The organism is Variovorax brevis, from assembly GCF_030317105.1.
GTDB lineage: Bacteria > Pseudomonadota > Gammaproteobacteria > Burkholderiales > Burkholderiaceae_C > Variovorax > Variovorax brevis.
Map to the genome: position 1 here is coordinate 1 of NZ_JASZYG010000003.1, position 57,671 is coordinate 57,671.

The window sequence follows — 57,671 nt, forward strand, 5'->3', positions numbered from 1 at the left end:
GGGCGCCAGCCGCGCCGCCGTCGACGCAGGCTACGCCCCCAACGACTGGCAAGTGGGCCAGACCGGCAAGATCGTCGCACCGCAGCTCTACATCGCCGCCGGCATCTCGGGCGCAATCCAGCACTTGGCCGGCATGAAGGACTCCAGGGTGATCGTTGCGATCAACAAGGACCCCGAAGCGCCCATCTTCAGCGTCGCCGACTACGGCCTTGAAGCTGATCTGTTCGTTGCCGTGCCGGAGCTGGCAGGCGCCGTCTGAACATCCGGGGGGATCAACCATGGCGCTGCTTCGACAATGTCTCCAGCAAGTCCGCATCAAGCGCAACGAGTGGACGGCTTGCGACAATCTGTGGACCGATTCGAACGAGGAGTTCCATGAGCACCAAGCAGACCGATGCAAAACCCCTCTTGAAGTACCCCTTCAAGGCGCCGCCCCCGCGCGGTGGCCTGCTCGAAGTGGCGCCGGGCGTGCACTGGATCCGGATGCCGCTTCCCTTCAAGCTGGACCACATCAACCTCTGGGCACTCGATGACGGTGACGACTGGGCGCTGGTCGACACGGGCATCCGGGACGAAGAGACCGCCAGCGTCTGGCGCGAGTTGCTCGCCAGCCATCCGAAGCGCGCGGCGCTGAAGAGGATCTTCGTCACGCACCTGCATCCGGACCATGTCGGCATGGCCGGCTGGCTCACGCGCAAGCTGGGTGCGCGCCTGTGGATGACGCGCCTGGAATACCTCACCTGCCGTGTGATGGCATCGGACAGCGGACGCGAGGCACCGCCCGAGGCCATTGGCTTCTATCGCGAAGCGGGCTGGAGCGACAACGCGATCGAGTCCTATCGCGCACGTTTTGGCCGGTTCGGCCATCAGATCCACGCGCTGCCCGACGCTTTCGAACGCCTGGGTGATGGCATGGAAGTGCAAATCAACGGCAATGCGTGGCGCATCGTCACGGGCAATGGCCACTCGCCCGAGCACGCCTGCCTGTATTGCCCGGCGCTGAAAGTGTTCATCTCGGGCGACCAGGTGCTGCCGCGCATCTCGTCCAACGTGTCCGTGATCCCGACAGAGCCCAACGCCAATCCCATGGCCGACTGGCTTGCGTCACTCGCGAAGATCCGGCGCGAAGTGCCGGACGACGTGCTGGTGCTGCCGGCACACAACGACTGCTTCTACGGGCTGCACGCGCGACTCGACTACCTGGTGTCTTCGCAACACCGTGCACTCGACAAGCTCGAGGCCACGCTCGAGTCGCCCCAGCGCGTCGTGGATGTGTTTGCTGCCCTGTTCGGCCGACCGATCGACGAATCGCAGATGGCCTTGTTCGGCATGGCGACGGGCGAGGCCATCGCTTGTCTCAACTACCTGGTTCATGCCGGGCGCGCCGTCAAGTCCATCGACACCGACGGGACGGCCTGGTACCGCAGACCCGCCTGACAGCCGGGCGCCGGGCGGCGGCGCCCGATGACCGGCCGTCACACGGCTTGCACACCCTTCATCGACGCCATGTCGATCACGAAGCGGTACTTCACGTCATTGGCCTGCACGCGCGTGTAGGCCTCGTTGATGCTGCGGACGTCGATCAAGTCGCACAGCGGCAGCACCTGATGTTCCGCGCAGAAGTCGAGCAGGTCCTGCGTCGCGGGCAAGCCGCCGATGAGCGAACCCGTCAGCCGGCGGTTGTTGCGGATCAGCAGGGCGCCGTGCACCGGCTCCAGCAGGTCGATCGCGCCGACCACGGTCAGCACACCGTTGCGGCCCAGCAGCATCAGGTAGGGATTGACGTCGTGGCGCTTCGGGATCGTGTCCAGGATGAAATCGAAGGCGTTGAGCGAGGCCATCATGGCCTTCTGGTCGGTGGACTGCAGCACCTTGTGCGCGCCCAGCGCGAGCGCATCATCGGCCTTGGAGGGTGAGGTCGTGATGACCGTGACCTGCGCGCCCAGTGCAACGGCAAGCTTCACGCCCATGTGGCCGAGCCCGCCCAGGCCCACGACCGCGACCTTCGTCCCCTTGCCGACGCCATGCTCGCGCATCGGCGTCCACACGGTGATGCCGGCGCACAGCAAAGGCGAGGCGTATTTGAAGTCCAGCGCATCGGGCACGCGCAGCACGAACTTCTCGCGCACCACGATCTTGTCGGCGTAGCCACCCAGCGTGTTCTCGCCGGTCACGCGGTCCTTGCCGTTGTAGGTGGCGGTCACGCCGCCGGTGCAGTGCTGCTCTTGCCCCAGTTGGCAGGGTTCGCACTGCCCGCAACTGTCGACGAAGCAGCCGACCGCGACGCGATCGCCGACTTTGTGGCGCGTGACTTCCGGTCCCACCGCGGTGACGTGGCCGACGATCTCATGCCCCGGCACGCAGGGGTAGACGGTGTTCTTCCAGTCGTTGTGCACCTGGTGCACATCGGAGTGGCAGACGCCGCAGTAGGCGATCTCGATGGCAACGTCGTCGGCGCGAAGGGCTCGGCGCTCGAAGAGCTTGGGCATCAACTGGCCGTGGGCCTCGCAGGCGCAAAAGGCGGTGAAGGTGGTCATTTCAAAAGGTCCTTGCAGAAAACAGAAAAGCCCCGGACCGGCCGGGGCGTCAAAGAAAAAATCAAGCGGGAATCGACGGTCTCAACCAGAGCGCCGGCGTGGTCTCTGGCGATGCAATCTGGTTGGAGATCCACTTGCCCATGCGGCGCATCGGCTCGATGGCGTCTTGCGGCGCGGCCATCTTCATCGCGCCCGCATAGCCGAGCGAGACGATGCGCTGCGCACCGTGCAGCGGCAGCAGGTCCTTCAGTTCGTTCTTGAGCGATTCGGGATAGATGCCGACCGTCTGCGTGTAGGCATCGACCGCATCCATCACTTCGTCGAGCGAATCGACCGGCACGAGGTTGGCGGTGCGGTCGTCGAGCAGGGTCGAGAAAGACACGGCCTCGGGGATCTTCGACACGATGACGGCGCCCTCGCCTTGCTCGCCGCCGATCACCTCGTACCACTCGTCGTCGAGGCGCAGCGCGTCGACTTCGGCCTTGAGGCCCGGGTCGTAGCGCTTGGCCGCAGTGCTCACGCTGTTGGGCAGCTTCGTCAGCGCCTCATGCACCATGCGGCCGAAGTCGCTGAGCTTCTGCACGCCGTCTTCATCCGTGCCGCTCTGCGCGTAGACCACGCGGGCGCAGACGCAGCCCTTCTGGTTCAGCACGCCGATGTCGGTGGCCAGGCGCACCGCAGCCTCGCGCATCGCGTCTTCGCTTTGGAAGGTGTCGCTGCCGATGATGCTGGCGCTGCGCTTGGGGTCCAGCGAGATGAGTTCCAGCCCGGGCTGCACGTAGCGCGTCACATGCTTGAGCGACGCAAAGCCGCCCCACGCGACGATCTTCTCGATGTTCTGCGGCTGGTACAGGCGCTCCTCGAAAGCAGTGTCGCCACCCTTCCAGTAGGCCACGCTCACATGCTTCGTCAGCGGATGGTCCGGCGCCATCTCGATCATGGTGCGGGCGATCGCCAGCGCGGTGAACGGATCGTTGGACGGTGCCTTGATGATCGCGTCGCTGCGCAGCACCATGTTGCGCAGGATGGTCCACAGCGACAGCGCCGGCGCATTGCCGGCCACGATGTGCAGCGCGCGCGAACCGAAGCAGCGCACTTCCAGCTTCGTGCCGTCGATGAGCTTGCGCGGCACCCAGCCTTCGAGGTACTCGATGCCGACACTCGCCTCGACCGCTTCGATGATGCTCTCGCGCTCGAGGATGCGGTTCAGGCCCATGTAGCTCGTCTTCACGAGCGAGGGCGTCGTCGGCGCGGTGAGGTACGAGAGCTCGCAGGCTTCCTGCAAGTGGCGGTTGTCCGCGAGGTTGAGCCGTTGGCCCAGTTCGACGGCGTAGTCGAGGATGTCGTCGAAGCTGAGCCTGTACAGGTCGGCCAGTTTGGTCGGGTTGCCCAGCGGCAGCTTGTCGATGTAGCGGTTCCAGTCCGGCGTGAGGAAGGCGAGATCGCCGCCCCGGCCGCCCACCTCGACGAGGTGGTCCGTGATGACTTGCCCGCGAATGATCATCGGGGCGACGGGCTTGTTGTTGGTGCTCATGCTCATGGGTATCAAACTTCGAGGGTGGTGAGGAAGTCCATCGCTTCGCGATGCGAGTCTTCGGTGGCGGCGCAGGTGATCTTGTCGTCGCCGCCGTTCTTGTCGCTGTAGCGCTGGATCGGGGCCGCCACGTAGGCGCTGTGACGGCCGCATGCGCAGGGCTTGTCCCACTCGACGGTGATTTCGTCGCCCGTGATGAAGCCGCCCCAGCGCGTATCCGCGCCCAGGTCCAGGAAACCGGCGCGGCCCGTCTGCCGGCCGGTGCGCGGCAGCGGCTTGCTGGTCTCCGGATCGAGCAGGAAGGGGATGACGGTGTGCGCGAAGTGGTAGTGGCCGTGTTCGCAGCGGGCATGCGAGCCACTGGGCGTTTCGGACATCGCATAGGTCTCGTTGAGCACCTTCGCGCCGGTGAAGCGCAGCACGTCCTCGCGCCAGCCTTGCGGCTGCACCACTCCCTTGGCGCCGCCCGTGGTGGTGATGTAGGAGTCGGGCGCAAACACGCCTTCGAGACCGCGCTCCAGCCCGGCCCTGGCCATGTTGTGCAGCAGGTTCCAGGTCGCGCCGATGTACACGCGCTTGCCGCGAAGCTCATGCGTCGCGCGCTCGAAGAAGGCGGCCAGGTGCTGCGGCATCTCGGCCTGCAGCTTGTCGAAGGCCACCTTCTTGGCCTTCATCGTCGGCGCGATCTCGAGGCGGTCCAGCGTGCCCTTGGCCTGCGCCGCGCGGATCTTCGCGCCCAGGTGCAGCACATCGCTGGAGAGCGTCGACGGATAGGCCGCATGGAAGTTGGCCTCGCTGGGCAGCAGCGCCTCGATGAGGAAGTCGTTCGCGCGCACGTGGCTCAGGTAGCCGGCGCGGTAGTAGGGATAGACCGTGTGCAGATCGGGGTCCGGCGTGTCCGGGCCGCCCATGCCCCAGATATACATCTTGCGCACCTGGCAAGCCTTGCGCCATTCGTTCACGCTCTGCGGCAGGAAGGAGACGGTGCCGGAAGTGCCGGAGGTGTGACTCATCCGCAGTTCGGGCACGGCTTGGTCCATGCGCTCGAACCAGTCGTCCAGGCCCTCGCAGCCGCTCACATCGGCTGCTGCGAGCTTGTCGGCGATCTCGGGCGTCACCAGCTTGCCAAGCCACTTGTTGATCTGCGCAAAGTTGCGCTTCTCGAGCAGCGAAGGCGGATAGGACTTGTAGACCGTGTGTTCGAACAGCAGCGGCACGACGTCATCGACCTGCTCGACGCGATCGATGCCTTGCGCATCGGCGAGCTTCTTCAGCATCGGGATGCGGTCGCGCAGTTCGGCGAAGCGCTGCTTCAGGGCCGCGAGCTGCAGCGCATCGATCCCGACGCGCGGCATGTGCGCCCAGGCATCGAGCGACCAGTTCACCAAGGCCGCAGGCTGGTTGAGCAGCGCGCAGGTTTTTTCTTCAAGGGAGGCTTGCGGAAGTGACATCGTTGTCTCGGTGGTTCTGCGTTGGGACCGGGTCAGTTTAGGAATCGGGACGTCGTTTCCCAATCCGGATTCCGGCGCCTTCCACGCTTGCGCAAGCTGTTGTCACACAAAGGAAATCCGTTCGCGGCGTGAGGGGCGAAATCCCTTCACTCCGCCTTCGGACGCGAGCATCTCGGGAACTACCCGTAGCTCGATCGGGTCCGCGATCGGTCATGGCGGCCTTGAGCGCCACCCCTCATTTAGGGGTGGGGTCAGCACGGGAGCTTCTGTGGTCTCCTAGTGGCCATCTGAAGCCGCGACTGCGCGTCGCCTCCTCCGTCCGCATGAACCCAGAACTCATCCTCTCCCGCACCGACCTCGACTTCCTGCTCTTCGACTGGCTCCAGGTCGATGCCCTCGCCGACCGCCCCCGCTTTGCCGGGCAGGACCGCTTCGATTACGCGTCGGTGCTGGACACCTACGCGCGCATCGCCAGCGAACTCTTCGCCACGCACAACAAGAAGAACGACAGCAATGAGCCTTCCTTCGATGGCGAAGCGGTCACCGTCATCCCCGAAGTGGGTGTCGCACTGCGCGCCTTCTCCGAGGCCGGGCTCATGTCCGCGGCCTTTCCCGAGGAATGGGGCGGCATGGGCTTGCCCACGGTGGTGGAGCGGGCCGGCATGGCCTGGCTCATGGGCGCAAATGTTGCGACCGCGGGCTATGCCTACCTCACGATCGGCAATGCCAACCTGCTGATGGCGCATGGCAAGCCCGAGCAGGTTCGCAAGTACGTTCCTGCGATGGCGCAAGGACGCTTTTTCGGCACCATGTGCCTGTCGGAACCCCAGGCCGGCTCCAGCCTGGCGGACGTGCGCACGAAGGCCGTGCCTCAGTCCGACGGCCGCTATCGCATCTTCGGCAACAAGATGTGGATCTCCGGCGGCGACCATGAGGTGTCGGAGAACATCGTGCACCTCGTGCTGGCCAAGATCCCCGATGCGAGAGGACAGCTTCCGCCTGGCGTGCAGGGCATCTCGCTCTTCACCGTGCCTCGGCGACTCGTGAACGGGGACGGCACCTTGGGCGAGCGCAATGACGTGGTGCCGGCTGGCGTCAACCACAAGATGGGCCAGCGCGGGCTGGTCAACTGCCTCCTCAACTTCGGCGAGGGAAAGTTCAAGCCCGAAGGCGAGGCCGGGGCGATCGGCGAGATCGTCGGCGAACCCGGCAAGGGCCTCGCCTACATGTTCCACATGATGAACGAGGCGCGCATCGGCGTGGGCCTCACCGCCGCTGCCCTCGCCTGCACAGGCTACCTGCATGCGCTGGATTATGCAAAGACACGTACCCAGGGCCGCACGCGCAGCCAGCGCGATCCGGCGTCGCCGCCGGTGCCCATCATCGAGCACGCCGATGTACGGCGCATGCTGCTCGCGCAAAAGGCCTATGCCTCCGGCGCGCTGGCGTTGTGCCTGTATTCGGCGCGCCTCAACGACGACGTGCATTCGCTGGAAGACCAGGCGGCGCGCGACGACGCCCACCTGCTGCTCGAACTGCTGACGCCCATCGCCAAGAGCTGGACCGCGCAATGGGGCCTCGCCGCCAACGAACTGGCCATCCAGGTGCACGGTGGCTACGGCTACACCCGTGAATACAACGTCGAGCAGTTCTACCGCGACAACCGCCTCAATCCGATCCACGAAGGCACCCACGGCATCCAGGCGATGGACCTGCTGGGCCGCAAGACGCGGGTCATGCAGGGCCGTGCGATGCAACTTCTCTCGGCCCGCATCGCGCCGACCGTCAACGCCGCGGTGCGCGTGGCAACGCTTCAGGAACACGGCGAAGCGCTTGAAGCGGCGTGGGTGAAGCTGTGGCAAATCACCCGGCAGCTCCACGCGCTGGAGGATGCGGAACTTCAACTTGCCAATGCCGGCCCGTATCTTGAAGCTTTCGGCCATGTCGTCGTCGGCTGGCTGTGGTTGGACCAGGCCATCGTTGCGACGCGGTTGCTCAACGGCCCCGGAGGCAGCGACTTCCATCGCGGCAAGCTCGCCGCCTGCGACTACTTCTTCCGCTGGGAGATGCCCAGGGTTGAGGCGTGGCTCGCGGTGCTCGACCCCGTTGAACGCACGCCGCTGGACACGCCCGCCCACTGGTTGTGAGACGCGTGATGGTTTGAACCTTCGCGACAGGCATCGCGAGCCTGTGACGAAACCCACGCCTCACCCAAGCGCGGCTTCGTCACTGGACGCTTGCAGGTCGTAGGCCGAATTGGGTATAGGCAAAGACCCGCCACGTCCTTACCGTTCATCGTCCGACTCGAGCAGTGCACAACCGTTCCGGTTCAAGCGATGACCGACCTGCAGATCCGCATCTTCGCCCGGCGGCCCGATGCCGCACCGGGGGATCCATACGTCGTCGAAGCACAGCTCGACGCTGCCGCGAGGTTCCAGGGCGAAGCGAGCTTTGACACGTCAGCCCTGATCGAGAAGGCAAATGATCCAGTGGCCTACGGCCGCCTGCTGCGCGACGCCCTGCTGGCATCGCCGGCCTTGCAGCGCGCCTATCTGAAGTCCGCTGCCAGCACGCCGGTACACCTGCGCCTGGTGGTCGACCCTCCCGACATCGCGGTGCTTCGCTGGGAACGGCTGATGCTCGACACGGACGAGGACGACCGGCCTGCGGCGACATCGCCCTATACGCCGTTCTCGCGCTACGTCGAGCTCGAGGAGTTGCCATCGGCTGCAACCGATGTACCCACCCTGCTGCTCGCGATCGCCAACCCGGGCGATCTGCGGGGGCTGCCCGCCATCGACGTCGAGGGTGAAATCGACCTCCTGCTCGACACTTGGGGGGCGCTGCTCAGCGATGGCAACATGCGTCTCGTCGTGCTGTCAGGGCAAACGCCGCTGAGTGCCGCGACGATGGAACGCCTGCAAGCCATCAAGGACTGCTGCCGTCTGGTCGAAGGCCCGACCACGCTCGACACGCTTTCACGGGAGCTCCAGGCCGTGAACGCCCTGCACCTGATCGCGCACGGCAACCTGAGTGAGGGAAAGGCCGTGCTCTGGCTCGAGAAGCCGGACGGCACGGTTGCGTTGGTTGAGGGACAGGAGCTCAAGGTCAAGTTCCAGCTGCCACGGCTGCGCCTTGCCTTCCTGCACTCCTGCAAGGGTTCCGCCGGAACCGCAGGGCTCGGCCCGCTGCTCGTCAGCTGGGGCGTGCCCGCCGTCGTCGCCATGCAGGACTTTGTGCCAATGGCCGACGCCCGGCGTTTTGCCAGCGCCTTCTATGCATCGCTGATGCAGGAGGGTGCGGTGGACATTGCCGTCAATGCGGGCCGTCAGTCCATCTTCCGCAGCCGCAGCGCGAACTGGTCGATCCCCGTGCTGTTTTGTCGACTGAAAGATGGACGGGTCTGGAAGGCCGATCCGGTCAGGGCAGCGGCCCAGAAGCTTGCCAAGCAGCGGCAGAACAGCCCGGGGGTGAGGGAGCCCTTTCCGCTGGACGCCCGGCTCGTGCGCGGCGGGCTCTCCAGCGTGAAGCAAAGCGTCGAGGAGTTGGCCGGTGGCCCGAAGCTGGACCTGATGGTCGCTTCGCGCAAGGCGCTTGAACCGCTGCCAGATGCCGAGCCTCCCTATGTGGTTCTGCTCGGGTCGCGCGGCCGGGCGAAGTCCAGCCACCTGCACCGCTTGTTCTGCGTCGCTGCGCTCGGCGACGCGGACGCGCCCCCCCTGCCCATGCCGTTGCCGCTCACGCTCGGCGACTGTTCACCCGAACTGGCGACTCCCGCCGCCACGATTGCCTGGGCCGTGGCCGCGGCATTTCGCCGCGAAGGCATTGCCGTCGACGGCCTGGACGCGAAGCAGATCGAGCAGGCCATGAACCACCGGGAGTTCCTGCTCCTGGTGGATGGCGACGACGACATCGGCGGCCCCGCACGAACCGATGCGATTGGCGTGCTCGCCCGATTTCAGCGGGAATCGGCCCAGAAGCACCGCGTGCTGCTCACGGCGGACAGCCTGACCTTTGACCCGGGAGCGCCTCACCCGGCGGGAGCGGTCGCGCTGATCCTCCAGGTGATGACGCCCGAGCGGGTGAGCCCCTACCTGAAGAAGCACTGCCCGCAACTCGAAATCGATCTGCAGTCCACGCGCCTGTTCGATCTTGCGGGGGTTCCCTGGCTGCTCGGACGGCTGATGGACAGCGCGCGGCAGAACACGAAGATCAAGTCGCGCGCCGATATTCTCGGCCGCTTCGTGCGCGAGGCGCTGGCGCGTCTCGAAGGCGCGGGCGGCGCGCGCAACCGTGCCGAGCAAGGCCTCAGCCGGATGGCCTGGCGCATGCAGGCCACCCGCCAGGTCAGCCTGTCCGATGCCGAGGTCTACAAGATCCTGGCCGAGGTGCGCGGCAACCGCGACTTTCAACTGCAACAGTTCCTCGAGGGCATCCTGAAAGAAAGCGGCTTGCTCGTCTGGAGCGGCACGGAAGGCGTGTCCTTCGCGTACCGTGGCCTGCAGTGGCACTACTGCGCCAAGTACCTGGACGCGCTGCCGCCGGCGGAGCACGACCGGCACCTCGAAGACATCACCGCCACGCTCGGCCGCCTCAGCCGCGCCTACTGGTGGGATGTCACGCTGGTGGTCCTCGCCGGGCTGACCGACAACCCTGACCTGCTGGTCCGGCAGATCCTGGCCGGCAGCGCCCTGACAGAGGGCGAGCAAGTGTTCATCGCCGCGCGCTGCGTACACGAGGCCCGTGGCGCGCAACGGTTTCGCACGCCGGTCAAGGACGACGTCGTGGACCAGATTGTCGATACCCTGGTCTGGCGCTCTCGCCACGAGAACGCACGCTCGACTGCGACGCGCCTGAAGGCCATCAGGACACTCGGACTGCTGGCCGACGTGCGTGTGATCCCCTACCTGGTGTCGTTGGCCACGCAGAAGGTCCGCTGGAACTGGGAGCGCCAGCGCGCCTACGACTATTCAGGGGTCCGCCTGGCCGCCGCGCAGGCGTTGTTCGGAATGCAGGAGGCCACGCTGGCGCACGTCGCACAAGACCCGGTCCTGCAGCGCAACCAGCAAATGCAGCAGTTGCTGGGCGCCTGGCTGCGGCTTGATATCCAGGCCATCTGCGCGTTGCTCGACGCACGCGATGCCGGCACGGCGGCGGTCGCGGCCTTCGCGCTGGGAACGTTCTCCGACGACGCGGGCAGCGCGCATCTGCTGAGCGCATTTCGGGCCAACCCCCCTGAGTCGGGCGACGCCGACGTCACGTGGGCCATCACCGACGCCATTGCCATGCTCGACCCGGTGCGGGTCACAAAGGAAGTCGTCGAGCCGTTGCTGCCGCAGGCGCCATGGTCCACTTACCTCGCCTACCTCATCGGTCGCCTGGGCGTTGCGACACCTGACACCGTCGAGTTTGAATTCCTGCGCCGCAGCGTCGAATCAGACAACAAGGTGCTGGCCGGTCGCGCGCTGCGCTCCTACGCGACATTGCTCGGTCTGCAGGGTGCGTCCGCTCCGCAGGCTGAACTCGATACGTTGCGCCAGCGCTGCCATCAACTGGTCGAGCAGGAGTTCGAAATGGCGAGCGACCACGGACGGGCGCGCGCTTCTGCCCAGCGCGAGCAGCGCCACCGGCAACGCCTGCGCTACCAGGCCTTCGAGGCGCTTCGATCGATCGGCAACGAGGAATCCATTGCAGTCCTGCGCAAGGTGCGCCAGCGTGAATGGGGCGCCTCGATTGGCGACGTCGCCGATGTGGACCAGGCGAACGGTGGCGCCGCACTGTCCCGCCTGGACAGCCTCAACTTCGAGATTTCAGAAGTGATTTACTGGCGCTTGAGCGGTGGACTCGGTACCGAGTCCGGCGCCCCGCTGGGCTCGGCAGAAAGCGCAAATTGAAGGAGACACCATGCCAAACAGGACCATCCCGGGCACCAGCATTCGCTATGCGCTGATTGCCTTCGACAGCGACGGCAACGAACGCACCGACGACGCGGAAGGCGTTGGCGGCAAGATGAGCGCGCGCATCCTGCAAGACGCGACCGCATCCCCGCCGAGCCACGTCTTCTTCTTCAGCCACGGCTGGAAAGGCGACGTGCCCGCCGCGATCGATCAATACAACCGCTGGATCAAGGCGATGACCGATCTGACGGCAGACGCCGACGCGATGGGAGCCGGCTTCAAGCCGCTGTGGATTGGCCTGCATTGGCCGAGCCTGCCGTGGGGCGACGATGAGCTTGGCGGCAATTCGTTCTCACCAACCGCGCCGCAAACGAGCGAACTGATGGAGCGCTACGTCGAGCGGCTTGGCGGCGATGCCGATGCGGTGCGCGCGCAGTTGCAGATCATCCTGGCCGAAAACGAGACGAATGCCGGGGCGATGACACTGCCACCTCCGGTCGCCGAGGCGTACCGCAAGCTGGCTGAGGAGATCGGCCGCAAGGCTGGGCGGCCCGGCGGCCCGCCGGATGCGGAGGAAGTGGCGTTCGATGCGGGGCAGGCGTTCGAAGCCGGCAACGAAGGCGGTGCGGCATTCGGCGGCTTCGACTTCGGGGGACTGCTCGGGCCGTTGCGGCAGCTGTCGTTCTGGAAGATGAAGAAACGCGCACGCAAGGTCGGCGAAGTCGGCATGCATGGTTTCATCGCCAGCCTCCAGCAGGCGCTGCCGCAAGCGCGGTTCCACCTGATGGGCCACAGCTTCGGCTGCATCGTGGTGTCGTCGATCCTGGGCGGTCCGGACGGTGCGGCTGCACTGCCGCGCGCAGTCGATTCGCTGGTGCTGGTCCAGGGCGCCCTCTCCCTGTGGGGCTATGCCGATCACATTCCCAACCACGAAGGCAGCGGCTATTTCAACGCGATGATCAAGCGCGGCGCGGTGCGCGGCCCGATCGTCGTCACCACGTCGGAACACGACAGCGCCGTGGGAACCTTTTATCCGCTCGCCGCACGCCTGTCCGGCAATGTGGACTTCGCGCCCCTGCCGGAGTACGGCGCCGTCGGAGCCTTTGGCATCCAGGGCATGGACGGGGTCGTTTCGGCGAAGTTGCTTGTGCAAACGGGCGAATACGACTTCAAGCCAGGCACGATCCACAACCTGGAAGGAAGCCAGTTCATCGCGAAGATGAGCGGCGCGTCCGGAGCACACTCGGACATTGATGGCCCCCAGGTCGCGCATGCCATCTGGCAAGCTGCGCGTGCGTAGCGCGGGAGATGGCGATGAGTGACGATCAGGTGGTCCCGCTCGGTGCGGACGACATGCCACTGCCGATGGGTGTGCAGGCGAGCACGGGGCAACTGCTGCCCGGACTCACGGATGAGGATCTGAAGCACATCGACGACAGCGCGGACGCTGTCCAGGCGCGCGGGTCGAGCGACAACGTCGACTTCCTTGCGGTATCCGACGTCGATCCGAACAAGCTCGACGAAGCGGGTTGGGGCGTCATCTTTGCGCAGGACGCCGACCCCGCCATCCGGCAGGCGCTGGAACCGCTGATCGAGCATCGTCGCAAGCAGGTCAACGACACGCGCCTGTTCAAGCTGTACGAGGGCGCTGCGGGTTATCGGCCGAACGACACCGTCGCGGGTTGGCTGGCCCGGTCCAGCGTGGGCCTCGCGATTGTCGATCCGCTGGGCGGGGTGCCGCTGTATCTGCTGCTCGTTGGTTCGCCGGCAGCCATTCCGTTCGAATTCCAGTACCTGCTCGATACCTACTGGAGTGTCGGCCGACTCGACTTCGATACCGCCGCCGAGTACCGTGCCTACGCCGAGGGGGTGGTCGCCTATGAAACCGCCGCGACGGTCCCGCATCGCAAGCGGATGGCGATCTTCAGCACACGCAATCCAGGCGACCGGGCGACCGCACTGCTGATGGACCAGGTGGCAACGCCATTGGTTGCGGGCACGACCACGATGAAGCCTGTTGGCGAACGCCAGGGTTTCCAGATCCAGTCGTTGCTTGGCGATGCGGCGACGAAAGAAAACCTGCAGGACTTGCTGCGCGAACAGGGGGACGTTGGGCCACCTGCCCTGCTCTTCACCGGATCCCACGGCGTGAGCTTCGCGCTCGACGACATGGGCCAGCGCGAGCGGCAAGGGGCCATCCTGTGCGGCGACTGGCCAGGCGGGCCCGTCAAGCCGGAACATTGTTTCGCCGCCGCCGACGTCCCGGCGGACGCGAAGGTCAGTGGCCTGATTCACTTCTTCTTTGCCTGCTACGGTGGTGGATGCCCCCAGTTCGATACCTACTCGCGCCTGCCCGACGGCAAGCCGAAGCAGATTGCCGCGGCACCGATGGTCGCGCGCCTTCCGCAAAAGGTGCTGGCGAGCGGAGCGCTCGCCGTCATCGCGCACATCGACCGTGCCTGGTCCTACTCGTTCCAGGTGGGCAGGGGCGCACCCCAGGTGCAGGAGTTTCGCGATGTGCTGGTCAGGGCGATGAAAGGCGAGCGCATCGGCGCGTGCACCGACCAATTCAACTTGCGCTGGGCCGTACTGTCCGCGGAACTCTCTGACCAGCAGCGCCAGCAAGAAGCCCTTCCGGGGCAGGTGAGCCAGGCCGCGCTTGCCAATCGATGGGTCGCGCGCGATGACGCGCGCAACTATCTGACGCTTGGGGATCCGGCGGTACGCCTGCGGGTGGAGGATATGCGCGCTTAGCCAGCGGTGAAGCGGCTCGTTCACGGGCAGGCGCCGTGGGGACTGCGGCGAGCCAGCGCTGCAGGGTGGGTGCGGCTGTTCGGGTTTTCGAGCTGAATGTTGGAAGTGGCTGAGAGCTGACTATGACACCCGTTGATGGTGTTCGTGCAGTTGCACCTCGGAACTTGACGTTCGATAGCGGGTCGCATGCAGCGGCCTCGAAAATTGCGTTGAACGGCGGTGTGGCATGTGGCGAACTGGCGTTCGGGGCCCGTTGCTGAAATCCGGCTTGTTGGCCCGCACTTCGGCACAGCAGCGGATCCGGTCGGTCGACGTCGACCTTTGTACTCACGTTATCGGCCACATACCGGTCATCGCGGCGCACGGGCGCGCTGGTGGCCTTCGCAATTTCGAGAGCGTTAAAGGAGTCGCGAAGTGATCAACCCTTCTGGCACTTCGCCAGGAACCACTTCAGATCTACCAAGCCGTTTGGGGATGAGTAAGACGGCGCCAACCTTGTGCGTTTGCTTCCATGTTGGCCTTTCTTCTTCGCTGAGGTGTGGCGCAGACGGGAGCAGCATCGACGGCTCGCCGACGACGCCGCTCAACCACCAACCACCGAGATCTGCTAACGTTCAACTCGGACTTCGGCTGAATGGCTGGCAAGTCCGAAGGGGGCAGGTCAATAGCAACCGCAACGTGCAAGGCAAATTCATACATATTGATGATGCTAGGCTGGTGCGGTCAGTCAAACTCTCGTAAGTGATCGCAATTTGCCTAAGTAGCACAGTGGATCAACAATGCAAACAGAAGGGCTCGAAAATCTTGGAGAGCTCACGAGGAACGCCAATGCAGCGAGAACACCTGCCCGAGGAACAGCTGATTCTCGCCGACGCTGAGCCGGGGCAACCCGACGCGCTGGCGCTCTTGCTGAGCGCCCGCCCCGTCGTGCTGAGGCAGCATTCGCTGCCCGAGGTCGTGATCGGCGAACTGATCGCCATCACTGACGACGGCTGCACACCGTTAGTCCTATACGCCGGCCAACCCGGAAGAGTTGCGGTGCGAGCCCGCACCGTGCTCAATCTGCACGCCGCGCACATCGGCCGCCAAGTCGTGCTGTCGTTCGACAACGGCGATGCCGCGCTACCGATCGTGATGGGCGTGCTGCAGCCCGCGGTCGAACGGCTCGTCGACGCATCCGGCAAAATCGAGGTCGAGACCGACGGCGACCGCGTTGTCGTCAGCGCACGCAAGGAGCTCGTGCTGCGCTGCGGCAAGGCCAGCATCAAGCTCACCAGTGCGGGCAAGGTGTTGATCGATGGCGGCTACGTCCAGAGCCGATCGACCGGCGCCAACCGGATCAAGGGCGGCTCGGTCCAGATCAACTGACAATCACCATGCGCGTCCCCATGCCGCGCTCTCGGGTGGTCTGGGCCGAACGGACCAATCCGTACGACGAACTTGCCTATCGCTGCCTGCCGATCGAATGGACCGCGCCCGAGCGGCTGGCGCTCGCATCGGCGCTGCATGGCGGCCCGCGTCTCGACACCGACGCCTGCCGGGTGCTGGAACTGGGCTGCGGCGACGGCGCCAACCTGCTGCCGATGGCGCACCACCGCAACCGCGCCAGCTTCGTCGGCATCGACGGGGCGGCCAGCCAGATTGCCCTCGCGAACGAGCGGTGCGTCCTGCTGAAGCTGAAGAACGCGCGCTTCATCCACGCCGACTTCCGCCAGTCCGAACACCTGCTCGACGGCGAGTTCGACGTCATCATCGGCCACGGCATCTTCTCGTGGGTCCCCGACGACGCACGCGACGCGCTGCTGTCGCTGTGCCGCAAGGCCTTGCGGCCTGGCGGCCTGCTCTACCTCAACTACAACACCTACCCCGGCTGGTCGATGCGCGGGATGGTGCGTGAGTTCCTGCTGGCGCAAACCGCCCACGGTGGAGATCTGCACGAACGTGCGCTGCAGGCGCAGCGGGTCGCCAAGCAGATTGCCAGCTCGTTCGAGTCCGCAGGCCAGGCCGAGGCCTCGCCCTATTCGCGCCTGCTGGCCAACGAGTTCCTCTTCGTCGGCGAACACGATCCCTCGTACGTGGCGCATGAATTCCTCAGCGAGATCAACCGGGCGTACTGGCGCAGCGACTTCCTCGCGCTGCTGCGCTCGCACGGTTTCGAGTTCGTCGCCGACGCCGATTTCAACTACGCATCTGGCCGCGTGCCGGTCCACTTCGCGCCGCAGCTGAAAAACTTCAACTGGGTCGGCCGTGCGGTCGAAGACACCGCCGATCTGCTGTGCAACCGCCAGCTCCACTCGCCCATCCTGACGCGCGGCCCGCATACGGCCCGCCCGCTGAACACCTGCGAATTCGCCGAATTCAGCCTCGCGTCGTGCCTGGTGCCATCGCCCGTCCGGGACGATGGCGCCCTTTGGTTCCAACACCCACCCACCGGCTACGAGGTCGAAACGCGCGACACTGCAATGGCCGCGGCGCTGTCGCGCCTGCACCCGCGCTGGCCCCGCGGCCTGCGCGTCGCCGATCTGTTCGACGACGTGGCCGCCGTGATGGAAGACCTGCTGCTGCTCCACCGCAATGGCCTGCTCGAACTGCGGCTGTCCGAGCCCACCGATCCGGTTGCCGATTCGCGGCCACTCGCCCGACTGGAAGCCCAACTCGGCGGCTACGCGACGACGCGCTACCACACGCGCATCGCCGCTGGCTAGGACCAACACCATGTGGGCCATCAACAACCGCACCGCCTACCAGGCCGGCAACTCCTGGACACGCGACAAGGACGGCGTGCATGTGTGGCTTGTCGCAGTCAAGGCCAGCTTCGACATCCTTTCCGATGGCCGCGTGCAGTTGGCCGATGAACAGCTCCCGGCGCTGCTGGCGCCCGAGTACCACGGTGAGCCCGGCGCCTCCAGCCTGCGCTACGACGCCGACCTGGTGGCACCCAAACCGACCACCGACATCCTCGTCAACGGCAGCGCACACGCGCCAGGCGGACGGCCCAGCACCGAATTTACCGTCGGCCTGCGTGTCGGCCCGATTCAAAAAGTGTTGCGGGTGCGGGGCGACCGCACCTGGAACGACGGCCCCCTGAGCGGCAGGCCTTCGTCGCCAACCCCGGTGACGCAGGTGCCACTCACCTACGAGCGCGCCTACGGAGGCTACGACCACCAAGCGCCCGACCCGCGGCAACACCGCCTTGACGCACGCAACCCGGTCGGCCGCGGCGTAATCGGGCCAGCCACGCTGCGCGCCGGCCTGCCGTTGCCCAACTTCGAGTACCCGAACGGCAACCTCGAGAAGGACGGCCCCGCCGGATTCGGCGCGATCGACGGCCATTGGTCACCACGGCGCGAACTGGCCGGCACCTACGACGACGCCTGGAAAGCCAAGCGCCTGCCCTTGCTGCCCGAAGACTGGGACGCGCACTCGCTGCAGTGCGCGCCGGTCGACCAGCGGCCGGAAAACCCGCTGCGCGGCGGCGAGCCGGTCGAACTGGCCAACCTCAGCGTCGGCGGTTCGATGCGTTTCGTGCTGCCGCGCATCCACCTCACCTTCACCACCCGCATCGACCGCCGCATCGAAGAACACCGGGCGCGGCTCTCATCGGTGATCATCGAGCCCGACCATCCTCGCGTCATCATGGTGTGGTCGACCTCGCTGCTGTGCCGCACCGACTGCGACTACCTCGATGAAACTGTGATCCGCGAGAAAAGGATTCTGTAGTGACGTCCAGCATGTACATCACCGCGATCGGCGCAAGGACGCCGCTCGGATTGCACGCGGCCGCCAGCGCCGCGGCCTATCGCGCTGGCATCAGCGCGGCTGGCGAACACCCGTTCTACATCGACCAAGCGGGTGAGCCGATGATCACCGCGCTGGACGGTGCGCTCGATCCCACGCTGGTCGGGCGGGCGCGGCTGGTCGCGTTGGCAACGTCAGCACTGCATGACGCATGCCTGTGCCTCGGCAACTCCACGGGGGGCCCGAAAGAGCGCGTACCGGTCCTGCTTGCGCTGCCCGAATTCCGTCCAGGATTTACGCCCGAGGATGCCGACGCGGTCCGCAAAGAACTGCTCTCACTCGCCGACCTTCCCATCCAGATCGACGAACTCACGATCTCCGCCCAGGGCCACGCCGCCGGACTCGCGTTTCTCGCGGTGGCTGCCGAGCGCATGCGCCAGCGCGGCACCGAGGTCTGCCTGTTCGGCGGCGTCGACAGCTACTTCCATCCTGACACGCTTGACTGGCTCGACGGCAACCGCCAACTTGTCGGGTCGGTGTCGCGCTCGGCCTTCGTGCCCGCCGAAGGCGCGGGCTTCTGCCTGCTGATGACCGAGGGTGCGTTGACGCGGTTCGGTCTGACCGCGCTGGCCGGCGTGCGCACGGTCGCGGTCGGACGCGAAAGCAAGGTCATCAAGAGTGACCAGATCTGTCTCGGCGAAGGCCTGTCGGAAATCGTCCAGACGGCTGTCGGCTGGCTCGCCCGACCCGACGAGACAATCAACACCGTCATCTGCGACATCAACGGCGAACGCTACCGCGGCGAGGAATGGGGCTTCGTCTGCCTGCGCGCCGGCGAGAACTTCGACGACCCGACCGGCTACTGGTCGCCGGCCGACGGCTGGGGGGACACCGGTGCAGCTTCCGGCCCGCTGTTCGCGATGCTCGCGTGCGAAGCCGCGGCGCGCGGCTATGCGCAAGGACCGTGCACCTTGCTGTGGGCCGGGTCGGAAAACGGGCTGCGCGCGGCGGCCCTGCTCGACACACCATACACCGCACCTTAGGATTTGGCACATGGGCACCGTCGGCATCCACCCTCCGAAGACACCGGTCACCAAGGGCAGCATGGGCATTGCCAAGGCGACGCTGCCTAATGTCTGCAAGATGCCGGGCCCGCCGGCGCCGTTCATCCCGTCGCCACTGCCCAACATCGCGAAGTCCGGCAGTTCGCCGCAGGGCTATTCGACCAGCGTGCTGATCGAAGGTAACGCGGTCGCGATCCGCGGCGCCATGTTCGAGAGCATGGGTGACGTGGCGAGCAAGGGAACCGGTGGTGGGCTCATCTCCGCCAACACCCACGGCCCGGCCAAGTTCATCACGCCGGGATCGATGACCGTCAAGATCGAAGGCAAGGCCGTTCACCTCCTGAGCGAGCCGATGCTCAACAACTGCGGTCCGAGCGGCAGCCCGCCCAACACAGGCGCGACGATGACCGGCGTCAACCAGTATTCGAAGGATGCGTCGCCTGAAGAAAAGATCCTGCAAGACATCATGTGCGATTGCCATCGCAACCCGCCGCCGCCCAAACCGCCTGGCGAATGCAAGGAAGTCGGCGATGCCAAGCACAAATGCTGCGAAGACGCGATCAAGGCGAAAAAGCCAACCGGAGTCGATGGCGAGCGCGGCTATCTCAAAAGCGGCAAGCGTGCCAAGCCGCGCAGCAGCTACAGCCCCGCACCACCCAAAGGCAGCGGGTTCCCCGACGCGTGCTCCGTTGATGCCGCCGGCAACGTGACGCAATTCTTCGACTTCAAGTTCATCTGCCCCAACGGCACCGAATACTTCGACAGGAAAAGCGGCACCCTCAAACGCGCGAGCGGACGCGGCGAGGCCGACGCAGGTTTCTACCTGCCCGCGCGGGGTTCCCAGCACGACAAGTACCTGAAGATCGGCGAGAAGCTCAATCCGAAACCCACCAAGAAGCCCAAATGCATCACCAGCAGAGGCTGCGGAAAGTAGTAGCGCCTCGCAAGCCTGCCTCAACGCCTTCAACAACCCAGCGACGTGACACCACGAAACCTTGACTCCCTGACGCGCCGTTTTAACCTCGACGGCGACGAACGCGTCATCGTCCGACCGGTGATCGCAATGACGCTGTACTCGGTCGACAAGCTGCCTGCGGTGATGACCGCTGCGGCTGAAGTGCTGATGGCCTACCTCGCGTTCGTGCCGCGCGGCGCAATCGCATCGAAGTATGAAGAGCCGCCGGACAGACACTCTCCGGAAGAATGCATCGCTTTCGATGCCTACGTCGAACGCGACGTACTCGAACACCTGCGCGCCGGCCCTGACCCCGACGATGAAAGCCATTGCTTCGCGCTGTTTGGCACACCGGATGGCCAAGCGGGGGACTACGGCTTCCACTTCGCCGGCGTGAACTTCGAGTTCCTGGACGAGGACGACCCCGAAGCCAGCATGCTGCGGCTGGAACTACCCTGGGACCTGCCGATGCGCATGGACGTCGACGACGTCACGGGCTTCCTTGCGCAGGTCGCCGCGTTGTTCCCGTTCTCCAGTGGCAATGCAGGTTTGTCGTTCTCCTATGCGGCCGCGGAGACCGGCAGGGCAATCGAAGAAATCCAGAAACTGCTGCCGCGCTACATCGGCTTCGATTCCATGTACGGCGCTGCCTACCTGAAGATCCGCGACAAGTCGCCGCCTGCGCACTGGATCAATCTGCTCGACGGCCGCTTGGTCGCGAAACTCGGCGGCGAGAAGACGCTGCGCCCGGCCCTCGCCGGGTGCGAACTGCGGGGCGTCGGCAAGGGCCTGATGATTCGCGCGGCGCGCGTCCCACCAGTCGTCGACGTCAACTGGCAAGGAACCGACATTGGCCGACTTCCGGACGTCGCCCGCGCGATTCTGCCGGTCCGGCTGGACGCCGGCATGTTCACGCCGATGGGCAACGAAGAGCGCGGGCTGGCCTGGCTGGCGCGCTTCGATGCACTCACCTCCGGCCATTGGAATAACGGCTAAGCGCATGGACACCGTCGCGAGCCCGGTGATCCGGGTTTTCATCGACCAGCACCTGGAAGACGCGGCGTTCTTGCGCGCCATGCGCAGCCTGCTGGTGCGCGCACCGCACATCACGCTGACGCAGTTACTGCGCGCCGACGAGCGCCTCGCCGCGCATCTCGACGGGCTGTCGATCTCAGGCGACTACGGCGCTGGTTTGAGCGAAACCGCACTCGATGTTCCCGGCGTTGGCCAGTTGTTCGTGGCAGCCGTGCTCGCCATTCAACGGCGAGATGCAGCGCAGATCGAGCGTCTGCTGTCACTGCTTGACGTGGTGCCCAATGCTGCCCGCGCCTTGTCATCTGCATTTGGCTGGGTGTCGCCCGCACTGCTGCGCGGCCTCATAGCGCCGCTGCTGGCCAGCGAGTCGCCAGCGGTCCGTTGTCTGGGTCTGGCCGCGTGCGCGCAACATCGCGTTGACCCTGGTGCCGCGTTGAGTGCGGCCATTGAACAGCCGCACACCGGTCTGCGTATTCGCGCGCTTCGTGCAGCAGGCGACTTGGGCCGCATCGATTTCCTTCCCGCTTGCCTGGATCACCTGCGAGACAACGGGTCTGCTCTCGCCTTGCCTGCCGCTTGGTCCGCCGCATTGCTGGGCGATCGCAGAAACGCAGTGAACACCTTGCGCGCCCTTGCCTTGCAGCCTGGCCTCACGCAGTTGGAAGCCTTGGCACTCGCGCTCTTCGCCGCCGATGCGGACGCTGCGCGCACGTTGGTCAAACAACTCGCCGCCCAAGGTGCATCACTGCGCACGCTGATCAAAGCCGCCGGTTGGGCGGGCGACACGCAAGTCGTTCCCTGGCTCTTCAAACACATGGAAGGCGACATCTATGCACGGCTCGCTGGCGAAGCCTTCAGCTTCATCACTGGCGTGGACCTGGCCTCGCGCGACCTCGAACGCAAGCCACCAGAGACAGTGCCGGGTGGCCCCAACGACGACCCGAACGACGATAACGTGGCGCTCGACGAAGACGACAGCCTGCCCTGGCCCGATCTGACCAAACTCAGTGCGTGGTGGATCAATAATGCCAGCCAGTTCCCGGCAGGTACCCGACTCTTTGCCGGCGCCCCACCAACGATGAGCCACTGCCTCCAGGTCCTCAGGGAACACACTCAGCGGAGACGCAAAGCCGCTGCCATCTACATGAGCCTACTCAAGCCGGGGACTGCGCTATTCAACGTAGCCGCGCCCTCACGGCGGCAAAAGCGCCTCTTGGCACAGATGGGGGCATGACGCTCATGATCGACACCAAGCTCGCGGCGCTGCGCACCGCGCCGGGCGTCGAGCAGTGGAATGTCTATGTCGTCTCGTTAGGCTCGAAGCTCGCGTTGAGTGTCCTGCGCGATCATCCCCAGGGTATTCGCAGCGTGGTCCTCGATTCCGTATCGCCGCCGACGAAAAACATCGTCGAGGTCTGGTGGACAGGCCCCGTCGCCGTTGTTCAAGAAAATCTTCGCTGCCTGCGCAGCGCAGCCCTCGTGCGCCGCGGCGTACTCGAAGCTCGAAGCTGACTTCTACGCCTCGGTGAGTCGCCTCGACCAGCCGCCTGCCGTCGTGCAACGCAGCGACGAATCGGGCCACCTCATCGCGCTGGACATCGACGATGATCTCTTTTGCCTACACGTTGATCATGTCAGCGAGCGCAGCAGCGTCGCCCCGATCCCGAAGCTCATGGACGAGACGGCCACGACAGGTACGAAGCGATCGAGATGCCTATCTCGGGACGCGCGAATGCCCGCGTTCATCGGGCTCGGCGCTTTGGCTCTGGCGTTCACGATTTTCTGTGCGGAACGTGCCAACCCACGACCGAAGTGGCGACGCTTGCGGCTTCGAAGGCCGCGCCGCCCGTGTTGCACCCAAGGCCGCGCCCTCGGTCGGCGCGCGAATCGTCAGTGACGTGCCGGTGCTCATCATCGAGGAAAGCATGGACGCCGCAATGGGCACCCCACTGGGTCCAAATGGTCACGCCGAACCTGCGGAATTCGCAGGTGGTGCCGTTCCCGCATGCAGGCCACTCGGTACTCGGCAAGTCGGCGTGCTCGCTGTCGCTGATGTCGGCGTTTCTCGACGACCCGAAGCGCGCCGTGGACAGACGCTGGTGACGTTCGACACTTCGTACTGGCGCTCGCGGCGAGATGCGAGCGATCTGAAGACCGGCAACGAGGTGCAGGACTTCGTCGACAGGCGCCGCTGCGCGGGGCGCGGCATTGATCGAGCGACTGCGACGCCGGCCGGCGACCCGCTACCGGCCGCGCGCGGTGTTTGGCACGAAACGAACGACTCCATCGCGTCGACAATGCGGTCGCTCTTGCAAGCGCTCCAATCTGCCCCAGGCATTCGCGTCGCTCCAATCCGGTGCACCCCCACCCTCATCAAGCGCCGTCGTGCCCGCATGAGCAGTGGCTTGGGCTACTCGGGCAATCCTGCCTTGCGAAGGCCAACGTAGAACCGGCGTGTGCCCAAGAATGATCTTTTCGTACTTCGCCAGATTGCCCTTGGCCTGCGCATCCCTGTCGTGCAATGAGAGGAAACCAGTCGTTGAGACGTCCTTGTGAGAGTGTCTTCCGCCAACAGTCCCACTTTTGCTGCTCAGCCAGCGGGATCGAACACCCTGAGGAACTCGCGTCGCGTCTTTGGCCCGTAGGTCCTGAAGTGAGGATCGGGTTTCTCCAGGTAGGCCATGCGCTTTCGGGCGACGGAGTCGCGGGCGGTGTATCGCTTCACTTCCGTCGGCGTCAAGCCGTACACGGTCGCGGCGTTGAGACCGAATATCCTGGCCCGCAGCGCAGGCGTCATCTCGGGATAGCCATGCCGTTCGCGCAGTTCCGCCGAGATCTGGAAGGTCCGGAAGGCCTGGATCTGATCTTGCGGTGAGCCGTACCAGATCGAATCCGTCCCCCACAGCACGTTGTTCTCGCCGCACGCGACGATCAGCTTCCCCAAGGCGTGAGCCGCCTGTTCGGGGTCACGCATCAGGAAGCGCCACGTGCTGCCCAGCTCAGCATAGACGTTGCTGTTCGGCTTGACCTGGTGTTTGCGCAAGGACGTAATCAGCGTGTCGATGCCGTCGCTCTTGCCGCTCGCGTCGTAGGCCTTTTCGGTCACCGTGCTGACGAAGCCCGAGTGATAGATCAGGAAGTTCACGTCCGGGTAGCGCCTGGCGACGACGCCGATGTCGCTGCACTGGCTGTGCTCGTAGGAGCGTGGTCCGAACGGCAGCCCCTTGTGGATGCAGATGTTCCTGACGCCCAGTGCGCGAGCCTTCTCGATGAACCGGATGCCGACGTCGTCGTGCAGGAAGTAGCCCTTGCCGTCCGGTCCATACTGCGTGTAGGTCTTCCAGGCGCTGATGCCCCACTTCTCGTGCAACTCGTCCATGCCCTCGAGGTCTCCGGGCTGGTTCGGGTTGACGCGTCCATGCAGCAGCAGCCGGTGCGTTCCTTCGAGCTTGTCGACCAGCCTGCGGACCTCGTCGGCGGCCTGGATCGTGACCGCTTCGGCGTCGCGAGCGGAGGGTACGAAGGACAGCACCATCACGTCGGTGTCGCTGTCCATGAACACGTCCTTGAGGAAGACCTCCGCGCTCTTCGAATTGCCTTTCGGCGTGTCGATGAAGTGCCCCTGGACGTCGAGGATGAATTCCTCCTTGGCCGGGCCGACCTGCGCACGCGCGAGCTGCATGTCCAGCGCCGCGTCGCGGGGCAGCTCAAAGAAGCCACCGGCCCTTCCGGCCGCGGCGTTGGCCGAGTTGAAGGCCAGCAGCGTGCTGGCTGCCCCACAGGACGAGGTCAGGAACGCTCGCTTGGAGCATCCCAGCCGCTTCGCGTTCGTTGCCGCGGCCTCGTGCGCGAGGCGGTTGGCTTCGATGTTCGCCGGCCACAGCGCCACCGGTGCGAACTCGCCATTCGAGGTGCTGTCGAGCTTGATGGGAAGCCGCTTTCCCTCAGGGTCGCTGTCATGCATGGTCGTCCCCCGGTTTGATCAAGAAGACCCGCCGGCCCGCCAACGGCGCCATGAGCCCCCCTGGTTTCGACGAGACCTCCCGATTCTGCTCCGCGATGCGCGGGCAAATGCCGGCCATCGAGTTCATGACCCCGCCTTCGAGTCAGCGCGCGCGCCGGTAGTGCATGGCGACCGCGCCGCAGCGGAGCGCCTTCGCCGAGATCAACTCGAGCCGTCGAGTGCCGGGCAGCCCGCTCTCGTACAGGGTCGGGCCGTGGCCGGCAATCCTGGGGTGGACGAGCAGCTTGTACTCGTCGATCAGATCCAGCCGATCCAGTTCGGTCGCGAGCTTGCCACTGCCGAGGAGCACGCCGTCCGGGGTCGCGTCCTTGAGCTTCTGTACGCCCGTGCGCAGGTCGCCGGCGATGTGGCGGCTGTTGGTCCACGGGAAGTCCTTTCGCGTCGAGGACACCACGTATTTCGGCTTGGCCTCCAGCTTGACCGCCCACTCGCGCATCGCCGGCGGCGCCTCCACGTCGCCGCGGGCGACCGCTGGCCAGTAGCTCTCCATCATCTCGTAGGTGACGCGGCCCCACAGCATCGCCCCGCCCTCGTCCATGAGGCGGGTGAAGAAGGCGTGCGTCTCGTCGTCGGCGATTCCTTCCTGGTGGTCGACGCAGCCGTCCAGGGTGACGTTGATACTGAAGGTCAAGAGACCCATGGTGTCCTCCGATCGAGATACGCGACGAGCCGTTCGCCGTCTGGTGCCAAGGGCACGAGCCTGATTTCGCCAACTGTTGCGGGGGCAACTCTGCCAGCAGCTTGAATCGGGCGCAACGATGGATATTCCACGGAGAGCCCTGAGCAGCGTAGGATGGCAACTTCTCATCCAAGTCTGTAGGATTTCGCCGACCGCGCTGAAATTGTCCAGCGCAACCCACGGTCGCCCGCAAGGCGACGCATTCGTCCCAGGAGGGTGAAGTGTGTTGAGGCGGGATTTGGCATGGGGATTCTTGAGCGCCTTGGCGTGTTGGCCCTTCGGACTCGGTCAAGCGCAGGAGCGCGCTAAGCTGACGAAGCTGCTTGTCGGGTTTCCTCCCGGGGGGCCGATCGACGGTATCGCCCGTGTGCTTCAGGCGCCCCTGCAAGAGGCGATGGGTACTCGGGTCATCGTCGACTATCACAGTGGCGCGAGCGGCCGTATCGCCGTTGCAATGGCAACTCGCGCTCTGGCAACGGGCCAGACGCTCCTGATCACGCCCAGCGCTCAAGTGACCATACAACCGCATCTGTTGGTCGACCCACCGATCGACCCGATCCGCCAGCTCGCACCCATCGCATTGCTTGCGACGACTGCGCTGTGCGTGGTCGTCGCCAGCGACCATCCCGCCCGGAACGTTGGCGAGCTCAAGGAATGGTTTGCGCGCAATCCCGCGCTCGCGAATTGCGGCACTCCAGGATCGGGAAGCGTTGCGCACCTCGTCGCGCTCGCGCTTTCCAGGCAAATGGACGTCGGGATCACACCTGTGCACTATCGCGGCGCCGCGGAAATGCTGGCGGCGTTGTTGGAGGGCAGCTTGCACTCGGCTGTTGCCGTGCCGTTTGCTGCTCTGCCGCTCGCACAGGCAGGCAGGGTCCGGATTCTTGTCACCACCAGCGACGCGCGAGCAGATTCGCTTCCGACCGTGCCAACGATGCGGGAGTCGAACCTGGACGTCGTGGCCAGCGAATGGGCGGGCGCGTTTGCACCCAAGGGAATGGGAGCCGAGCAGCTTGATGCGTTGAACCGGGCGTTCTGCACGTCGATCGCGCAGCCCGGTGTCCAATCTACCTTTGCGCGATATGGTCTGACGGCCGGGGCTGCGGATCGCGCGCAGTTCACGGCACTGGTCAACGACGACCATGAGCGCTGGGGACGGATCCTGAAGGATTCGGGCGTGAGCGTTGCGACTTGAACCGAAGGCCGGGCTGTGCACATCTTTTCCGAAACAATCACCCTGCAATGCGATGCCGCACCGACGGTGCCTGCGCCTTTCGACGATCTGCCCGGCTTCGATTCGATGCTGGCCCGCCTTTCCGCCCGCTTGATTGCGCTGCGGCCGGCCGAGGTCGATGCCGCCATCGCTGCCGCGTTCGGCTCGATCGTGGAGGCGCTGGACGTGGACCGTTGCGCGCTGCTGCGCCTCGATCCGGATGGCCGTTCATTCACCCGGGTCAGCATCTTCACGCGGGATGGCATGAGAACAGCGCCCTTGCACGAACGAGTCTTCGGCTACCCGTGGTGCATCGAGAAAATAAATCGCGGTCAAGCGGTGATCTTCAGCACCGCCGACGAGCTGCCGCCCGAAGCGCATGTCGACAAGGAATCCTTCAAGAAGGCTGGTTCGCAATCGATGGCATCCATTCCGCTCGTGGTGGCGGGCGAGATCTATGGCACGCTCAATTTCCTGTGCCTGGATCGACGCCGCGAGTGGAGCGAAGAGTTGCTCAGTCGCGTGCGCCTGGTGGCCGAGATCCTGGGCAACACGATCGCGAGAAAGCACGTGCAGGAGGAAAACCAGCGCCTGCTGGCTTTCGAGCAGATGCTCGTGGAGGTCGCGGCCTCGTTGATTTCCCTGGCCGCCGGCGATGTGGATTCAGCCGTCTCGAACGGCCTTCGCCGGATGGCCGAGTTTCTCCACGCCGAGCGCGCGACGCTCTGGGCCTTCGACCGCGGCAGCGACGACCTGCTTCCTGGCCATTCCTGGAGGAGCGCCAATGCACCGGAGCCCGCGCGGGTGCAGGGTCGAGACTTGCCTTCTTTCAGTGCTCGCCTGAAGTCCGGCTCGGTGGTGCGCATCGACGGCATGGATGAAGCTTCAGCGGCGGTCGATGCGCATGACCGCGACACACTTCGCGCCCTGGGCAGCGTGTCGCTCCTCGCGTTGCCCTTGAAGGTCAGCGGCGCAGTGGTTGGTGCGATCTCGCTGGACACCGTGCAGACCCGGCGAGCCTGGCCCGAGGCGCTTGAGCCGCGCGTTCGGCTGCTCGGCGAAGTGTTTGCCACCGCCCTGGCGCGCCAACAGGCAGAGCGCAGCATGCGCGAAGCACAGGCGGAAGCCGCCCAGCATCGCGAGCGGCTGGCGCATATCGCGCGGCTCCATACCGTGGGCGAGATGTCCGCGGGCATCACCCACGAAGTCAGCCAGCCGTTGGTGGCGATCGAGAACTATGCGCTTGCGGCACGCCGGCATGCCGCGGCCGGGCCGGCCGCCAACAACGCCAAGGTCTGCGAACTGCTGGACAAGATCGCGGCCCAGTCGAGCAGGGCCGGGACTGTGATGCGCAAGCTGCGCACCATGGTCAAACGCCACGAACTCGAGATGAAGAAGGTCCGGATCGACCAGATCGTGGATGAGTCGCTGCGCTTTGCACGGATGGAAGGTCACCTCAACGACGTCGCCGTCACGCTGCGGGTGGCCCCCGGCTTGCCGGATGTCATCGCCGATGACATCCAGATTCAACAGGTCATCGTCAACCTGGTGCGCAACGCCAGCGATGCGATGAATGCCGCGGCCAGCCCTGGAGCCAGCAAGGACCTGATCATCGAGGTGGGCACCCTCAAAGAGGCCCAGGTCTTCGTGCGCATCGAAGATACCGGGGCCGGCTTTGGCGAAGGGGCGCTGGAGAGGATCTTCGAGGCCTTCTTCACGACCAAGACGGCCGGCTTGGGCATCGGCCTGTCGCTGTGCCGAGCGATCGTGGAGGCCCACGGCGGTCAGGTCAACGGCCGGGCCAGGCCAGGCGGCGGAGCCATCTTCGAGTTCACGCTGCCCATTGCAGAGGAGAACGACAAGTGACCCAGGGTGTGACGGTATTCGTGGTCGACGACGATGAGGCGGTCCGGGACTCGGTGAAGGAACTGGTCGCCTCGGTGGGTCTGCACGCGGAGACTTTTGCGTCGGCCGAGGAGTTTCTCGCCGCCCACGATCCCACGCGGGCCGGCTGCCTCGTGCTGGACGTGCGGATGGCAAGAATCAGCGGTCTGGGACTGCAGGCCCGGCTCAGCGAGATGAAGGCACCCATTCCGATCGTCTTCGTGACCGCGCACGCGGACGTGCCCATGGTGGTCGAGGCGATGCGCGGCGGCGCGGTCGGATTCGTCACCAAGCCCTACCGGGAGCAGGAACTCCTGGACAACATCAACGAGGCCATTGCCAAGGACGCGGCTGCCAGGAGCGACTCCAGCCGGCACGGCCAGTTTGCGCGGACGCTCGAACTGCTCACCGAGCGTGAAAACGAGGTAATGCAACTGGCCATGCAGGGCTTGCCGAGCAAGGTCATTGCGCAACGCCTGGACATCAGCCACAGGACCGTCGAACTGCACCGCAGTCGGGTGCTCGAGAAGTTCGGTTTGGCCAGCACCGCCGAGTTGATCCGCATCGCCGCAGAGCATCGCCGCTAAGAGCGCGGTTGCGTCGCTACCTACGTGGGCACTGTGGTTCCACGACTGGCGTCTTCATCGCCATTGCAGCAGGCTGCATTGCCGTGGCCACCATGCACGTCACTGTCTATGTTCTCGAGCCCGATGCCGTCCGGCGGGCCGGGATTGCGCGCGCCCTGTGCGGCCATGTGAGCTCTGTGGTGCTGCTCGACAGCTTCAGGGACTGGCTGGAACTGCGAGAGATCACCCTGCCTGCATGCATGCTGCTGGCGCTGGAATCTCCCGGATTGCCGATCCATGAACTGATCGCATGCGCCGCGCCCGCCTGCCCTGTCATCGTGATCGGCGAAACAGACGAACTCGATACGGTGATCAAGGCCATGCGTGCAGGTGCGACGAACTTTCTCGATCGTCCCTGCGATGAACGCCGCCTGCGCACCGCCATTCGCGACGCGCTCCAGGCCCCGCGTTCCTGACCGAAGCGCAGTCGTAGCAGATCCCTGACTGCGCGATACGTGGCATCACCTACCGGATAGCGTGGCATCACGTGCTCCGGCACGAGTTCGCCGCGATTGTCTTCCGGGAGACCGGTCCCTACGATTTCTTCACGACCAACGAGGAGATCACCATGGATGGAGATGCAACGCGGCGTGGCCTGTGCCTCGCGATGACGCTTGGGGCGCTGGGTGCATCGGGCTTCGCTCGCGCGGCCGACAGCCTGCTGCTCGACCTCAAGGATGGAGTCGAGGACAGTGTGGATTCCCTCAAGGGCGATGTGCAGGCCCGACAGGCGCGCGACCTGGCGATCGAGGCCTACGTCTACGCCTACCCGCTGGTCACCATGGAGCTGACCCGCCGCAACCTGACCAACGTCGCGGCACCTGAAGCCGCCAAGGCGCCCATGGGCCAGTTCATCAAGCTGCGCGGCTATCCGGCGGTCGACAACCATGCGGTGACTGCGCCGAACGCAGACACGCTCTACACGATGCTCTGGCTGGACGTGTCCAGGGAGCCCTGGGTCGTTTCGACGCCCGACATGAAAGGCCGCTTCTTCCTGCTGCCGATGCTCGACGGCTGGACCGACGTCTTCGAGGTGCCGGGCAAGCGCACCACCGGCACCGGAGCGCAGAAGTTCGCCATCACCGGTCCAGGCTGGAAGGGCACCTTGCCGGCGGGCGTCAGGCAATACAAGTCGCCAACCGGCATGGTGTGGATGCTGGGTCGCATCTATTGCACCGGGACGCCCGAGGACTATGCCGAAGTCCATGCGCTGCAAGACCAGATGTCGGCGGTGCCCTTGTCGTCTTACGGCAAGCCGTACACGCCGCCGCCCGCTCAGGTCGACCCGGCCTTCGGCACCAAGGCGGCCGTGCGCGAGCTGGTCGATGGGATGGATGCCACGAGCTTCTTCACTCTCTTCGCGCAGTTGCTCAAGACCAATCCTCCGGCAGCTGCCGATGCGCCGATGGTCGCCAAGCTGGCCAAAATCGGCATCGTGCCCGGCCAGGACTTCGACGCATCCAGGCTCGGCGCGTCGGTGAGCAAGGGATTGGCCGAGGCGCCGAAGCCGGCGCAAGCCAAAATCATGAACTGGATGAAAAAGGGCGCCCTTGCCGGCGACCTGAAGCTCAAGAACGGCTGGACGTTCACCACCAGGACGGGCCTGTACGGCACCAACTACATGCAGCGCGCCCTGATCACGGCCATTGGCCTCGGCGCCAACCGGCCGCAGGATGCGGTCTACCCGACCTCGACCGGGCCCGACGTGCTGCAGAAGTACCACGGTTCAAAGAAGTACGTGATGCACTTTCCCAAAGGTCAGTTGCCGCCGGTCAACGGATTCTGGTCGATGACGATGTACGACACGGGCTACTTCTTCGTGCCGAACTCGCTCAACCGCTACACCGTCAGCCAGCGCAACAAGCTCAAGCCCAACGCCGATGGCTCGATTGACTTGTACATCCAGAACGAGTCACCGGGGGCCGACAAGGAAGAGAACTGGCTGCCCGCGCCCAAGGACGGATTCATCCTCATGATGCGGCTGTACTGGCCGAAGGACAAGGCGCCGTCCCTTCTTGACGGCTCGTGGTTTCCGCCGCGGGCCAAGGAAGTGGGCTGAGCCCATGATGTGCGATCTCGCACGTGGTATCGAAGGACAAAACGCCACCGACACCATGCCTGGCCCCTTGCCCAGAGCGTCGTTTCGAGCGGAGAGACATGCGAGGCGGCAACTGGAAGAGTTGGTCGCTATTTCATCGCGCCCGCCTCACCTGTCGCGATGAAGCTGGCCCAGAAGAAGGGGTGCGAATACTCGGCGCGCTTCATGAGTTCAAGCTGGGCCTGGCGCAGCGCTTCCGCGCGGCCCTCGCCGCGTGCCAGTCGCTGGTAGTAAGCCAGCATCAGGTCCTTGGTGGACTGATCGTCCACCTTCCACAGGCTCATCACCAGGGTCTGCGCACCGGCGATCGCGAACCCGCGCCGCAGGCCGAACACTCCTTCGCCATTGCGCACCTCGCCAAGCCCGGTCTCGCAGGCAGACAACACCACCAACTGGGTGCCCACAAGATCGAGCGCAGCAGCTTCCATCGCGGTAAGAACACCGTCGTCAGCCGCGGAGTGCAGCCGGTTCACACCTGAAAACACCAGTCCGGAGCGCAGCATCGGGTTCTCGACCACCGTGCTTCCTGCCTGAAGATCATTCAGGAAGAAACCGTGCGTCGCGATGTGCAGAACGCGCGGGCCTTTCACTTGCTTGATGGCGGACTCGGTTGCAGCCTCGCCCGTGAGCAGTTTCGCGCCGGAGAGCAGCGTGCGCAGGCCCTGGGCTTCGGCATCAGTGCCGGGGAGCGGGTCGAAGCGCATGGCCGAGTAGTCGACCGAACGCGTGGCCACCCCCTGCGGCGCTGCCGCATCACCGACTTCGCCGAATGCGGCATTGGCGACGATGACGGCGCCACTGCGAGGCGCAGCGCGGCTGTCGTTCTGGCGCAGCAGATCGCGCGCGCTGGACAGGTAGTTGAAACTCAGGCGTTCAATCAGGTAGTGGTCTTGATCATCCACCAGCGCCCCGAAGGGCAGCAGGTTGAGTTGCCCCTCCGGCGCCAGGAGCACCAGCGAGACGTCGGCCAGCGCGGCTTGCACCGGCCGCATGAGCTGTGTGTGCAATTCGCGCCCGAGCAGTTGCGCGCGATCACCGGCGGGTCTTGCCAACGCCCGTCGAAAGCGGGCAATCAACTTGTCCAGGGGCTCGGCATCGCCCCAGTCGACGTAGACCGGGGCACCGGTCGGACGAACAATGAAAGTGCCGTAACGGGCCGCGCCCATGCGGCGCTCGAGGGGCAGCCGCAGGTCAGGATCGATCGGTCGATACCGCACCATTTCGAGCAGCGCGCTGCCGGCTGGCAACTGTGCCTGTATGGTTTGCAGATCGGGCGCTCGCTGGTGATAAGGATGCAGACTCGCGATCGACTCGGCGAGCATCGACATCGACATCAAGGACGCCGGGTCCGTCATGCGTCCAACTGCGGCGGGCTGCGGACTGTTGCGCAGGTGGGCAGCCAGTTGATCCGTTGTTCGCCGTCGGGCCTGATGGACCATGGCCTGCCGGTCCATCTCGCTCTGGATTGCGTCCATCTTCGAGGCGTCTTCTCCAGTCGACGCGGCCAACTGCGCCAGGAAGTCACGCGCCTGGGCTCCCCCCGCCTGCAATTGGCCCTCCATGTAGGTCAGGGCGGCAGTGGGCCGCTGACGCGAAGGCGCTTCCGGGGAAGCCTCGGCGGCCATATCCCGCACGTACCGAAGGCGCCGTGATTGGCGATCCATCACCATGCCCTTGTGCCGCACCAGCAGGTTGAATGCAAGCGACACGTTGGCAGTCGGCACCTGGCCGGAAGCTTTTTCCATCGTGAGCAGTGCGCCGAATTCTTCAGTGTCTGCCTCCATCTGGGCCAGCATCTGCCGATCACTGCCCAGAAACGTCATGTCCACGGCGTTGCGCCCGCTGATCGCAGCTTGAAAGAGCTCCAACGCCTTGGCGGCGTTCCCCTGCCGCCAGTACAGCAGGCCCATGTTCGAACGAATCATGGGCCGTGCATGGATCTCGAACATGAAGCGATCGCCGGCATCCTCGCCCGCAACGACCCGCAGCGATCCCTTGAGCGGCTGCTGGCCCAGTTCGAGGGCCTCCTGAGAGCTTTGCAGGGCAGCAGGAAGATCATCGTTGCAGTAGTGCGCAAGCCCCAGGTTGCTGAGCGCAGCCACCTGGTCCTGGACATTGAAGTTCCCCGTCGCCGCTGTCGTCTTGACGAGGTGATCAGCCGCTTCCAGAGCCGTCTTGCGTCCGTCCCGGCCGTCCTTGAGCGCCAGTTCGATCGATGCGGCGAGTCCGGATCCAGACGCGGATTGCACATCGGCGCCTGAGGCCACCAGGCGTGCCCACTCGTAGTACAACAACGCGCGCAGCGGATCGAAGCGCTTCTCTTCGAACTGACTGAGTGCGACCAGAAGGGGGCGAGCACCCTGGTCGACACGGCCATGGAGTTGCCGGTAGCGCGCGAGCGCCTGTCGCAGTGCTTGACCAGTGCCCTGCGTTGGGTGCACCTGGTAGATGGCCGCCGCGAAATCCCCCAGCCCCAACACTTCGCGAACTTCCGGCGGCAAGCTGCTTTCGTCCATGCCCGTCATCAAGTCCGAGGAGTTCATGACAACCATCATGCGCACGAACAGGGGGTCCGGCGGGGCTTCGGGCTCATCGCCCGCCGCCGCGCCGAAATGGATGATGATGCCCAAGGCAAGGGCCAGGACCCGGAGCCAGGAAAAACGAATCGTCACAGATCGCCCCGGCGAGCTTGCCGCCAGGAGACGTCCGCCTCGCGATAAGGCACCCAGACTTTGACCGACGCATCACCGATGGCCCTTTCGCCAATGCGCGCGGAACCGATGGCGAAAAGACCTCGCGCTTCAAGGTTGGCCGTCAGTGCGGCCAGGCACGCACGGCCTCCGTCCAACGATGGCCCGGCTGGACAACTGGCGGCGACTCCCATGAGTTGATTCGTCGTCGTTGTGAAGTACGGGGATTCCGGCTCCATGGCGGGAAGTCCCTCGCGTTGCTGCAACCCGATGCACAGTTGCCAGCGGGGTGTCGGCTTTCCTCCTGCGTCCACCTCCAGGAGCGCATATGCGGCCCCCTCGTATGGAATCGACTGGGCGAATATCACCTTGTAGAGACTGTGGATCTCTGCCGGGAGCGTCGCTTCATAGGCGCCCGCCGCCCACTTGCACAGGGTCGCATGACTCGCGCTGAGCTCCTCGGTGACTTGCGGCGTTTGCTTGCCGGCATCCATGCTCGCGGCAGGGGCCGGAGAAGACAACAACGCAGTGTGCTGCGCATTCGCCGCTGCCATGAGGAAGACTGTCGTCGCGGCGAACATCAGGCCTCTTTGGCAGGCCAATCCATGTATTGCTTTCATGTGTCACTCCCTTGCAGGACCGCCACGTACGGCCCAGCCCGGACACTAGGCCTGCACAATCCTTCTGGCGAGTAGACAGTGCCTTGTCTGGCTGTGACCTATTACCTTGCACTGCGCAGGCGGGGATCCCGACGGGCCTCAAGGCAATTTGGCAAACGACGCGCGCGCTGCATCGCTGCGCTCGTTGCATCCGCCTCGGCTCAGCCGTGGTGGGTTACAACGGACAGGCCGTGGTCGACGCCAAGCGTCAAGGGCAGAAGCGGCCCCTTCATCTCCGGCACCCGCAGTTCGCAGACAGCCGCCCCGGAAAGCAGCGCCGTCAGACGGCCTTCGGGACTGCGCCGTAAGCGAGCTTGCCCTTGTGAAATACCGCATTGCGCACGGGCAGGCGAGCAACCGCTTCAGCCGAGCAACTCGCGGGCAGGAGATTGAAGCTCGCCACGTCCCCGGCTTTCGGCCACGCCTGCTCACCCTTGTCGTTGAGCGGCGTGACGAAGCCGGTCGCATAGCCCAGCGTGCGGCTGATTTCATACTCGGTGCTGGGATACTGGAGTCGGGCAATCTCCTGGGCCTTCTGCAGGATGTCGCAATTGCCAAACGAATTCCACCAGTCCATGACGCTGTCCGTGCCGCAGATCACCATGACGCCCGCCTCATGCAGTTCGCGCAGCGGCATCGTGCCCTTGCCCAACGGAACCCCGCTGGCCAGGGTGATGCCCAGCGCCTTCATGCGCGCTGCAATGTCCTTGAGTTCTTCCTTCGAGAGTTCGGCCAGGGCATAGGCGTGGCTGAAGGTCACATTGCCTTGCAGCTGCTTGTTCTTCTCCACGTGATCCATGAAGCGATTGAGTGCGGGAATGGCGGTTGCGCGCGGCTCATGGAGATGGATGTCGATTCCGGCATTGAAGTCGATCGCGAGCTGAACCGTCGTGTCAACCGACTTCTCCATCGCGCGATCGAAAGAGGTGGGGTCGACCCCGCCGACATAGCTGACGCCGCCCGACTTCAGCGCCTCGCGCATCAATCCCACGCTGTCGGAGGCCAACAGGCCGTGTTGCGGAAAGATGATGATCTTCGAATCAAGCGTGCCCTTGAAACGCTCGAGCGACGCCTTGAGATGTTCGAGATTGCCGAGCTTGCTGACGGGATCGACATTGCAGTGGCTGCGGCACACGGTCGTGCCTTGCGAATGCATGAGACGGATCATTGCAGCCGTACGCTCCTCGGCCACCGGGAGAAGCTTGGGCAGAAGGTCCTGCTCCTGGGCAACGCGGTCTGCGCGGCCATGCTGCGTTGGAAGTGTCGCTTCCCACGGGCCGCCGTAGAAGGTCTTGTCCAGATGGATGTGCATGTCCATGAAGGTCGGCAGCATCAACTGACCTTGCGCGTCATAAACCGCTGCATCTGAAGGAACAGCCGACTTCGTGTCCAGGATTTCGGCAATTGCGCCACTGGCGATGCGCAGCGTCTTCAGTTCGGTCCTGGTTTGCGTGATGACAGGCTTGTCGAGCCATGGCTTCCTTTCCTCGACAAAACCGGTCTCCAGACGGACGTTGGTCAGATACCAGGCGTTCGGCAGCGCCTGCACGCTGGAGATGGGCGTGGTGACCTTGCTCACGTCGATCAAGGACGCGGCGGCTGCCCTTTCAGGGTGCCCCATCAGACTGGCTCCAAGGGCCAGACCTCCTGCACCAACGCTGCCCATGAAGCCGCGACGCGAAAGCCCTGACGGTGGATTTTCCATGTTCGTGTCCTTGATGGCACTACCGAAATAGGTGATTGGCCGGGTCGGCACATGATAGGTCCGGATCTGCGCGATGTCCCGGGTTCGCCAGACCAGGAGAATGCCCTTGCCATGCCCGAAGGAGGGCCGGCGGAGGAAGCCAGGTCAGGGGCTGCCGATCCTGATCGCGATCTTGCCGAACTGCTCGCCTGACGCCAGATGGTCGAGCGCCGCATGCGCCTGCTCGAGCGCGTACACGGCATCGATGACGGGGCGCAGTGCATGACGCTCGCTCCAGGCCAACAGTGCTGCGAACTCATCGAAGTCTCCCAGCGTGGAACCGAGGATCTGCAGTTGGCGGATGAAGATGCGCCGCAGGTCGGCCTGCGGCTGATCGCCGCTGGTAGCGCCGCAAGTCACAAGACGGCCGCCGCGCACCAGCGACTTCATGGCGCTGGCCCAGACAGCGGCTCCCACGTTCTCGATGACCAGATCGACGCCACGACCTTCGGTCAGCGCCATGACTTCCCTGGCAACGTCCTGTGACTGGCCGTTGATCGCGTGGTCTGCGCCCATGTGCACCGCGCGCTGAAGCTTGGCGTCGTCGCGGGAAGTGACGATGGCCCTGGCGCCCGCCAACTTGGCCAGTTGCAGCGCCGCCAGCGACACGCCGCCACCGACTCCGAAGATCAGCACGGTTTGCCAGGGCTTGAGCTGTCCCTTGGTAAAGAGCATGCGCCACGCGGTGAGATGGGTCACGCCGAGCGCGGCTGCTTCGGCATGGCTCAACGCGGCTGGCATCGGGAACACATTGCGAGCCGGCACGCTGACGTACTCGGCCAGCGTTCCGTCACGATGCTCGCCGAGGTACTGCACCGCGTTGCACAACACGCCTTCCCCACGTCGACAGAACTCGCAGCGACCACACACGATCGCTGGATGCAGTACCACTTGTTGGCCCGGCTTGAGCAGAGGGTCATCGGCGTCGACCTCCTCCACCACCCCTGCCCCATCGAGCCCCATGATCTGGGGCAACGCGTGCCTGATTCCTGCACCGCTGTCGCGCATGTAAAGGTCGACCCGGTTGACGGTGGCCGCCTGCATGCGCACGAGCACGTCCCCCGGACCACGCGACGGCATCGGTCGCTCGCCGATCGCAACGACTTCGTTGCCACCGTGACCTGTGATGAAAACGGCTTTCATGCTTTTGGTCCCTTGCATCGACCGTTACCCCTGGAAGGCTCCTGCCGCTGGACCGAGGACGATCGAGCAGTGAAATGTACATCCGGGGTCGACCGCAGCGCGTCGCGGGGCAAGCGTGCCCGTGAGCCCCTCGACGCCAGGTCACAGTGTGGTCGTGACCTCACCCATGCCGGCAAAGCTCACTCTGACCATGGGGCTCGCCTTGCAGGCAGTGCCGCCCGACCAGGAACCGGTGATCACCGCCGAGCCGGCCGGCACCGTCAGGCCGTTTCGCGTCGCATGCCGCAGCCACGCGGGCAAGAGCCACGCCGGATCCTCCAGGCCATAGGCGCCTTTGAAGATGACTGACGATGCGCCGACAGCGACCTCGCAGCTTTGCCTCTTCCAGTCGCGGCGCACGTAGGTTTGCCATTCGCCGAGCACCAATGCGCCGTGCGAATTCGTGTCGGCCAGTTGCAGCAGCGCCGGTGCCTCCCAATGTTCCTCCCAGCGCGAGTCCGATATTTCAATGGCGACCGTCATCGAATTGACCAGGGACTCGGCGTCGGCTGCAGTGATGCGGGCCGCGATGTCGGGTGTCACGTCGCGCGCAATGCGAAGCGCAATCCCGGCCGCTGCAAAGGGATGGTGGAACGTGATGTCGGAAAGACCTGTTCCACTCGGCCGGACGCCTTGCATCGGAAGGCGCGCATGGCTCAGGCCGTCAAAGCGCGACGGTCCACCCGATTTCCAGAACTGGACCTCGCCGGCCCGGAACCAACCCAGGATCGCGCCAATCTGGTCCTGGACCAGGTAGGCCTCTTCTTCGCACTGCAGTGCGTCGGCCCAGGCGAGCGCCGATCGACGAACCCCCGCGCGCCGCGCGTCGGCAATGAATTCAGCAAGTTCGGCATGTGTGGTTGTCAAAGCATTCTCCGTTTGCTCCTCGCCTGCTCGCCCGGCGGATCTTCCGTCCAGAGTCATGGTCGATTGCCTCACGACTGGGGGACCTGCTCGAGCACGTAGGACCCAGGCGCGGGCTCCAGAGGTGGCCAATCCTCGCTCCCAAGGTGCCGCGGCGCGGCCACTTGCTTGCCGCTGGTCTGCGCAACCCACCGGCACCACTCTGGCCACCAACTGCCCTGGTGCTTTTCAGCGCCCTCTTTCCAGGCTTCGGGATCGGTGGTTTGCGGGCCCTTGAACCAGTAGCTCTTGCGTGACTTGGCCGGATGGTTGATGGCGATGCCCGAGACGTGGCCGCCTTCGGTCAGGAGAAACGTTGACGGGCCGGACACCAGTTCCAGGGCGAGCAGCGTGGTCTGCCATGGCACGATGTGGTCCTCCGTGGCGGAAACGAAGCAGGTTGGCGCATCGATGTTGCCGATGTCGACCTTGCGCCCGCGCAAGCTCAGTGCGCCAGGTACGCGCAAGAGATTCTTCAGGTACATGTTCTCCATGTAGTACTGGTACAACTCACCCGGAACGTTGGCGGTGTCGCTGTTCCAAAAGAGCACATCGAAGGGCGGGACGTTGTCGCCGAGCAGGTAGTTGTTGACGTAGAAATGCCAGATGGAATCCTTGGCGTGCAGCATCGCCATCGCCTTGGCCAGATCCTGCCCGGGCATCACGCCTTTCATTCGCACCCGTGGCTCGAAGGCCTTGATCTGCGGCCCATCGACAAAGATGCCCACGTCCCCGTGGTCGGAATAGTCCACCAGCGTCGTGAGGAACGTGGCCGACGCAATGCGCTTCATTTGTGCGGGTGTCATCACGGCCAGCGCCGACACTGCCAGCGCTCCACCAATGCACCATGACAGCAGGTTGGCCTTGGGCGAAGCGCTGATCCCGCACGTCGTCCCGATGGCCTCATGCACGCCGTCGAACACGTAGTCGTCCCACCCGTGGCTCGTGCCGCCAGGCCGGGGATTGCGCCAGGACATCATGAAGACGTTCTGGCCCTGCTCCAGCAAGTACTTGACGAAAGACTTCTGCTCGTTCAGGTCGAATGCGTAGAACTTGTTGACGCACGGCGGCACGATCAACAGCGGCACGGCGCCCACCTTCGACGCCAGCGGCTTGTACTGAATGAGCTGGAAGATCTCGTTCTGGGAAACCACCGAGCCAGCGGTCGTCGCCAGGTTCACGCCGACGGTGAAGGCCTGGGGGTCGCTCGATGCCGGCAGCGCATTTTTCTGCAGGTCTTGCAGCATCCGCGTTGCGCCCGTCAGGAAACTCTGCCCGCGTGTATCGACTGCTTTTTGCAATGCCTGCGGGTTGGTCAGGAAGTAGTTGGAAGGCGACAGCGCGTCGACTGCAAATTGCACGTAGAAGTCCCACACGCTCTTCTGATGGGGCGGGAGGCCGGTCCCCAGGCCGACGATCTTCTGCGACGCCTGCCCGGCCATTTCATACCACTGGAGCAGCAGTTTGCCGTATGGCGTGTTGGTCCACGCCGGATCCTTGAAGCGGGGATCGTCCGCGAGCGGGCCGGGGGCGACCGAAGCAGATGTCGGCTGCATGGCCCAGCCCGTGGTCCAGGTGTCGAAGAGGCGCTGCAAGCTGTCTGAGTTCATGAGGGATGTCCAATGGTGTTAGATCAGGTCGGCCAACGGATGGGCCGGCTGCATGAAGGACTGGATGTGGGCGTCGCCCACCTCGGCCAGCGACGCCGGTCGCCAGCGCGGATTGCGGTCCTTGTCGATGATGAGCGCCCGGATTCCTTCGGCGAAGTCACCGAAGCGGGCGCAAGCCACCGACACGTGGTACTCGAGCCGCAACACGTCGGCCATCGACAGATGCAACACCCGCCGCCACAGCGCGAAGGACAGCGCCGCCGACGTCGGCGAACCCTTGACGAAGGTCATCGCGGCCTGGGACAACCATGGATCGTCGCGCAGGGCCAACGCCTGGAGGCGCCGCGCAATATCGGCCAGGCTGTCGTGGCCGATGGTGGCATCGATCAGGTCGTAGTGCTTGCGCACCTGCGACTCGGGCAGCCCTTCGTGCGAGGCGCTTTGCCCCAGGATGTGGCTCAGTTGCGCCGAGTTCTGCTCGGGGCTGTCGAACCAATGATGGGATGCAAGCGAACCCAGCACGTGCGCCTTGAGGTCATGCGCAAGCACGAAATCGACCAGGCCGACGAAGCGGGCGTCGAGCGCATTCATGGGCGCTCCGGTCAATGCGAGGAACAAGCCGCTCTTGCCCGGCGCGCGTCGCAGGAACCAACTCCCGCCAACGTCCGGGTACAGCCCGAGGGAGATTTCCGGCATGGCGAGCCGGGTGCGCGGCGTCGCCACACGATGGGAGGCTCCCGCCAGAAGGCCGATGCCGCCGCCCATGACGATGCCATTGCCCCAGCACAGGATCGGCTTGGGAAAGGTGTGGATCTGGTAGTCGAGCCGGTACTCGCGCTCGAAGAACCGGGCCGCCTGCACAGGGACCTCTCCCTTGGCCGTGTCGCGCATCGACGCATACAGGTGCTGAAGGTCGCCGCCAGCGCAAAACGCCTTTTCGCCCAGGGCATCCAGGACCACGCCTGCAACCCGCTCATCCTTTGCCCACGTGGCCAGCATGGGGCCGAGCCGGTCGATCATGTCGAGCGAGAGGGCGTTGAGGGTGGCGGCCGAGTTCAGCGTCGCATGGCCGAAGCGCCGGCCGCACGCGGTGGATATCTCATCAAACAGCACGCAATCTGCCATCGCCACTCCTGCCCTTCGTGGTCAAGCGTTGCGCCACTGCGGGGGGCGCTTGCCCAGGAAGGCATTGACGCCTTCGCGCTGGTCTTCGGTGTCGAACAAGTCGACGAAGGCTTCCCGCTCGGCCACCAGGGTGAGTGTTGGCGACTGCGTGCGTGCACCATGGATCAGCTTCTTGCAGGCCGCAACGCTGGTCGGGCTTTGGCGCTCGACCGACCTTGCCAGCACCAGCGCACGCTCGAGCGCCTGACCGCGAGGGACCACCTCCTGCACCAGCCCGATACGCAGCGCCGTCTGGGCGTCGACGCGTTCGCCACATAGCACGATGCGTTTTGCCCAGCTCTCGCCGACGTGCCACGACAGCCACTGCGAACCGCCGGCACAGGGCAACAAGCCGACCGCGGCTTCGGGCAGGCCCATCTGTGCGTGTTCCTCGCTGATCCGCAGATCGCAGGCCAGCGCGCACTCAAGGCCACCACCCAGTGCAAAGCCGTTGATCGCGGCGACACTCAGGCCGCGAAAGCCAGCCAAGGCCTCGAACGCCTCGCCGAATCGCCTGGCCATGGCGCGCGCAACCGCCTTGTCCCCATCGGCAAACAGCTTGAGGTCGGCGCCGGCAGAGAAGAACTTCTCGCCACTGCCGGTGACCACGAGGCTGTAGATCTCCCGATCGCCGTTCAGGTCGCCGACCATCTGTGTCAGCGCCGCCAGGCTTTGCTGCGTCCAGGTGTGCGCGGGCGGATTGTTGAGCGTGACCACCGCAACGTGACCGCGCTTGTCGAGTTCGAGGCCGTCGTACTCAATCATCGAATGCTCTCCAGGGCATCGTCCTCCAGCATGCGGCGCGAAATGATGACGCGCATGATTTCATTGGTGCCTTCCAGGATCTGGTGCACGCGCGCGTCACGCAACAGGCGCTCCAGGGGGTATTCGCGGATGTAGCCGTAGCCGCCGTGGATCTGCAGCGCCTCGTTGCAGACGTTGAAGCACAGATCGGTGGCCAGGCGCTTGGCCATCGCGCAATACACGGTGGCGTCCCTGGCGCCGGCATCCAGTTTGCTCGCTGCGAGTCGCACCATGTGCCGCGATGCGACCAGGTCCACCGCCATGTCGGCCAGCTTGAACTGCAGCGCCTGGAAGCTGGCCAGGGGCTTGCCGAACTGCTTGCGCTCGTGCATGTAGCGCTGCGCTGCGTTGAGAGCGCCCTGCGCCGCGCCGACCGAGCAGGTCGCGATGTTGATGCGCCCGCCATCCAGCCCCCGCATCGCGATCTTGAAGCCCTCGCCTTCCTTGCCGAGCAAGTTGCGCGAAGGCACGCGTGCATTCTCGAAAGTGATCCCGCGCGTGGGCTGGCTGTTCCAGCCCATCTTCTGCTCCTTGCGACCGTAGGTGACGCCCGGCGCATCGGCTGGCACCGCGAAAGCCGAGATCCCCGAAGGGCCGGCACCGCCGGTGCGCGCCATCACAACCAGCACGTGCGTGTCGCCAGCGCCCGAGATGAACGCCTTGGAGCCATTGAGGACGTATTCGTCGCCTTCGCGTTGAGCCGTCGTGCGAAGCGAGCCGGCGTCCGAGCCGGCGCTGGGTTCCGTGAGGCAATAAGAGGCCAGCTTGTTCCCACTGGTCAAGAGCGGCCCCCAATACCCCGCGACTTCCTCATGCGCGTTGCTCGTGAGCATCCAGGTGGCCATGTTGTGGATGGTGATGAACGCGGCCGTCGAAGGACATGCGGCTGCGAGTTCCTCCACCACGATGGATGCATCGAGCCGGGAAAGGGCGATGCCACCCCAGCGCTCCCCGGAATAGAGCCCGCAAAAGCCCAGCTCGCCGGCGCGCCGGATCGAGTCGACCGGGAAGATGGATTTCTCATCCCACAGTGCTGCGTTCGGCGCCAACTCGTTCGCGGCAAAACTGCGCGCGGTATCCTGGTACGCGCGTTGATCCTCAGACAGTTCGAAGTTCATGATTTCAGGCTCGCTTGGCGCCGGGGCGCATGTTGATCGGATTTGCGTTCGATTCGTTTCACAGCAACCTCAGACTTCTGGCTGCGTCGCGCAACTCGCCCCGGAAGTCGGGGTGCGCGATGCTGATGAGTGCCTCAGCCCTCTGCCTGGCGCTCTTGCCCCGAAGTTGCGCAACGCCGTACTCGGTCACGACATGGTTGACGTCGTTCTTGCTCGTCGAGACGTGCGTGCCCGCCGTGAGCGTCGGCACGATGCGCGAAACACTGTTCTCCCTGGCGGTGGATGGCAGAACGATGATGGCCTTGCCACCACGCGACCGGTTGGCAGCTCGCACGAAGTCGGTCTGCCCGCCGGTGCCGGAGTACGGGACGGATCCCAGGCTCTCGGAACCGCATTGGCCGAGCAGGTCCACCTGCAGGGACGCGTTGATGGCGATGAGGTTGTCGTTTTGGCCGGCGAGGAAGGGGTCGTTGGTGAAATCGACCGGGTGCATTTCAAGCGCCGGGTTTCGGTCCATGAATTGGTAGAGCTTTCTGGACCCGAGCGCGAAGGTCGCCACCATCTTGCCGGGCAGGTAGTTCTTCTTGCGATTGGTGACTGCGCCGGATTCGAGCAGTGTCAGGATGCCATCACCGAGCATTTCGGTGTGCACGCCCAGGTCATGCTTGTGGCTGAGTTGCATGACCACCGCATCGGGAATGCCGCCGTAGCCGATCTGCAGGGTGGCCCCGTCGGGAACAAGGTCGGCCACGTACTTTCCGATGGCCTTCTGCACCGGTCCGATGGCAGGCAGGCCCACCTCCATGACCGGTTCTTCGCTCTCCACCAGCGCGCTGACCTGCGAGATGTGGATGTGGCAGTTGCCCCCGGCGAAGGGAACGTGCGGGTTGACTTCCAGCATGACGGATCGGGCTTTTCGCACCGCCGCCATGGTGTAGTCGGGCGCGAGGCTGAGCGAGAAATTGCCATGCGCGTCCATTGGCGACGCCATGCTGACCACCACGTCCGCGGGAAAAAGCCCCCGGTCGATGAGCGCCGGCAATTCGGAAAAACAAGCCGGAACGAAGTCGATCCACCCTTGTTGACCGCCGGGCCGCGAGGGGGTCCCGAAGAAGAACGCGAGGTGCCGGACGTGCTCGGTGGTTTCGGCGTCGAAATAGCCGTACTTTCTCACCGGCAGGATCTGTGCGACCCGAACGCCGCGCAACTCGCGGCGCTGTTCGGACAAGGCCGTGAGGATGGACGGCGGCTCGCCGACGCCGGAGGGGACGATCACCGTATCGCCTTCGTGGATCTCCCGGACGGTGTCGTGCGCCTCGCGGCGCTTGTTGAGGTACTGCTCACGGAGCGTCATGCTTTTCTCCTGCGCAGTTCGTTGCCGGCGCATTGCTTTCAAGGTAGTCCGATCGCTGCCGCCGGTCTGTGCGCTGGCGTACCTTGCCGGCTGCCCTGCAAGGATCCGGTGGCCGTGCGAGCCATCAGGATCTGGCACACGCGCACGTCGCGATAAATGCGCTCCAGCGGAAAGTCGTTCAAGTCGAGCCCTGCTCCGCCGTCGTCTTCCGGCACGCAGATGCCGCAGGCGCCCAGCGCCGCGAGTCCGGCGTGCGCCTCCTTCGGAAAGCTGTGGTCGCGGTCCCAGCGCGGTGCATGGGGCCAGGGTTCGGCTTGCGCAAAGGCACGCACGGCCTCGCGGATGGCTTCCTGGTCGCCGTCAGCAACAGGATGAATCTCCTGATCCCTGCGCGGTGTTCGAGGTCAATGCAGCGTGGCTCAGATCAGCTCGATGGCGACCGCCGTGGCTTCGCCACCACCGATGCACAGTGTGGCGACGCCGCGCTTTCCACCACGCGATTGCAACGCGTGGATCAGCGCGACCATGATGCGGGCGCCGCTCGCGCCGATCGGGTGGCCCAGCGCGCAGGCACCGCCATGCACGTTGACGATGTCGTGCGACACACCCATCTCTTTCATGAGCGCCATCGGCACCACCGCGAAGGCTTCGTTCACCTCCCACAGGTCGACGTCTTTCACGCTCCAGCCGGTCTTCGCAAAAAGCTTCTGCACGGCACCGACGGGCGCTGTGGAGAACCACTCGGGCTGCTGTGCGTGCGTGGCGTGGCCGACCAGGCGCGCGAGCGGCTTGGCACCGATCTTCTTCGCGTGCGATGCGGTGGTCATGACGAGCGCCGCGGCGCCGTCAGCGATCGACGAGCTGGAGGCCGCGGTGATGGTGCCGCCATCTTTCTTGAACGCGGGCTTGAGCGTCGGGATCTTGTCGAGCTTGATCTTGCCCGGGCCTTCGTCGATGGCAACGATGGTGTCGCCGCCACGGCCCTTCACCGTCACGGGCGTGATCTCGGCCTTGAACAAGCCGTCGGCGGTCGCGTGCTTGGCGCGCTCGACGCTGGCCACGGCAAACGCATCCTGCTGCTCGCGCGTGAACTTGTACTTGGCGGCGCAGTCTTCGCCGAAGGTGCCCATCGAGCGGCCGGGCTGGTAGGCGTCTTCCAGGCCGTCGAGCATCATGTGGTCGAAGATGCGGTCGTGGCCCATGCGGTAGCCGCCGCGGCCCTTGAGCATGAGGTAGGGCGCATTGGTCATGCTTTCCATGCCGCCCGCGACCATGACGTCGTGCGTGCCGGCCAGCAGCAGGTCGTGCGCCAGCATCGCGGCCTTCATGGCCGAGCCGCACATCTTGCTGAGCGTCACGGCGCCGGCGCTGTCGGGCAGTCCGCCCTTGTAGGCGGCCTGGCGTGCGGGCGCCTGGCCCTGGCCTGCCATCAGGCAGTTGCCGAACAGCACTTCGCCGACCGAATCAGGCGCAATGCCGGCGCGCTCGACCGCGGCCTTGATCGCCGCGCCGCCAAGGTCGTGCGCGGAAAGGGAAGAAAAGTCGCCCTGGAAGCCGCCCATGGGCGTGCGGGCAGCACCGACGATGACGATGGATTCAGGCATGCGGGGTCTCCTTCAATGGTTTGTATTGGGGCTGCACGACGACCTCCGCTCCCCGGAGGCAGGCGGATCGCGCAGTGCAGGCGAATGACTTTGCCGTCGAGCATGTCGTTCTCCACGACGTGAACCCGTTGAAAAGGCGTCCTGAATCAGACTGGCTGCAGAGCTGCCGCCATTGCCACAGCACGCTGGCGCTTCGCCGACGATGTCGTCATCACCAGGGCATGACCGTCGATGACCACCGTATCGCCGACGAGGCATACGGTGTCGAGCGTCACGCGGCGGCGCTCCAGATCGATCGCGCTGACGCTCACCCTGGCGTGAACGGTTTCACCAATGCGCACGGGCGCGCGAAAGTTGAGCTGCTGGCTGAGGTAGATCGTGCCCGGCCCGGGCAGACGGTTGGCAACCGCGGCGGAGATCACGCTGGCTGTCAGGAAGCCGTGGGCGATGCGGCCGCCGAAGCGCGTCGTCGCGGCGAACTCCTCGTTCACATGCATGGCGTTGTTGTCACCCGACACGGCGGCGAACAGCACGATGTCGGCCTCGGTGATCGTCTTGGAGAAGGTCGAACACATCCCCACCCGCAAGTCCTCGACGTCGTGGCCATTCATTTCATTCATGTATCTCACCGGTTGGTTCATGGGCCGGAGGCGGTCGCCGGCGCAGGGTTGTTCGAAGCGCCCGGACCTGGGCGTCGCTCAGACCCGGTGCCGTGGTTGCGCCGTGCAGCACCGTGCTGCGCAGCGCGTCCGCATGAGGCAATAAGTGCAAGGCGTCATTTGCTTCGTTTCAAACGACTGCGGCCTCTTGCAGAACGGGCGGGATCACCTCGCGCGTGGCGTCATGGTGATGGGTCGACGCGGACATCCGATGGTTGATGAACGCAAGCGCAATGGCGCCAAGCGCACCCGCCGTCGCGATCGCGAAGAAGTTCTGCTCCAGTGGCAACTTCAGCGAGACAAGGAGGCCGATCAGCAGCGGCGCCATGATGGCGCCCGCGCGCCCGATCCCCGAGGCCATGCCGATGCCCGTCGAGCGGATCGCCATGGGATAGAACTGTCCGCAATAGGCATAGGCCACGAGTTGGGCGCCCGTGGTGCATGCGCCCACCAGGCCGACGATCAGGTACAGCACTTCCTGCGAGGTCTTGATGGTCATCATGCACAGGAAGACAGCGCCCAGCGCGTACATGACCACCAACACGTACTTGATGTTGAATTTGTCGGCCAGCCAGCCACCCGAGACGGCACCCACGATCGCGCCGACGTTGAGCACCAGGACGAAGGTCAGGGCCGAACCCAGGCTGTAGCCGGCCATCGCCATCAGCTTGGTCAACCACGAGCTGAGGGAATAGACCATGAACAGTCCCATGAAGAACGCGACCCAGAACATGATGGTGCTGAAACCGCGACCGTCCTGGAACAGCCTGGCGACCGGTGCACCAGCTGCCCTGTCTTCGACCGGTACCAGGAACTCCTCATGGGCCTCCATTCGCAGGTCCGGCACCAGCCGGCTGACGACATCTCGCAGATGCGTGTCATCGCGGTGCTTGATCAGGAACGGCAATGATTCCGGCATCATCTTCATGATGAATGGGATCAGCAGCACCGGTGCACCGGCCGCAAGGAACACCGACTGCCAGCCGTACGTCTCGATGAATTGCTTGCCGATGAGAGCGGCGAGGATGCCCCCGACCGCATAGCCTGAAAACATGATCGTCACCATGCGGCTGCGGATCGTCTTGGGCGAGTATTCGGTCATCTGCGCGACGATGTTTGGCAGCACACCGCCGATGCCGAGGCCCGCAATGAAGCGCATCACGCTGAAGGTGACCGGGTCGCTGGTTAACCCGGCGGCCGCGGTAAACACGCTGAACAGGAAGACGCAGATCGAAATGGTCCAGCGGCGCCCTATCCTGTCTGACAGGGTGCCCAGGAAGATCGCACCGAACATCATCCCGAACAAGGCAGAACTCGCCATGAAGCCGGCCGTGGAGGCCTCGACATTCATGGCCTTCATGATGCTGGGAAGTGCGATGCCCGCAACGGCCAGGTCATAGCCGTCGATGATGATGATCAGCACACACCAGGCAAGAACCAGTCCGTGAAAGCGATTGAACTTGGCCTCGTCGGCCAGTTTGTGAACGTCGATGCGATGCATGGTGGACTCCAGAAATCCTCGCAGCGCCGTGACGTTGAACCGGCTTTTGTGCCTGCGCTCGCGGCCTGCCGTGTGAAGGGCGGCGCTTGGGCGGTGACGGGATGTGCCGATGGGGCGCATCCAGCGTCTCGCCGATTTCAAGGTATTACGATTGCACCCACCGGTCTGTGCGTTGGCGTACCCACCCCCGGAGTTCGCGCAGGGAGGGCCGGCACAATGCAGCGCCGGCAGCGCGCCATCCCCCGGTGTCGCCTACCGCGCATACCCACATGAGCGAGATGACCTGCCTGCGTTTTTCTCGCAGGTGACTAGAGACGTTCGAATATCGCTGCAATGCCCTGGCCACCGCCAATGCACATCGTCACGAGCGCATAACGGCCTCCAGCGCGGTGCAGCTCGTAGACGGCCTTGGTCGCGAGGAACGCACCGGAGCAGCCGATGGGATGGCCCAGGGCAATGGCGCCACCGTTCGGGTTGACTTTCACCGGGTCAAGTTCCAGCGCGCGCGACACCGCAATGGCTTGCGCGGCAAAGGCCTCGTTGCTTTCGATCACGTCCATCTGGTCGATCGACATGCCACACTTCCTCAAGGCCAGTCGGGTCGCCGGGATCGGTCCTTCGCCCATGAGCTCGTTCGGAACACCTGCCACCGCATAGGACACCAACCGGGCCATCGGCTTGTGGCCGTTCGCTGCCGCCACGCTTGCATCGGCCAGCACGAAGAATGCGGCGCCGTCGTTGATGCCCGACGCGTTCCCTGCGGTCACCGAGCCATCTTTCTTGAAGGCCGGCTTCATCTTCGCCAAAGTCTCCATGGAAGTCGTCGCCTTGACGTGCTCGTCCGTATCGAAGGTGACCTCGCCTTTTCGGGTCTTCGTGACGATGGGGACGATCTGCGACTTGAAGCGCCCCCCGGCAATGGCGGCCGCGGCGCGTCGATGCGATTCGACGGCCAGGGCGTCCTGCTCCTGGCGACTGATGCCCCATTTGGCCACCAGGTTTTCGGCGGTGATCCCCATGTGGCCCACGCCGAAAGGATCGGTCAGGGTGGCGACCATCATGTCGATCATCCTGGTGTCGCCCATTCGCGCACCATGGCGCATGGCAGGCGACATGTAGCCGCCACGGCTCATCACTTCAACGCCGCCTCCGATGCCGTAGTCGCAGTCGCCGAGAAGAATGTTCTGCGCGGTGGTCACAATGCCTTGAAGGCCCGACGAGCACAGGCGATTGACAGACATCGCGACGGAATCCTGCGCCAGCCCGGCCTGAATCGCCGCGACCCTTGCGACGTAGGCAAATCGGCTGTCAGTGGGAATGGTGTTGCCGACGGTCACGTAGTTGATGGCCAGCGGATCGACGCCCGACCGCGTGATGGCTTCCTTCATCACGGTTCCGGCCAGTTCCGCGGGCTCCATGTCGGCCAGCGCGCCGCCGAAAGTGCCGATCGCAGAACGGGCGGCGCCCAGAATCACAACATCTCGTTGAGTCATTTTGCTTCTCTTTCAGGTTGGTGTTCGCCACTTGTAGGCCCCCAAGCCGCACTTGTCGGTGCGCCAGTGCACCGACACAACGAATATGTGCGTTGGCGCACAGACCCGTCGGCGCCGCCGGACTGGAACTGATTCGACATGACCGCGCCTGGCGGCCGGCTGCGCGGCGTACTTGGCTGCTCGTTCAGTGACCGATGCGCGTCAGCGCCTGCGGCTCGACTGGATGGAAATGCCAGGAGTTCGACGCAAAAAGGCCAGAATCCAGCGTGGACAACGCCTCAACTCCTGCTGTACTTCGCCGCTTCGTCCGGCAGTCGCTGGCAACTTTTTTCAGCACGCTGCAAAAGCGGCTCACTGCAGTCCAGAACCTGTCCGCGGGTCAAGTCTTTGCCATTGCCACGCTCAGCCATGTGCTTCTCTGGACACTGCTGCCGACCTTGTTCCTGAAAAACGCCTCGCTCGACATGGTCGAGGCCCTGGCGTGGGGCCATGAATGGCAACTGGGGTACGAAAAGGATCCACCGCTTTGGCCCTGGATCACCGAAGCGATCACTGCATGGTCCGGCAAGGGACTCTGGCCCGCCTATCTGGCCGCGCAGCTTTGTGTCGGCACCGTATTCCTGGCGACGTGGCATCTGGGGCGACGCGTGACAAGCAATCGGGAGGCGCTGGTCGGCGTGCTGTTGCTGGAAGGAATTTTCTACTTCAACTACCCCACGCCGGAGTTCAACGACATCGTCCTGCAGATGCCGTTTGCTGCCATTTTTGGCTGGTTGCTTCATCGTGCGCTCACTGCCAATCGGCTTGTCGACTGGTGCCTGAGCGGATTGTTTGCGGGCCTGGGGCTATGGTCGCGCTACTCGATGGGAGCCTATATCGCTCCCGTGGTCGTTTTCGTGCTGCTTCACCCGCTGGCTCGACGGCGCCTCGCCCAGCCGGGGCCCTGGCTCATGCTGCTGACCGCATTTCTCGTGTTTCTGCCGCACATGCACTGGATTCTCCGGAGTGACTTCATCTCCATCATCTACGTTGGCGGCCGTGCACCGGCGGTAGGGGCAAGCGCAGAGTATCTTGCCCGGCTTCTGCCATTCGCCAAGGCGCAGCTTGCTGCTTTCATTCCAATGCTGGCCTTGACCGCCATGCTCTTTCGTTGGAGAAGCGCCGAGCCTCGGGAGCAGTCGGATCTGCGCAGATTCAACCAGGCCTATCTGGCCGTGCTGGCTCTGGGACCGATGGCTTTCTCCATCGGCTTGTCAGTCGTCACGCAACGACTGCCGCGGGTCATGTGGGCCGCACCGCTCGTGTGCTTTGCGGGCCTGTTCGCCGCCACGACGATCAGACCCGTCTTGACCCCCGAAAGACTGCGTTGGTTCGGGCGCGCGTGGCTCGTCGTCCTGCTGCTTCCCGCAGCGTCATTCGCGCTGATACAGCTATACCGGCCAACGATTGTGGGCGACGAAGGCAGGACGCAATTTCCCGGCCAGCAACTGGCCTCCGAAGTGACAAGCCGATGGAGCGCGCAAACGGGGAAGCATCTGAGATATGTGATCGGCGATACCTGGCATGCAGGCAATGCGGCTTTCTATTCTGCCGATCGCCCATCCGTCCTGTTCGCGCACTGCGGCTACCGGGGCAACCCCTGGGTGACGCCCGAAAAGCTGAAGGAGTCCGGCGCGGTGCTTGTCTGGGATGCGCGGGAAGTGGGCGTCGGCATTCCGCCGGGCCTTGTTGCACAGTTTCCGGAGGCAGTACTGCAGCCGAAGATTTCTCTCCATCAAAACGTGTCGACATATGAGATCGGCGTAGCACTCCTCTTCCCCGATGGGACTGCAGACAAGTGAGGACGCAAGACCTGCGGACTGACGTTTTTCAATGAAACGAAGCGATTCCAGCGCTTCTCGTTTGAGAGTTGAGGGAGATCCGCACAGGTCCCGAGCGCAGCCATCGCATCACGACCAATGCGGGTTGCCCGATGAGGGGGTTCTCAGTACGGATAGTTGTTTGCTGGTCCTCCATACAGCACGCCAGCTTGTACAAACAGTGAGTAGTTGGTGCCACCTGTCAGCAGCCAATGGTCCATCTGAAACCGGGCCCCTGGCACCTCCGTGAGCTTGTCCACGTGGATCGACGAGACTTCGAGTGGTGTCTTGCGTTTGACAACGAGGGTATCGACGGGGTCTTGGGGGAACTTCAGGAAATACGCTGCGCCCGTTCCGCCATCATTGGAGCGCACTGTGGCTACGCCACCATCGATCACGACAGCGGTTCCCTCGTCCACACCGATGGCATGCGCATTGCGCCATGAGATCCCGTCTTTCACCATCCTTGCCAGGAAAGTCACGAGCCGGCCCATGCGGTCGCGACTGACCAGATGGGCATCGGCAATGGTGTTCCGGAGTTTGGGAACCGTCTCGAGGAAAGTGCTGTCAAGCGTGAGCCTCCGGTCGTAGGGATTGGCGAGTGCTTCGGGTGAGGTGATCGTGTCGTGTTGCGCGGAAAAATCAACGGCGCCCAGGACAGCCAGGCCTGCGCTGGTTCCCCCGATGGGCACATTGTTCGCAAGGAGCACGGATTTGATCGTGCGCTCCAGCGCAGTGTCGTTCCACTGGTCGATGTAGGTCCACTGGTCACCACCGGCGATGAACAGCACGTCCGCCCCTTCGATGATGCGAATGACCTCGGGATCGTTGGCAGCGCCGCGTTTCCTGATCACGAGGGTCTCGACCGAATCGACACCTTCCATTGCGAAAAGGTAGTCGTTGTAGCCATCCTCCCCGGAAGCGCGAATGACGACGACATCGACCTTGTCATCGTCGCGACTCCTGGCCTTGCGGATCATGTCCACAAAGGCCTGATCGACGTCGAGCCCGCCACCCATCAACACCGTCATTTGACTGTTGGGCGCACGCAGTTTCTGATCGGCCGCATTGCCCGTCAGGTAGTAGTCGAAGTCGCTGTTGCTGTGGGTGGGCGCGTTGCCACTTTTCTTGTCATTGCCCGCGGCATGCGCAGGGGAGACAAAAACAAATGCTGCGGCAACCAGCACCAACAGATGTTGAGCCCATCCAGGCCTGGCGTGTCGGGAATGAATTTGCATCGCACACCCTACCGTACCCTCGTGGGCTCGGCAACCGTGCAGGTGAAACAAAAAAACGACCTGTCTGGTTTCATGGCGTGGCCCTCGACGCGGCGGCTGCGCAGTGGCGAGGAAGACGAATGGAGAACAGCACGCCATCCGCATCGGATGAGGTCACCCCGATCGTCCCCGAATGCGCTGCGACGATGGCACGCGCCACGTACAGCCCAAACCCGATGTTCGCGCCCATCGGGTGCGAAGCCAGGTCCTGCGCCCGCCCTTCGATGAAGGGATCGAAGAGTCTCGAAAGGCGTTCCCGGGGAATCGGGTTTCCGAAGTTGTGGACGGCAATCTCCACTTCGTCAGGGCGATTGCCGTCCAGAGTCACGCGCACCTGCGTTTCGGGCGCTCCGTGTTTCAGCGCGTTGAAGACGACGTTCGAAATGACCTGATGCAATCGACGCGCATCCCACGTACCTTGCAGGTTCCCCGCCGATTCCAGCTCGATGATGCGTCCAGGGTTGAGGGCGACGAACTCATCCAGGGTGTCCCGGACGAAACGGTCGAGCTGGATGGATGAGGGCTGGATCGACAAAGCGGCAGCATCAGGGCGGCGAATGGTCGCCTCCAGCAAGTCCCCCACCAGCGCCTTCAAACGGGCCGTGGCGCGCAGCGTGATGTTGGCCTCGAGTACGCCTTCGGGGCGAGCGCGCAATTGCTGCTGTACGCAGTTTTCAATCATGAAGATCGCATCGCGCAGGTCGTGCGCGATCACACTCAGGAAGAGCTTGCGTGCACGGTCAGTCTCGTCGATGGTCATCACGTCGAAGGTCCTGTTTTCAAGGCAAGAGGGCCTTGTCATTGACAAGCCCGGTCAACAGCTTCAACTGCCGGCTCTGCATTTCCAGCAACTCCTTCCACTGGGTTTCGCGCAGCTGGTCCAACTTTTCGTGCAGCAGCATGATCTCCAGTTCGGCCTTGAGGTTCACCTCGTAGTCGTGCTCCGCGGTGATGCGGTCCTTTTCAGATTGACGGTTTTGAGACATCAGGATGATCGGCGCCTGAATGGCCGCCAGCATCGACAGGAACAGATTGAGGAGGATGTACGGATAGGGATCGAAGGTGGTCCCGCGCTGCGCGAGCAGGACGGCGTTGAGCACGACCCACAACAGCATGGTGGCGGCGAAGAGGCCGACGAAGCCCCAGGAGCCCCCGAAGGACGCGACCGCATCTGCGGCGCGCTGACCGGCTGTCTGCCGCGTGTCGAGATCGCGTGCGAGGTTGCGCGCCACGTGGGTTCGCTCGGCGACGTGCTGCGCGACTCTCTTTGCGCGTTCGTCCAGGTCGTCATAGGACGTGCCCAGAAGCCTGGATGCAATTTCGGCGGCGCCACGCATATCGTTCCCACATTTCCATGAGCCGCTGCGACTGCCCGTATGAATGCAACAGGCGTTGGGCACGCCAGCGCATCACATCAGGCAGTAGCGCAGCAATTGAACACTGTGTGCTGCCTTTGGCCACAAGTCTGTGCGTTACCGTACAGACCCCGCCATGTCCTGAAATGCTGTCCCGATCGTTCGGCTGGCTAGAACTGGGCGTCGGTCAAACCCAGCGTGGTGGGCGACCCGTGCAGCACCGCATCGCGAAGCGCGGTGGCCCCGGTGAGAACGTGCAGTGCATAGTGGTGCGCCGTGATCCGCTTGGCATTCAGGAAATCGGCATCCGCGTCGCCGAGCGCCAGGCGCCGGGTTGCGGTTTGCGCTGCCCGCGCCATCAGCCAGCCGGCCATCACCGTGCCGCAAAGCCGCAGATACGGCACTGCCCCAGCCGCGGCGTCGCGCGGTGATGCGGCCAGCAGCCAGTCGCTGGCTTCGGTGAGGGCACGCAGCCCGTCGCCGACCGCCTGCGCGAGGCCCGCGAGCGTCGCGTCATTGGCTGCACCTGGCGCACGAAGCGATTCGACGTCGGCTTGCATCATCGCGATCAGCTCCTTCATCGCCGCGCCGCCATCGCGCGTCAGTTTGCGCCCGATCAGGTCGTTGGCCTGGATGCCCGTCGTACCTTCGTAGATGGTGGTGATGCGCGCATCGCGCATGTGCTGCGAGGCGCCGGTCTCTTCAATGAATCCCATGCCGCCGTGGATCTGCACGCCGTCCGACGTGATGCCCAGCGCATTGTCGGTGCACCAGCCCTTGACGATGGGGATCAGCAGATCGACGAGCGTCTGTGCCTCCTGCCGCACCGCAGGGTCTTCGTGGCCGTGGGCACGGTCCATCTGGCCGGCCGTGTAGTAGGCCAGCGCGCGCATCGCCTCGACGCGCGACTTCATGTCCATCAGCATGCGGCGCACGTCCGGGTGGCCGATGATGGTCGCGCTGGCAGCGCCGTCGCGTCCCAGCGTCTTGCCCTGCACGCGGTCGAGCGCGAACTGGCGGGCCTTCTGGTAGGCGCGGTCGGAGATGGCCACGCCTTCGAGGCCCACGTTCAGCCGCGCGTGGTTCATCATCGTGAACATGCACGCGAGTCCCTTGTTCGGCTCGCCGACAAGCCAGCCGATCGCGCCCGGACCCTCGCCGAACGACATGACGGCCGTGGCACTGCCGTGGATGCCGATCTTGTGTTCGATCGAGGCGCACACGAGGTCGTTGCGCTCACCGAGCGACCCGTCGGCATTCACGAGGAACTTGGGGCAGACGAACAACGAGATGCCCTTCACGCCCGGCGGTGCATCGGGCAGGCGCGCCAGCACCAGGTGGATGATGTTCTCGGCCATGTCGTGCTCGCCCCAGGTGATGAAGATCTTCGTGCCGCTGATGCGGTAGTGGTCTCCATCCGGAATCGCCTTGGTGCGAATGGCTGCGAGGTCGGAACCGGCCTGCGGCTCGGTGATGTTCATGGTGCCCGTCCAGCGCCCTTCGATCATCGCGGGCAGGTAGCGCTGCCTCAGTTCCTCGCTGCCGTGGTGCGTGATGGCCTCCACGGCGCCGAGCGTGAGCATCTGGCACAGCGAGAACGCCATGTTCGACGCCTTCCACATCTCGAGCACCGCCGTCGACACCAGCGTAGGCATGCCTTGCCCGCCGAATTCGGTGCCGGAGGGCATGCCGTTCCATCCGCTCTCGCAAAAGCCGGTGTAAGCGTGCCTGAAGCCGTCAGCGGTGGTCACGACGCCGTTGTTCCATTGGCAGCCCTGGGTGTCGCCTTGGGCATTGATGGGCGCCAGCACGTCGCTCGCAAATCGCGACGCTTCCTCAAGGATTGCCTCGACCAGGTCGCCGGTGACTTCCTCGTTGCCAACCTGGGCGAGCACCGCGTCCAGGCCGCCGTGCTCTTTCATGGCAAAGAGCATTTCATGAATCGGGGGCGAATAGAAGTTCATGGCGTGCTCATTCGATGGCAGCGGTCGAATGCAGTTGCTCGCGCAACACGAACTTCTGGATCTTGCCAGTGGAGGTCTTGGGCAACACACCGAAGATGACCTGCTTGGGAACCTTGAATCGCGCCATCTCCGAACGGCAATGCGCGATGATCTCTGCCTCCGTCACCGTTGCGCCCTCGCGCAGTTCGACGAAGGCCGCGGCCACCTCGCCCCACTTTTCATCCGGCTTGGCCACGACGGCGGCGGCGAGCACCGAGGCATGGCGGTACAGCACCTCCTCGACCTCGACGCTCGAAATGTTCTCGCCGCCGGAGATGATCACGTCCTTGCTGCGATCCTTGATCTTGACGTAGCCGTCGGACTGCGTCACGCCCAGGTCGCCGGTGTGGAACCAGCCGCCCGCAAACGCCTCCTCGGTTGCCTGCGCGTTCTTCAGGTAGCCCTTCATCACGAGGTTGCCGCGAAAGAAGATCTCGCCGATGGTCTCGCCGTCGGCCGGCACTGGCTCCATCGTGTCGGGGGTGAGCACGGCAATCGCCTCCTGCATCGGATAGGCCACGCCCTGGCGCGCGTTGAGGCGGGCGCGTTCGCCAACCGGCAGCGCAGCCCACTCCACTTGCTGGGCGCATACCGCCGCCGGGCCGTAGACCTCGGTCAGCCCGTAGACGTGAGTGATGGCGATCCCCATCTGCTCGCAGCCTTCGATGATGGCGGCGGGCGGCGCCGACCCCGCGATCAGTCCCTTGACAGCGTGACCGATCCCGGCGCGCTGCGCTTGCGGCGCATTGATCAGCATGCCGTAGACAATGGGCGCGCCACACAGGTGCGTGACCTTGTGCTCGCGGATCAGGTCGAAGACCACAGCGGGCTCGAACTTGCGCAGGCAGACGCTGGCGCCGGACTGCAACGCCAGGGTCCACGGGAAACACCAGCCGTTGCAATGGAACATTGGCAGCGTCCAGAGATAGACGGGGTGGCGCGGCATCTCCCAGGTCACGACGTTTGACACCGCATTGAGATAGGCGCCACGGTGATGCGTCACGACTCCCTTGGGATTGCCGGTGGTGCCGGAGGTGTAGTTCAAGGCGATGGCATTCCACTCGTCGGACGGCAGCTTCCAGCGAAAGTCCGGGTCGCCATGCGAAAGGAAGGACTCGTACGAAACATCGCCGAGACTCTTGCCGGCCGGGGCGTTCTCATCGTCGACCTCGATCACGAACGGCCGCCTGTCGCCAACCATTG

General features: G+C 64.5%; 46 protein-coding genes (1 of these 46 running past the window's edge). 21 read left to right on the top strand and 25 right to left on the bottom strand.

Features of this window, described 5'->3' with window-relative positions; all coding sequences use genetic code 11:
* Both QTI66_RS08850 and QTI66_RS08855 read left to right on the top strand, forming a co-directional pair.
* The coding region (locus tag QTI66_RS08850; RefSeq protein ID WP_286559068.1) for an electron transfer flavoprotein subunit alpha/FixB family protein at window positions 1–259 on the top strand (259 nt) is incomplete at its 5' end.
* 116 nt (window positions 260–375) lie between these two features.
* Complete coding sequence (locus QTI66_RS08855; protein WP_286559070.1) at window positions 376–1,437, top strand: MBL fold metallo-hydrolase; 1,062 nt, start codon at window positions 376–378, stop codon at window positions 1,435–1,437.
* A 38-nt stretch (window positions 1,438–1,475) separates the two neighbouring features.
* On the opposite strand, the gene QTI66_RS08860 is transcribed toward QTI66_RS08855, so the two are convergent.
* The 3 genes from QTI66_RS08860 to QTI66_RS08870 form a co-directional block, all read right to left on the bottom strand.
* Window positions 1,476–2,537, bottom strand: a complete 1,062-nt coding sequence (locus tag QTI66_RS08860; RefSeq protein ID WP_286559072.1) for an NAD(P)-dependent alcohol dehydrogenase — start codon at window positions 2,535–2,537, stop codon at window positions 1,476–1,478.
* A gap of 61 nt (window positions 2,538–2,598) precedes the next feature.
* Window positions 2,599–4,071: an acyl-CoA reductase gene (locus QTI66_RS08865; protein ID WP_286559074.1), complete on the bottom strand. Its 1,473-nt coding sequence runs from the start codon at window positions 4,069–4,071 to the stop codon at window positions 2,599–2,601.
* 11 nt (window positions 4,072–4,082) lie between these two features.
* Entirely contained in the window at window positions 4,083–5,522 is a 1,440-nt protein-coding gene (locus QTI66_RS08870) for a hypothetical protein (RefSeq protein WP_286559077.1), read from the bottom strand.
* Window positions 5,523–5,845: 323 nt separating this feature from the next.
* Here QTI66_RS08870 and QTI66_RS08875 point away from each other — a divergent pair, with 323 nt between their 5' ends.
* The 13 genes from QTI66_RS08875 (at window position 5,846) to QTI66_RS08935 (ending at window position 23,068) form a co-directional block, all read left to right on the top strand.
* Window positions 5,846–7,669, top strand: coding sequence for an acyl-CoA dehydrogenase (locus tag QTI66_RS08875; protein ID WP_286559079.1), 1,824 nt, complete (start codon window positions 5,846–5,848; stop codon window positions 7,667–7,669).
* Between the two features lie 189 nt (window positions 7,670–7,858).
* Window positions 7,859–11,416 (top strand): CHAT domain-containing protein, encoded by a 3,558-nt coding sequence (locus tag QTI66_RS08880; protein ID WP_286559080.1) that lies wholly within the window; start codon window positions 7,859–7,861, stop codon window positions 11,414–11,416.
* 10 nt (window positions 11,417–11,426) lie between these two features.
* Window positions 11,427–12,719 carry an alpha/beta fold hydrolase gene (locus QTI66_RS08885; RefSeq protein ID WP_286559082.1) on the top strand — a complete coding sequence of 431 codons (1,293 nt, stop codon included), beginning with the start codon at window positions 11,427–11,429 and terminating at the stop codon, window positions 12,717–12,719.
* Window positions 12,720–12,733: 14 nt separating this feature from the next.
* Complete coding sequence (locus QTI66_RS08890) at window positions 12,734–14,173, top strand: C25 family cysteine peptidase (RefSeq protein ID WP_286559083.1); 1,440 nt, start codon at window positions 12,734–12,736, stop codon at window positions 14,171–14,173.
* Between the two features lie 828 nt (window positions 14,174–15,001).
* A complete protein-coding gene (locus tag QTI66_RS08895) occupies window positions 15,002–15,541 on the top strand; it encodes a DUF6484 domain-containing protein (protein WP_286559084.1) in 540 nt (179 codons plus the stop codon).
* A 20-nt stretch (window positions 15,542–15,561) separates the two neighbouring features.
* Window positions 15,562–16,878: a methyltransferase domain-containing protein gene (locus tag QTI66_RS08900; protein WP_286559086.1), complete on the top strand. Its 1,317-nt coding sequence runs from the start codon at window positions 15,562–15,564 to the stop codon at window positions 16,876–16,878.
* A 10-nt stretch (window positions 16,879–16,888) separates the two neighbouring features.
* Window positions 16,889–17,893, top strand: coding sequence for a DUF2169 family type VI secretion system accessory protein (locus QTI66_RS08905; protein ID WP_286559087.1), 1,005 nt, complete (start codon window positions 16,889–16,891; stop codon window positions 17,891–17,893).
* Between the two features lie 11 nt (window positions 17,894–17,904).
* On the top strand, window positions 17,905–18,954 hold the full coding sequence (locus QTI66_RS08910; protein ID WP_286559089.1) for a hypothetical protein: 1,050 nt from the start codon (window positions 17,905–17,907) through the stop codon (window positions 18,952–18,954).
* 10 nt (window positions 18,955–18,964) lie between these two features.
* The gene (locus QTI66_RS08915; protein ID WP_286559091.1) at window positions 18,965–19,909 is read left to right on the top strand and encodes a PAAR-like domain-containing protein; all 945 of its coding nucleotides are present in this window, start codon (window positions 18,965–18,967) and stop codon (window positions 19,907–19,909) included.
* 189 nt (window positions 19,910–20,098) lie between these two features.
* The gene (locus QTI66_RS08920) at window positions 20,099–20,926 is read left to right on the top strand and encodes a type VI immunity family protein (protein ID WP_286559093.1); all 828 of its coding nucleotides are present in this window, start codon (window positions 20,099–20,101) and stop codon (window positions 20,924–20,926) included.
* Between the two features lie 4 nt (window positions 20,927–20,930).
* The gene (locus QTI66_RS08925) at window positions 20,931–22,199 is read left to right on the top strand and encodes a TIGR02270 family protein (RefSeq protein WP_286559095.1); all 1,269 of its coding nucleotides are present in this window, start codon (window positions 20,931–20,933) and stop codon (window positions 22,197–22,199) included.
* Entirely contained in the window at window positions 22,196–22,477 is a 282-nt protein-coding gene (locus tag QTI66_RS08930; RefSeq protein ID WP_286559097.1) for an alpha/beta fold hydrolase, read from the top strand. The genes QTI66_RS08925 and QTI66_RS08930 overlap by 4 nt, the downstream gene beginning before the upstream one ends.
* A gap of 447 nt (window positions 22,478–22,924) precedes the next feature.
* Window positions 22,925–23,068, top strand: a complete 144-nt coding sequence (locus tag QTI66_RS08935) for a hypothetical protein (protein ID WP_286559099.1) — start codon at window positions 22,925–22,927, stop codon at window positions 23,066–23,068.
* A 487-nt stretch (window positions 23,069–23,555) separates the two neighbouring features.
* Here QTI66_RS08935 and QTI66_RS08940 read toward each other — a convergent pair whose 3' ends face one another.
* Window positions 23,556–24,929 carry an amidohydrolase family protein gene (locus tag QTI66_RS08940; protein WP_286559101.1) on the bottom strand — a complete coding sequence of 458 codons (1,374 nt, stop codon included), beginning with the start codon at window positions 24,927–24,929 and terminating at the stop codon, window positions 23,556–23,558.
* A gap of 142 nt (window positions 24,930–25,071) precedes the next feature.
* Window positions 25,072–25,629 (bottom strand): dihydrofolate reductase family protein, encoded by a 558-nt coding sequence (locus tag QTI66_RS08945; protein ID WP_286559103.1) that lies wholly within the window; start codon window positions 25,627–25,629, stop codon window positions 25,072–25,074.
* Between the two features lie 292 nt (window positions 25,630–25,921).
* On the opposite strand from QTI66_RS08945, the gene QTI66_RS08950 reads away from it, so the two are divergent.
* The 5 genes from QTI66_RS08950 (at window position 25,922) to QTI66_RS08970 (ending at window position 31,450) form a co-directional block, all read left to right on the top strand.
* Window positions 25,922–26,863 (top strand): Bug family tripartite tricarboxylate transporter substrate binding protein, encoded by a 942-nt coding sequence (locus QTI66_RS08950; protein ID WP_286559104.1) that lies wholly within the window; start codon window positions 25,922–25,924, stop codon window positions 26,861–26,863.
* A gap of 15 nt (window positions 26,864–26,878) precedes the next feature.
* On the top strand, window positions 26,879–28,747 hold the full coding sequence (locus QTI66_RS08955) for a GAF domain-containing sensor histidine kinase (RefSeq protein WP_286559106.1): 1,869 nt from the start codon (window positions 26,879–26,881) through the stop codon (window positions 28,745–28,747).
* The gene (locus tag QTI66_RS08960) at window positions 28,744–29,352 is read left to right on the top strand and encodes a response regulator transcription factor (RefSeq protein ID WP_286559107.1); all 609 of its coding nucleotides are present in this window, start codon (window positions 28,744–28,746) and stop codon (window positions 29,350–29,352) included. Before QTI66_RS08955 ends, QTI66_RS08960 begins: the two co-directional genes overlap by 4 nt.
* A gap of 83 nt (window positions 29,353–29,435) precedes the next feature.
* Complete coding sequence (locus QTI66_RS08965; protein ID WP_286559109.1) at window positions 29,436–29,807, top strand: response regulator transcription factor; 372 nt, start codon at window positions 29,436–29,438, stop codon at window positions 29,805–29,807.
* 152 nt (window positions 29,808–29,959) lie between these two features.
* The gene (locus QTI66_RS08970; RefSeq protein WP_286559110.1) at window positions 29,960–31,450 is read left to right on the top strand and encodes a DUF1254 domain-containing protein; all 1,491 of its coding nucleotides are present in this window, start codon (window positions 29,960–29,962) and stop codon (window positions 31,448–31,450) included.
* Between the two features lie 128 nt (window positions 31,451–31,578).
* Here QTI66_RS08970 and QTI66_RS08975 read toward each other — a convergent pair whose 3' ends face one another.
* The 15 genes from QTI66_RS08975 to QTI66_RS09045 form a co-directional block, all read right to left on the bottom strand.
* Window positions 31,579–34,119: a CHAT domain-containing protein gene (locus QTI66_RS08975; protein ID WP_286559112.1), complete on the bottom strand. Its 2,541-nt coding sequence runs from the start codon at window positions 34,117–34,119 to the stop codon at window positions 31,579–31,581.
* 38 nt (window positions 34,120–34,157) lie between these two features.
* Entirely contained in the window at window positions 34,158–34,760 is a 603-nt protein-coding gene (locus QTI66_RS08980) for a hypothetical protein (protein WP_286559113.1), read from the bottom strand.
* A gap of 358 nt (window positions 34,761–35,118) precedes the next feature.
* The gene (locus QTI66_RS08985; protein ID WP_286559115.1) at window positions 35,119–36,543 is read right to left on the bottom strand and encodes an amidohydrolase; all 1,425 of its coding nucleotides are present in this window, start codon (window positions 36,541–36,543) and stop codon (window positions 35,119–35,121) included.
* A 144-nt stretch (window positions 36,544–36,687) separates the two neighbouring features.
* A complete protein-coding gene (locus tag QTI66_RS08990) occupies window positions 36,688–37,725 on the bottom strand; it encodes a zinc-binding dehydrogenase (RefSeq protein ID WP_286559117.1) in 1,038 nt (345 codons plus the stop codon).
* A gap of 141 nt (window positions 37,726–37,866) precedes the next feature.
* On the bottom strand, window positions 37,867–38,631 hold the full coding sequence (locus QTI66_RS08995) for a fumarylacetoacetate hydrolase family protein (RefSeq protein WP_286559119.1): 765 nt from the start codon (window positions 38,629–38,631) through the stop codon (window positions 37,867–37,869).
* A 68-nt stretch (window positions 38,632–38,699) separates the two neighbouring features.
* A complete protein-coding gene (locus tag QTI66_RS09000) occupies window positions 38,700–40,277 on the bottom strand; it encodes a PHA/PHB synthase family protein (protein WP_286559121.1) in 1,578 nt (525 codons plus the stop codon).
* 18 nt (window positions 40,278–40,295) lie between these two features.
* Window positions 40,296–41,402: an enoyl-CoA hydratase/isomerase family protein gene (locus QTI66_RS09005; protein ID WP_286559122.1), complete on the bottom strand. Its 1,107-nt coding sequence runs from the start codon at window positions 41,400–41,402 to the stop codon at window positions 40,296–40,298.
* Window positions 41,403–41,423: 21 nt separating this feature from the next.
* Window positions 41,424–42,206 carry an enoyl-CoA hydratase gene (locus QTI66_RS09010; protein WP_286559124.1) on the bottom strand — a complete coding sequence of 261 codons (783 nt, stop codon included), beginning with the start codon at window positions 42,204–42,206 and terminating at the stop codon, window positions 41,424–41,426.
* On the bottom strand, window positions 42,203–43,363 hold the full coding sequence (locus QTI66_RS09015) for an acyl-CoA dehydrogenase family protein (protein WP_286559125.1): 1,161 nt from the start codon (window positions 43,361–43,363) through the stop codon (window positions 42,203–42,205). The genes QTI66_RS09010 and QTI66_RS09015 overlap by 4 nt, the downstream gene beginning before the upstream one ends.
* A gap of 58 nt (window positions 43,364–43,421) precedes the next feature.
* On the bottom strand, window positions 43,422–44,717 hold the full coding sequence (locus QTI66_RS09020; protein ID WP_286559126.1) for an acetyl-CoA hydrolase/transferase family protein: 1,296 nt from the start codon (window positions 44,715–44,717) through the stop codon (window positions 43,422–43,424).
* A 38-nt stretch (window positions 44,718–44,755) separates the two neighbouring features.
* The gene (locus QTI66_RS39895; protein WP_444814986.1) at window positions 44,756–45,094 is read right to left on the bottom strand and encodes an acyl-CoA dehydrogenase family protein; all 339 of its coding nucleotides are present in this window, start codon (window positions 45,092–45,094) and stop codon (window positions 44,756–44,758) included.
* Window positions 45,095–45,136: 42 nt separating this feature from the next.
* The gene (locus QTI66_RS09030) at window positions 45,137–46,321 is read right to left on the bottom strand and encodes an acetyl-CoA C-acyltransferase (RefSeq protein ID WP_286559127.1); all 1,185 of its coding nucleotides are present in this window, start codon (window positions 46,319–46,321) and stop codon (window positions 45,137–45,139) included.
* A 146-nt stretch (window positions 46,322–46,467) separates the two neighbouring features.
* Window positions 46,468–46,941 carry a MaoC family dehydratase gene (locus QTI66_RS09035; protein WP_286559128.1) on the bottom strand — a complete coding sequence of 158 codons (474 nt, stop codon included), beginning with the start codon at window positions 46,939–46,941 and terminating at the stop codon, window positions 46,468–46,470.
* Between the two features lie 169 nt (window positions 46,942–47,110).
* A complete protein-coding gene (locus tag QTI66_RS09040) occupies window positions 47,111–48,481 on the bottom strand; it encodes an MFS transporter (RefSeq protein ID WP_286559130.1) in 1,371 nt (456 codons plus the stop codon).
* Between the two features lie 308 nt (window positions 48,482–48,789).
* Window positions 48,790–49,974: an acetyl-CoA C-acyltransferase family protein gene (locus tag QTI66_RS09045; protein ID WP_286559132.1), complete on the bottom strand. Its 1,185-nt coding sequence runs from the start codon at window positions 49,972–49,974 to the stop codon at window positions 48,790–48,792.
* Window positions 49,975–50,240: 266 nt separating this feature from the next.
* Between QTI66_RS09045 and QTI66_RS09050 the strand changes: the two genes are divergently transcribed.
* Window positions 50,241–51,815, top strand: coding sequence for a glycosyltransferase family 39 protein (locus tag QTI66_RS09050; protein WP_286559134.1), 1,575 nt, complete (start codon window positions 50,241–50,243; stop codon window positions 51,813–51,815).
* 143 nt (window positions 51,816–51,958) lie between these two features.
* Here the strand turns inward: QTI66_RS09050 and QTI66_RS09055 are convergent, their stop codons facing one another.
* The 5 genes from QTI66_RS09055 to QTI66_RS09075 all read right to left on the bottom strand — a co-directional run.
* Complete coding sequence (locus QTI66_RS09055) at window positions 51,959–53,071, bottom strand: cyanophycinase (RefSeq protein ID WP_286559136.1); 1,113 nt, start codon at window positions 53,069–53,071, stop codon at window positions 51,959–51,961.
* Window positions 53,072–53,141: 70 nt separating this feature from the next.
* A complete protein-coding gene (locus QTI66_RS09060) occupies window positions 53,142–53,870 on the bottom strand; it encodes a sensor histidine kinase (RefSeq protein WP_286559935.1) in 729 nt (242 codons plus the stop codon).
* 19 nt (window positions 53,871–53,889) lie between these two features.
* Window positions 53,890–54,447 (bottom strand): DUF1003 domain-containing protein, encoded by a 558-nt coding sequence (locus QTI66_RS09065; RefSeq protein WP_286559936.1) that lies wholly within the window; start codon window positions 54,445–54,447, stop codon window positions 53,890–53,892.
* 188 nt (window positions 54,448–54,635) lie between these two features.
* Window positions 54,636–56,429 (bottom strand): acyl-CoA dehydrogenase family protein, encoded by a 1,794-nt coding sequence (locus QTI66_RS09070; protein WP_286559137.1) that lies wholly within the window; start codon window positions 56,427–56,429, stop codon window positions 54,636–54,638.
* 7 nt (window positions 56,430–56,436) lie between these two features.
* Window positions 56,437–57,671, bottom strand: the 3' portion of a protein-coding gene (locus QTI66_RS09075; protein WP_444814974.1) for an acyl-CoA synthetase. It continues 445 nt past the right edge of the window; the window shows 1,235 of its 1,680 coding nt (coding positions 446–1,680); the start codon falls outside the window, past its right edge; its stop codon occupies window positions 56,437–56,439.

Bases quoted from the DNA above. Each gene is read 5' to 3' on its own strand.
- QTI66_RS08860 (WP_286559072.1), bottom strand. From the start codon at position 2,537: ATGACCACCTTCACCGCCTTTTGCGCCTGCGAGGCCCACGGCCAGTTG.
- QTI66_RS08990 (WP_286559117.1), bottom strand. From the start codon at position 37,725: ATGAAAGCCGTTTTCATCACAGGTCACGGTGGCAACGAAGTCGTTGCG.
- QTI66_RS09000 (WP_286559121.1), bottom strand. From the start codon at position 40,277: ATGAACTCAGACAGCTTGCAGCGCCTCTTCGACACCTGGACCACGGGC.
- QTI66_RS08895 (WP_286559084.1), top strand. From the start codon at position 15,002: ATGCAGCGAGAACACCTGCCCGAGGAACAGCTGATTCTCGCCGACGCT.
- QTI66_RS08925 (WP_286559095.1), top strand. From the start codon at position 20,931: ATGGACACCGTCGCGAGCCCGGTGATCCGGGTTTTCATCGACCAGCAC.
- QTI66_RS08875 (WP_286559079.1), top strand. From the start codon at position 5,846: ATGAACCCAGAACTCATCCTCTCCCGCACCGACCTCGACTTCCTGCTC.
- QTI66_RS08865 (WP_286559074.1), bottom strand. From the start codon at position 4,071: ATGAGCACCAACAACAAGCCCGTCGCCCCGATGATCATTCGCGGGCAA.
- QTI66_RS09045 (WP_286559132.1), bottom strand. From the start codon at position 49,974: ATGACTCAACGAGATGTTGTGATTCTGGGCGCCGCCCGTTCTGCGATC.
- QTI66_RS08870 (WP_286559077.1), bottom strand. From the start codon at position 5,522: ATGTCACTTCCGCAAGCCTCCCTTGAAGAAAAAACCTGCGCGCTGCTC.
- QTI66_RS09010 (WP_286559124.1), bottom strand. From the start codon at position 42,206: ATGATTGAGTACGACGGCCTCGAACTCGACAAGCGCGGTCACGTTGCG.
- QTI66_RS08910 (WP_286559089.1), top strand. From the start codon at position 17,905: ATGTACATCACCGCGATCGGCGCAAGGACGCCGCTCGGATTGCACGCG.
- QTI66_RS08920 (WP_286559093.1), top strand. From the start codon at position 20,099: ATGGCCTACCTCGCGTTCGTGCCGCGCGGCGCAATCGCATCGAAGTAT.
- QTI66_RS08930 (WP_286559097.1), top strand. From the start codon at position 22,196: ATGACGCTCATGATCGACACCAAGCTCGCGGCGCTGCGCACCGCGCCG.
- QTI66_RS08905 (WP_286559087.1), top strand. From the start codon at position 16,889: ATGTGGGCCATCAACAACCGCACCGCCTACCAGGCCGGCAACTCCTGG.
- QTI66_RS08855 (WP_286559070.1), top strand. From the start codon at position 376: ATGAGCACCAAGCAGACCGATGCAAAACCCCTCTTGAAGTACCCCTTC.
- QTI66_RS09070 (WP_286559137.1), bottom strand. From the start codon at position 56,429: ATGAACTTCTATTCGCCCCCGATTCATGAAATGCTCTTTGCCATGAAA.
- QTI66_RS08880 (WP_286559080.1), top strand. From the start codon at position 7,859: ATGACCGACCTGCAGATCCGCATCTTCGCCCGGCGGCCCGATGCCGCA.
- QTI66_RS08885 (WP_286559082.1), top strand. From the start codon at position 11,427: ATGCCAAACAGGACCATCCCGGGCACCAGCATTCGCTATGCGCTGATT.
- QTI66_RS09035 (WP_286559128.1), bottom strand. From the start codon at position 46,941: ATGAATGAAATGAATGGCCACGACGTCGAGGACTTGCGGGTGGGGATG.
- QTI66_RS09055 (WP_286559136.1), bottom strand. From the start codon at position 53,071: ATGCAAATTCATTCCCGACACGCCAGGCCTGGATGGGCTCAACATCTG.
- QTI66_RS08970 (WP_286559110.1), top strand. From the start codon at position 29,960: ATGGATGGAGATGCAACGCGGCGTGGCCTGTGCCTCGCGATGACGCTT.
- QTI66_RS08945 (WP_286559103.1), bottom strand. From the start codon at position 25,629: ATGGGTCTCTTGACCTTCAGTATCAACGTCACCCTGGACGGCTGCGTC.
- QTI66_RS09065 (WP_286559936.1), bottom strand. From the start codon at position 54,447: ATGCGTGGCGCCGCCGAAATTGCATCCAGGCTTCTGGGCACGTCCTAT.
- QTI66_RS09030 (WP_286559127.1), bottom strand. From the start codon at position 46,321: ATGCCTGAATCCATCGTCATCGTCGGTGCTGCCCGCACGCCCATGGGC.
- QTI66_RS09040 (WP_286559130.1), bottom strand. From the start codon at position 48,481: ATGCATCGCATCGACGTTCACAAACTGGCCGACGAGGCCAAGTTCAAT.
- QTI66_RS08985 (WP_286559115.1), bottom strand. From the start codon at position 36,543: ATGGAAAATCCACCGTCAGGGCTTTCGCGTCGCGGCTTCATGGGCAGC.
- QTI66_RS08900 (WP_286559086.1), top strand. From the start codon at position 15,562: ATGCCGCGCTCTCGGGTGGTCTGGGCCGAACGGACCAATCCGTACGAC.
- QTI66_RS09015 (WP_286559125.1), bottom strand. From the start codon at position 43,363: ATGAACTTCGAACTGTCTGAGGATCAACGCGCGTACCAGGATACCGCG.
- QTI66_RS08980 (WP_286559113.1), bottom strand. From the start codon at position 34,760: ATGTTCGCCGCGACGACAGTCTTCCTCATGGCAGCGGCGAATGCGCAG.
- QTI66_RS08890 (WP_286559083.1), top strand. From the start codon at position 12,734: ATGAGTGACGATCAGGTGGTCCCGCTCGGTGCGGACGACATGCCACTG.
- QTI66_RS08915 (WP_286559091.1), top strand. From the start codon at position 18,965: ATGGGCACCGTCGGCATCCACCCTCCGAAGACACCGGTCACCAAGGGC.
- QTI66_RS09060 (WP_286559935.1), bottom strand. From the start codon at position 53,870: ATGACCATCGACGAGACTGACCGTGCACGCAAGCTCTTCCTGAGTGTG.
- QTI66_RS09005 (WP_286559122.1), bottom strand. From the start codon at position 41,402: ATGGCAGATTGCGTGCTGTTTGATGAGATATCCACCGCGTGCGGCCGG.
- QTI66_RS08940 (WP_286559101.1), bottom strand. From the start codon at position 24,929: ATGCATGACAGCGACCCTGAGGGAAAGCGGCTTCCCATCAAGCTCGAC.
- QTI66_RS08935 (WP_286559099.1), top strand. From the start codon at position 22,925: ATGGTCACGCCGAACCTGCGGAATTCGCAGGTGGTGCCGTTCCCGCAT.
- QTI66_RS09020 (WP_286559126.1), bottom strand. From the start codon at position 44,717: ATGACGCTCCGTGAGCAGTACCTCAACAAGCGCCGCGAGGCGCACGAC.